The following is a 55514-nucleotide window of genomic DNA, read 5'->3' as shown; positions in this document are numbered from 1 at the left end:
GGACACGCGCACGCTCGACGAGCTGCTCGACGATCTGGAGGAGGAGGGGGTGAAGGCCCCGCTGCTGCTGGTGCTCGACGGTGTGACCGATCCGCACAACCTGGGGGCCTGCCTGCGTGTAGCCGACGGCGCTGGTGTGCATGCCGTGATCGCTCCCAAGGACCACGCGGCCGGCATCAACGCCACCGTGGCCAAGGTGGCCAGCGGCGCGGCCGAGACCGTGCCTTACTTCATGGTCACCAATCTGGCGCGCACGCTCAAGGAACTCAAGGAGCGCGGCATCTGGATCATCGGTACCAGCGGCGATGCCGACAAACATCTCTACCAGATGGATCTGACCGGACCGACGGCACTGGTGCTGGGGGCCGAGGGCGATGGCATGCGCCAGCTGACCCGCAAGACCTGCGATGCGCTGGTCAGTATTCCCATGCAGGGCGCGGTGGAGAGTCTGAATGTGTCCGTGGCCAGCGGTGTGTGTCTTTATGAGGCTTTGCGCCAGCGCCTGGCCGCAGCCGTTGCGATCAAGGCCTGAGCCGGCTGGCCCGGCCGCTGAAAGCGAAAACAAGGCGCGACTGCGAGAGCAGTGGCGCCTTTTTTGCGGGCGGCTGAATCGTTCTCAGACGGCCGGCAGATCGGCTGGCGTCGTGAAGTCCGGATGCAGCATGCGCTGCACGGTGCGTGCCAGCTCGCCAATCTCCATGGGCTTGCTCAGCACCACGTAGCGGCATTCCTGGGCATGCGGCACTTCGGCCTCTTCGCTGCTGGTCATGAGGATGAGCGGAATGAGAACATGCTCCCGGGCCAGCTTTTCCTGCATTTTTGCGATGCTCAAGGCACCGGAAAACTCATCGGCGGCAATGATGAGATCCACCTTCATGCCGCTGTTGATATAGCGCAGCGCGACTTCGGGTAAATATGCGGTCACGACCTGATAACCAAGTCCGTAGAGTACCTGGGCCATGGCATTGCGCGTGGCCAGATCGGGCTCGATGAGCAAAATCGTTTCCTGCCGGCCCACTGGGGCCGAGGCTTGCGGGCTCTGCGGCACGACCGGTTGTGCGCGCGGAAAGTACAGGCTCACGATGGTTCCCAGGCCTGGAGTGCTTTCCACTTCGATCAGGCCCTGGACATGGTCCATGAAGTTCTTGACCATGGGCAGGCCCAGGCCCGCGCCCTTGCCTTCGGGCTTGGTGGTGAAGAACATGTCGAAGATGCGGGCCTTGATCTCCTCACTCATGCCCATGCCGTTGTCGGCTACGCTGATCATCACGTAGTCGCCCGCATGGCTGGCACGCTTGAGCAGCACGTTCTCCGCTGTCAGCGTGATCTGGCCCTGCTCTTCGGTGGCATCACGAGCATTGATGCAGAGATTGATCAGCGAGTTCTCGAAATACAGCTTGTCCACGCTGATGGGCCAGATGCTGGACGCCATATGCAGCTGCAGTTCAGCGTTCTGGCCGACGGCCTTGCTCAGCAGAGGCTCCAGATCCTGCACCAGTGCGCGGGGGTCGGCGGCAGCCAGCTGCATGGATTTGCGACTGCTGAATCCCGTCAGATGCGATGCCAGGCTGCCTGCTTTCTGAATGGTGTTGAGTATCACATCCACATGTTCGAGCTGCTCGGGCTCACCCAGCTGCTTCTCCAGCATGCCGGCATGCAGGCCGGTGATGAAAAGCAGGTTCTTCATGTCATGCGCGACACCGGCAGACAACTGGTTCACCATGCCCATTTTCTGGGCTTGGGCGAGGTAGGTTTCGGCCTGATCCAGCGCCTGCTGCTTGAGTCTCAGCTGGTGGCTCAGCGTGGTGATCTGGTCGCGCAACTGATTCTCGGATTGCCGGACGCTGTCTATGCCCAGGTTGGCGCCGACCCAGTAGAGAATTCTGCCCTGCGCATTCTTGACGGGAGACAGCGACGAGAAAAACCAGTGGAACTGTCCGTCATGGCGCTTGATGCGCAGCCGGTATCCCGTCGGCTTTTCGGTGATCAGGGCGCGCGACAGCCCGGTGTTGACGGTCGCCAGATCGTCGGGATGCACGATATCAATCCATATGCCTTCGCGCAGGCTCAGGGGGCGTACTTCCCGGTAGGCGTATTCATGCAGGGCCCGGTTGAGCCAGGTCACCTCTCCATGGGGTGTTGCAATCCAGACCTGGTAGGGCAGGTGGTCCAGAAAGTCCTCAAAGCGGTTGACATGCCCTAGCCCGAGCTCGTCATCGGGTTCACGAAACGAGGTTTCGGTCGGCAATACATAGCATTGCACCGCTTCTGCCGCGCCATTGCCCTGAATCGGCGAAAAATGCCAGAGTCCGGGGTGATCGGGCAAGTTTGCAGTCGCTTCCAGGCCTGTCTCCACGCACTGCCTGATAGCCAGCCTGGCTGTTTCCAGAATCTCGCGCGCGGGAATGCCGGGTGCCTGGTGACTGGGCTGCAGAAGGCGCTGCAATGCAGGATTGGCAAAGCGCAGTTCCAATGTCTGGACATCAACAAGACCCCATGCCAATGCTGCAGGCGTCATGGCTTGCTGAAGTGCGAACAATTGGCCCGATTCGTTCATATGCTGGTGTGGTGCAATATCAGGCAAAGAAGAAGCTCCGCAGAGAAATTCAAGTATTCCACGTTGCAACTCGATTTATGAGGTTATAGCCTTGGTTCAAGCACTTATTGACAATTCTTCGACGTCCTTGGGTGCGATTGCCTGCGTGCGTCGCTGGCTGGGGGAGGCGCAGCGACTGGCCGTGCTGACCGGGGCCGGTGTCAGCGCCGAGTCGGGAGTGCCCACTTTCAGAGAGGATGCAAACGGGTATTGGTCCCAGTTCAAGCCCGAGGAAATGGCCAGCGAGTTGGGGTATCGCCGCGATCCGGCTCATGTCTGGCGCTGGTACGAGCACCGACGTGCGCTGGTTGCCAAGGTGACTCCCAATGAGGGGCACCTGGCGCTGGCGCGTTGGGCGCGACAGCATCCGGGTCGAATGACACTCATCACGCAGAATGTGGATGGTCTGCACCAGCAGGCGGGCAGTGAAGGTGTGCTGAGCCTGCATGGGGAGTTGAGCAGGAATCGCTGGCTGAATCGCCGTTGTGCGTCCTGCGACATGGAGCAGGCTGTCCCGGGCGAGCCGCCTCATTGCGCCGCCTGCGGCAATTTGCTGCGGCCTGCCGTCGTGTGGTTTGGCGAGTCTCTGCCGAGCCAGACCTGGGCCAGGGCAGAGCAGGCGGCAGAGCAATGTCAGCTGATGCTGGTGATCGGCACGTCGGGCGCAGTCTACCCGGCAGCAGGTCTGGCCAAGATCGCACGGCGCAACCGGGCGCGCGTGGTCATCATCAACCCCCATGCCAGCGAGCTGGACTCGGTGGCCGACCAGATGATCGCCATGCCATCGGCACAGGTGCTGCCCTTGCTGCTGGCAAGTCCCGAGTAGGCCGGGATGGGATTGCTAGCGGCTGTCTCGGTGAGGAGACTGCTTTGGCAGTTGACGCCGATCTTCCGACCCCGGGGGGCGGTACTGCGTTTACACCCAGCCCAGCGCACCCAGCGCCGCGCCGGCAGCCAGCAGCCACAGCAGATGAATGCGTGTGCGCCATACCAGCAATGTGCATGCAAGGCTCAGCAGCCATAGCTTCCAGTCCCTGCCAGGGTTGCCGTTGGCGCTGCCCAGCAGCCAGCCTGTCGCCAGCAGCAGACCAATCACCAGCGGAGCCATGCCTTGCTTGAAGGCGCGCACGCCGCGTTTGTCCCGGTTGCGCTGACCCCAGCGCGAGGCCTGCCAGGTCAGCAGCGAGCTGGGCAGCAAAATGCCCACCATGCATACGGCAACTCCGAGTGCTCCCAGTCCCCAGGCCGCCGGGCCGGTGCCGCCTCCTGCATTCAGACCCACGTTCCAGCCCAGCAGGGCGATGAACAACACATTGGGGCCGGGGGCGGCCTGGGCAATGGCGATGGAACTGGTGAACTGGGTTTCCGACAGCCAGCGATTGCCGTCGACCAGATAGCGGTGCATATCGGGCGCAGCGGTGATGGCTCCACCCACGGCCATCAGCGACAGCGTCAGGAAATAGGCAAACAGATGCAGCCAGTCCACGGTCTGCAGCTCGATCGTCAGCGTGCTCATGCCAGCCTCCGGTAGGTCAGCACGCAGCCTGTTGCGCCCACCAGCAGCAAGGCCCAGAACAGCGGCAGGCGCAGCACGGCCACCAGCACAAAGGCGGCGATGGCCAGCCCTGCGCAATACCACTTGCCCAGCGGGTGCTTGCGCAGCGTGCCAGCCAGCTTCAGGCCCATGCCCGCGACCAGCCCTGCCGCCACGGCGCTCATGCCGCGCAGGGCTCCGGCCACGGCCGGGTTGGCCGCGAACTGGGTATAGATCAGGGTGAGGCTGATGACCACCAGCATGGGAAACGTCAGCATTCCGCACAACCCCACGATGGCGCCGCGCCAGCCGAAGTAGCGTTCGCCCAGCATGATGGAAAGATTCACCACATTGGGGCCGGGCATGATCTGTGCCACGGCCCAATCCTCCATGAACTCCTCATTGCTCAGCCATTGGCGTTTTTCGACCAGTTCGCGCTGCACCACGGCCAGCACACCGCCAAAGCCCTGCAAGGCCAGAAAGGTCAGCGACCAGAAAAGTTCGCTCAGATGGCGCGGGCGTGGCCGCTCGGCTTGCGGCATTGACGAAGGGGCGGGTGAGCTCATTGAAAGGGCCTCTGGGCCTCTGGAGAAAGTGATGGCGATCAGCCGTGGATGCTAATGCGGACGCCCCTGCCCGGATAGCTGCCAGCCATCTTCAGTAGAGAAGGGCGTATCGATCACTTTGATGGCTCCCGTTGCTGGATCGCGACGCCGGCTGTGATCAGAGGTCGCCCAGTATCTGTTCCAGATCTGCGTCGTCGGCATCGGCCTCCAAGCGCAGGCTGCCCTGTATGTGATCCAGATGGCTGAGCATCAGCTGTTCTGCCAGCTCGCCATTGCCCGCGACAATGGCATCGACCACGGCCTCATGCTCGTCCACCAGACAGCAGGTGTTGACCGCCGATTCATACAGCGAGATCGTCAGGCAGGTCAGCGTGGACAGTTCACGCATGCTGCGCAGCAGCGCGGAGTTGCCGGCCAGTTCGGCAAGCAGTACATGAAATTCGCCGGACAGGCGAACCGTGGCTCGCTTGTCGGAGTTGGCGCGAGCATCGCGCTCCTGCTTCAGATGGGTCTGCAGGCGACGGATCTTGCTATTGTCCATGTTCAGAACGAGGCGCCGCACAATGCCTGGCTCTATCAGCCGGCGCGCTTCGAAGACGTCCAGCGCCTGCTCGATGCTGGGCTTGGCAACAAAGGCTCCGCGCTGCGGGAATAGCTCCACCATCTGGTCGCGGGCCATGCGGGCAAGGACCTCGCGCACGCGAGCCCGGCTGGTGTTGAAGATATTGGCCAGCCTGTCTTCGCCGAGCTTGGTTCCCGGCAGCAGGCGGTGCTCATGGATGGCTGTGGCAATGCGGGCTGCCATTTCATCCACGGTAATTTCAGATCGAGATGTGTTGCTTCGATTGTTCACTTTTGTAGTGTGTTTTGTCGACATGCCGGTGAATTCTAGTGTCACGCGGCATGTCGGATTCGAACATCCCGATTGAGGTTATCCCGCAGAGTGTTCAGGGCAACTGGCTCAATAGCTTGGTGAGCCCCGGGGGGAGGTTCTTGAAGTCCTTGCGCGGTGGTTTGGCGAAGCTGCCGGCGCGTGCCGGAGCGGGAGCCAGCGAGACCAGGCTCTGCGCATGATTGACGGCGCTGGAGACGCCATCGACGGCTGGCACCGGCAAACTCTGCTTGATGGAGCGTGCCAGGCCCGCCAGCGGGGCACCGGCAATGATCAGTACATCGGCGCCATCTTCGCTGACCGCTGCTTCGCACAAGGCCTGCAGGCGTGCTGCATGGTCATCCTGCACACTTCCGATATCTCGCAGAGGCTCGTCCAGGCAGCGAATGCTGGCCAGCCGGTCTATGAGTCCGTTGCGCTCGACCATATCTCGGTACCAGGCGGTAATGCGCCTGGAGATGGCAATGATCGAGAAGCGTTTGCCCAGCATGCAGGCGCTCATGAGTGCGGACTCGGTCATGCCCAGCACGGGAATGTCCAGAGCCTCGCGCAGGCCTTCGAGGCCCGGATCGCCAAAGGCTGCCAGGATGACGGCGTCATGTTGGTGCGCATGTTCGGCGGCCAGCTCGGCCACGGCGTAGGCGGCAATCATGGCCTCGAAGCGCGTCTCGATATAGGCCACCCCCATGGGAGCGGTCAGCATGGTGATTTCCGTGTCTGGCGCGGCGGCCAGCCTGGCCTCTTTCTCGATGAGCGCGGTGACGCTCTCGGAGATATTGGGGTTGATGATGAGCAGTTTCATGGTGTGTTCGTGCTGAAGTTTCAGAAGCGGGCCTGGTGGCGCTTGGGCAGCAGTGTGGGCGCGCCGCGCTGCAGGAAGCGGCCGCTGCCGGCGCGGGCGTGGAATTGCTCGCCGTCCCAGACTACCTGTCCCGCAGACAGGGTGAGGCAGGGCCAGGCCTTGAGCTGCTGGCCTTCATAGGGCGTGTAGTCCACGTTGTGGTGCAGATCGCGGTTGCTGATGGCGCGTTCGCCTTCCTGCCAGACCACGAGGTCGGCATCGGCGCCGATGGCAATGCTGCCCTTGCGCGGATGCAGGCCGTAGACCTTGGCCGGGTTGGTGGAGGTCAGCTCCACGAAGCGGTTGAGTGTCATGCGGCCCGTCAGCACACCATGCGTGTAGAGCAGCGACAGGCGGGTCTCGATGCCAGGAATACCGTTGGGGATGTGACCAAAGGACACCTCCTCGCCATTGGGCTTCTTGCCTTCGGGTGAATCGTAGTTGAACGGCGCATGGTCCGAGGAGAACACGGTGAACAGGCCGTCGTTCAGCCCGTTCCAGATCACTTCCTGGTTGGCCTGATCGCGCGGCGGTGGGCTGCACACGCACTTGGCGCCCTGGTAACTGTCATCTATGCCCAGATCCTCGGCGCTGAGGAACAGGTATTGCGGGCAGGTCTCGGCCATGATGTTCATGCCGTGGGAGCGGGCCCAGCGGATCTGCTCGACGGCCTCGCGGCCCGAGACATGGACGATGAGAATGGGCACATCGGCAAGCTCCGAGAGCGCGATGGCGCGGTGGGTGGCTTCGCGCTCCACCAGCATGGGACGAGAGACCGCGTGGTAGCGCGGAGCGGAGCGGCCGCTGGCTTCCAGGCGCTTGGTCAGCCACTGGATGCAGTCGGCGTTCTCGGCATGGATCATGGCGGTGGCGTCGTACTTGCGCGCCACGTCCAGCACGTCGAGGATCTGGCCGTCGTTGAGCTTCAGATCGTCATAGGTCATGTAGATCTTGAAGGAGGTATAGCCTTCGCGGATCAACTGGGGCAGTTCCTTCTCCAGAACTTCGGGGGTGGGGTCGCTGACGATCATGTGGAAACCGTAGTCCACGTGGGCTTTGCCGTCGGCGCGACGGTGGTAGTCCTCCACGGCCGCGCGCAGCGACTGGCCCTTGGCCTGGGCCGCGAACGGAATCACGGTGGTGGTGCCGCCGCAGGCTGCGGCGCGCGTGCCGCTGTCGAAGTTGTCGGCCATGCGCACCGGCGGTTCCATGGGTTGGTCCAGGTGGCAGTGGGCGTCGATGCCGCCGGGCGTGACCACGCGGCCGGCAGCGTCATATTCGCGGGCGCCGGCGGGCAGGTTGGCGCCCAGCTGGACTATCTTGCCGTCGCGAATGGCTATATCGGATTCAAAGATGTCGCTGGCGGTGGCAACGCGCGCATTGCGCACTACGAGATCAAATTCGCTGGATTTCATGCTGAATATCAGAGTTTCGGGGTGTCGGTAGGGTCTGCCGGTGCTCCGGACTTGCCCTGGTGTTGTGATGCGAGTTCGAGTTCGCGCGCCAACGCCTTGTGGCGGGCGGGCGTGGGTTTGGCATGGGCCTGGTTGCTCAGCGCGGGCAGCACGTAGTCATTGACCATGCGGCGGATGGCCAGCACGTTCCGGGATTCGCGCAGGCCGCCTTCGATGGGCAGCATGCTGGTCATGACCACCACGGCATTGCGCTCGGGCAATACCACAATGAACTGGCCCTTGAAGCCCATGGCGTGGGTTTCGGGCTCGGTGGCGACGATGTCGTTGATCCACCAGCAATAGCCATACCATGGCGCCGAGGCGGGCGCGGTCATGGTCCGGACCCAGGCCTGGGAGACGATCTGCTTGCCGTCCCAGCGGCCGCCGGTCAGCACCAACTGGCCTAGCTTGGCCATGTCCACGGCGCGCAGGCGCAGCCCCCAGCCGGAGGAGACCAGGCCTTTGTCGTCAGCCCGCTCCCAGGTGTAATGGCTCATGCCCATGGGCTTGAAGAGTCTCTCCTTCGCAAAGTCCTGCAGTGGCATACCGGCGTCGGCCCCCAGCGTGGCGCTGGCCAGGATGGGGTTGACGTCGGTGTAGTCGAAGCTCGTGCCGGGCGCTACCTTGGGCGTGGTTTCGGCCGCCAGCTTGAGACGGTCGGGGGCGCCGTAGTAGATGGGGTCGTCGGTGGGCTTGAAGTTATAGACCAGGCCCGTGGACATGGACAGCACATGCCGCAGTTCGATGGATTGCTTGTCGGAGAAGGCGTCCTGGAGGTCGGGGCGGGCCTTGGCCAGGATGGGCGCCACTTTCTCGTCGAGCTTGCTGCGGCCCTCGTCCACCAGAACGCCGGCGGCCAGGGCCGTCACATTCTTGGTGATGGAGTACAGCTCGTAGTTGTGGTTGCGCGTCAGCCCCTGGCTGTAGCGCTCATAGATCAGCTTGCCGTCCTTGACGACGAGAAAGCTGCGCACGTCGAGGTTTTCCTTGCGGATCATCTCGGACAACTGCACCAGAGGGCGCGAATCCACGCCTACGGACTCGGGGGCGGCAGCAGGGAAATCGGGACTCGCCTGGACGGCGACGGAGTTGCGGCTGGCTGGCGTGGCGGCATATGCGCTCAGGGTTGAGGCGATGGCCGTGGCGCAGGTCAGGGCCACGGCTCGGCGTGTGGGCAAGGGCATGGAGTTCTCCATCAAAGTGTCCAGGCGATGCGGAGCGGTACTTAGACCGGGATCTTCTTGCTGTAGTCGATCACGATCGACGAGCAGACGAAGAGGCCTGCGCCCGCAGCAGCGAAGAGCATCATTGCCATGTCGTAGGAGCCGGTGGCCTGCACGATCACGCCCACCAGAATGGGTACGCCGATGCCGGCGAAGTTGCCGCCCAGGTTCATGACGCCACCCAGGAAGCCGACGCGCTTGCGGGTGCCCAGAATGGAAGGAACGCACCAGAACAGACCGCACCAGCGCAGGAAGAACAGCGTTACCGACAGCAGGATCACAATGGTCACGGGGTCCTTGAAGCGGGCCACGTTGTAGATGGCGATGGTGGCGATGATCGAGGCGATACCGAACAGCGTGCGCAGCACCTTGGCTTGCGAAGCGCCCGCAGCCTTCCATTTGTCGGCAATCCAGCCGCCGACCATCTCACCGACGAAGCCGGAGAAGAACATGATGAACACGGCGCCGCCCATCTGCTTGATGTCCATGCCATGCACCTTGGACAGGTAGGTGGGCATCCAGGTCAGCAGGCCGTAGAACAGCGCGTTGAAGCACATCCAGCCGAAGAACATGCCCCATACCGAGCGGTACTTGAAGAAGTCCATCACCTTGCCGCTGGCATGGGCGGGCTCGGCGGCGAGGTCGGCGGCATGCGCTTCCTCGATGAAGGCAGCTTCGGCTTCATTGACGCCGGCGTGCTCACGGGGATGGTTGCGGATATACCACCAGGCAAAGACACCCGCGATCATGGTGCCAACGCCCGCGACGACGAAGGACACGCGCCAGGAGTCGAAGTGGGTCAGCAGGCCGGCGATGATCAGCGCACCCAGGGCTGCACCCAGAGGTGCGCCACCGTCCAGCAGTGTGGCGCCGCGGCCGCGTTCGTTCTGGGTCATCCAGATGCCGTTGAGCTTGCCGCCTGCGGGGTAGATGGGGGCCTCGGAAGCGCCCAGACCCAGACGGGTGATCAGCAGCGACACCCAGCCGGTGCAAGCTGCGGCGATGGCCTGGAAGAAGCCCCAACCCAGGGTGGAGCAGACGATGACCACGCGTGGGCCGAAACGGTCGGCCAGCATGCCGCCGGGAATCTGCATGAAGGCATAGGTCCAGAAGAAGGAACTCATCAGCAGGCCCTGAACGGCAGGGCTGAGATCGAACTCCTTGGCGATCATGGGCATGGCCACGGACAGCGATGCGCGGTCAATGTAATTGACCGCGATCAGGAAAAGCATCATCAGGAAGATCTTCCAGCGCACCTTGGTCGGCGCTGCCGCCGCCTGTGGCGCGGCAAGTGTGGTTGGGTTTTGCATCTCGGGTCTCGCTCCATCGGTTGGTTGATTGTTCGATGTGATGTCGAAATCTAAATGTCGACAATGTTGTCAACAATATCGTAAACACCTATTTGGGAATTTTTCTCTGAAATATGCTGTGAGGCGAAAGGCGGTGACGAAGTGAAGATTTTCTTGTCGGATAACTTGAGTGATTGGATTTTGATTTATTGTCAACAATACTGTTGACGTTTGTTTGGGTGAGGTGAACAATGCCGGCCAACCGGTTTGCCGGTTGGCCATACAACGGAGACAAGCAAGATGACTGCAACTACGACATGCCTGGGCGTGCTCACGCCTTCTTCCAACACCGCACTGGAGCCTCTGACCAGCGCGCTGGCTGCCAGTGCCGGCAACTGCTCGGCCCATTTTTCGCGCTTCACGGTGACTGAGATTTCGCTGGCCGAGGGGGCACTGAACCAGTTTGACGACAGCAAGATCCTGGCCGCCGCCGAGCTGCTGGCCGATGCCAAGGTGGACGTGATCGGCTGGAGCGGCACGGCCGCAGGATGGCGCGGCTTTGAGACCGACATGCGGCTGTGCGAGCGTATTACCGAGCGCACCGGCATCAAGGCCACGACGGCCATCCTGGCACTCAATGAGCTGATGGAAAAGCTCTCCGTGAAGAAGCTGGCCATCGTCAGCCCGTACACGGCGGACGTGCAGCAATGCATCGTCAACAACTACCGCGCCGCAGGCGTCGAGACCACGGCAGAGCGCCATCTGGACATCTCGGTCAACCACAGCTTTGCGCTGGTGGAGCCCGAGCAACTGCTGCAACTCATCGGCAACGTGATCGAAGAAGGCAAGCCCGACGCCGTCGTGACTTACTGCACCAATTTGCGCGCTGCGCACCTGGCCGAAGAGGTGGAGCGCCGTTGGGGCGTGCCGCTGCTCGATACCGTGAGTACCACGGTCTGGGGCATGCTGCGCGCGGCCGGGCGTGATCCTTCCGCCGTCAAAGGCTGGGGCCACCTGTTCGATATTGCATGATGAAGGCCTTAGAGGGCGACACTGACCGATTCATAAGGAGACAACCATCGTGAAACTGCTTCGCTATGGCAGCGCGGGTGCGGAGCGCCCGGGCGTGCTGGACGCCGACGGCGTGCTGCGTGATGCATCGGCCCTGGTGCCCGATTGGGGCCCGGGCCAGCTAGGTCCCGATGCGCTGGAGCGCATACGGCATACGGACTGGAGCCGTTTGCCCAGGGTTGACGGAACGCCACGTCTGGGTTGCCCCGTGGCACAGGTGGGCAAGCTGGTCTGTGCGGGCCTCAACTATGCCGACCACGCGGCCGAGGCCGGACTGCCAGCGCCGGCCGAACCCGTGCTGTTCATGAAGGCCGTGACGGCGATCTGCGGTCCGGGCGATGCGGTGCAGATTCCGCAGGGCGCGGACAAGGTCGACTGGGAGGTGGAGCTGGGCGTTGTCATCGGCAGCCGCGCGCGGCGCGTGACCGAGGCGCAGGCTCTGTCCCATGTGGCCGGCTATCTGTTGGCCAACGATGTGTCCGAGCGCGGCTGGCAATTGGAGCGTGGCGGCACCTGGACCAAGGGCAAGAGCCATGACACCTTTGCGCCGCTGGGCCCCTGGCTGGTGACGGCCGACGAAATTACCGATCCGCATCGCGTGGGCCTGTGGCTGGAAGTCAACGGCAAGCGCATGCAGAACGGCAGTACGGCCAACTTCATTTTCAGCCTGCCCACGCTCATTTCGTATATCAGCCAGTTCATGACGCTGGAGGCCGGCGATGTGATTCTTACCGGAACGCCTGCGGGCGTGGGCCTGGGACAAAAGCCGCAGCCCGTCTTTCTCAAGCCCGGCGATGTGGTGCGGCTGGGTGCCGATGGGCTGGGCGAGCAGCGCCAGGCCTGCGTGGCAGTGAACTGACGCAGCTTTTTCCCGGAGAGCTGGTTTTTAGAGCTTTCCGGGAGAAGCCGGGCCGGAAGGCGTGCGCTTTTCTTCGGCTGGCTGGAGCTACTGGGCCTGCTTGATATCGATTCGCCTGGCCGTGATCCTGGCCACGCATTCGAGTTTTTGCAGGTCCTTGGCCGTCAGGCTTTCATCGGCCGCCTGGCTGAAGCAGCACAGCGTGCCGTAGACCTTGCCGCTGGCCAGCACGATGGGCGTGCTCAGATGGGCGCCCACGCGAAAAGGAGTTGCAGGCAGCTTGGCAAAGGCAGGGTGGCTGGTCGCATCCTGGACCAGGCCGGGCAGAATGCCGTCGAGCACGCACTGGCAAAACGACTCCTCCAGGGGACCGCCGCCGCCAGTGGCAATCAATTCCTTGCCGGGGGCGGTATCGACATGCTGGAACATGCGCTGGCCGTTGCGGATCTCGGAGACAAAAATCACCTCCATATTGAGGTGCTGGCGCAGCTCCTGCAGGACCAGGCGCACGTTTTCATCGACCAGTTCGTCACTTCGATCTGCCGTGGCCAGCAACAATTCACTGACCTGTACCTCCAGTGCCTCCGGTGCGTAATCCCAGTTGTGAATCGCCATCTCTCAAATCTCTGAATGTCGCGCAAAAAAACCTCGGGCCATTGTGGCCGAGCAAACAGGGTTCTCAAGTTAACAATACGTAAGACCTCATAGCGAATCCTGGTCGGTCACAGGACTGGCGATGCGGTCGGCTACAGCCGTCTGGCCGGTCTGGGGCTGAATCAGTGCCAGCACCTGGGCGTGCAGCTCGGCCGGCACGGCGATCAGCTCCATATTCAGCACACGGGCCATTTCCTGCAGAGTGGAAAAGCGCGGGTCTACATCGCCGGTTTCAGTGCGTTGTACGGCCATGCGTGACAGGCCGGCACGTTCGGCCAGATCGGCCTGGGTGATGCGGGCGGCCTTGCGGGCCTGGGCCAGAGTCGTGATGAGTTCGGAAATCATGCGTATCAATATACTCTTTGTAGCGCGGTACAAAAGCATGGCGCCTGCTGGAGGGTGTTTCCCCCGGGCAGGCGGGTCGCCGCAGTCTGCCATGCCGCTGCCATACTGCGAGGGCATGGTGGCGATGGTTCATCGAACAACAGGAGTGTGCAATTGGACTGGATAGCAATGCAGCTGAGCCACGAGAGCGTCAAGCTCTGGCTGTCCGTGGGCTGGTCGCTGTATGTCGTCGTGGTAGGCATCTGGATTCTGCTGCAGCGCAGTCAGCCGATTGCCACACTGAGCTGGCTGTTGTCCATGGCTGCGTTACCTGTGGTGGGTCTGCTGGTCTATTACTACTTCGGTCCGCAACGCATGAAGCGCCAGCGTATCAAGCGGCTGCGCTCGCGCAAGCGTTCGCGTGTGCGCAACAGCATGCAAAAACTCAGGGAACGCATTCCGGCCCAGCAGGAGCGCCTGCGTCAGGTGGCACGGCTGGTTGGCATGACCAGCGATTTCCCGGTCAGCACGGCCACTTCCATGCAGTTGCTGGTGGGGGGCGCGGCGACCTTTGATGCGATTGCCGAGGCCGTGAGCGCAGCACGCCACCACGTGCATCTGGAGTACTACATCTACGAGCCCGATCAGACCGGCACGGCCTTGCGTGATCTGCTGATCGAGAAAGCACGTGCAGGCGTGCAGGTGCGTTTGCTGGTGGATGCTCTGGGCTCCAAGAAGCTGGGGCGAAAGTTTCTGGAGCCGCTGCAGCAGGCCGGGGCTGAAGTACTGCGCTTTCACGATGCCAAGATAGGGCGGCGGCTGCGACCCGTGGTCAACTTCCGTACCCACCGCAAGATTCTGGTCTGCGATGGAAAAGTGGGCTTTACGGGCGGTGTGAACGTCACCGATGAAGAGAACGAGCGCATTTGTGACGATGCTTATCATGACGTGCATATCCGGGTCGAAGGCTCCGTCGTCAACTGGCTGCAGACAGTGTTTCTCGAGGACTGGGCCTACACCCGCAGCGACGATCCGCACCGGCTGCCCAACGATCTTGACGATCTGCTGCCAGATTGCGAAGACGGCCCCATCCCCATGCAGGTCGTGACCTCGGGGCCTGACGACCAGTTGGACGCCATCTATCGCTCCTATCTGGCGGCCATCAACGCGGCACAGCAACGCATCTTGCTGACCACGCCTTACTTTGTGCCGACCGAAGGCGCGCTGACGGCTCTCACCAATGCTGCACTGCGCGGTGTGGAGGTCCGCATTCTGGTGCCGAAGAAGTCTGATTCGCTATTGGTGACGGCCGCTGCGCGCTCCTATTTTGACGAGCTGATTCGCTGTGGAGTGCATATCTATGAATATGCGGCCAGCATGCTGCACTCCAAGACCTTGGTGGTCGATGACAATATGGCGATGATCGGCACGGCGAATTTTGACTATCGCAGCTTTTTCCTCAACTACGAGGTCTGTGTGATTGGCTACGGGCCAGAGCTGAATCAGGCCATCGCTGCGCAGTTCGAGGCTGACCTGGGCCAGGCTCGAATGGTGCAATATCGAAGCGAAAAAGGTCTGCGGCGACGGCTGGTCGGTTCCGTGGCCCGATTGACATCGCCGCTGCTGTAATGAGTGAAACCTTGAACCATTGTGTGGATGCTCTGGCGCTGTGGCGCCTGCAGGACTGGCTGCATGCGCACCCGCGTGTGGTAGTCATTGGTGGCGCCGGCTGCAGCACCGAAGTCGGCATCCCTGACTACCGGGACCGCAACGGACAGTGGAAGCGCCCCCAGCCCGTGACCTATCAGGCCTTCATGGGCGATGTGCTGGTGCGTCAGCGCTACTGGGCGCGTTCCATGCTGGGCTGGCGCGTGATGGGTCAGGCGCGGCCCGGTTCCGCCCATCAGGCACTGGCGCGACTGGAGCAGCAAGGCCGGCTGGAGTTGCTGATCACCCAGAATGTCGATGGCCTGCATGATGCGGCCGGCAGCCTGAACATCGTGGACCTGCACGGGCGCATCGACACCGTGCGCTGCATGGACTGCGACAAGCGCTCTGCTCGTGCCGATCTGCAGCAGCGGCTGCTGGAGCTGAACCCGGCCTGGGTTGAACTGTATGCAGCACCGGCGCCCGATGGCGACGCCGATCTGGAAAACCAGGACTTCAGCCGCTTTGTCGTGCCGGCCTGCCCACATTGCGGAACAGGCCTGATCAAGCCCGATGTGGTGTTCTTTGGCGAGACCGTGCCGCGTGAACGCGTGCAGACCTGCATGGCGGCAGTGGCCAGGGCCGACGCCGTGCTGATCGCAGGCTCTTCATTGATGGTCTATTCGGGTTACCGTTTTGCGCTGGCTGCACATGAGCAGGGCAAGTCCATCGTGGCCATCAATCAAGGCGTGACAAGGGCCGATGCATTGCTGGCTTTCAAGGTAGAGGCCGATGTGGGTCAGGTCCTGATGGGCCTGATCGAGGCAAGCTAGCTCACTCCCCCCGCGCCTCGTTGAAGTAAAGGATGGTGGCATGCCTCTGGTGTCGCCGATCACGGTCTCGAGTTCGGCGCCACCGGTCTGGTGGAAATCGTGGCACAGCAGCGGCGCATGGCTGCGCTTCATGAAGCGGCGGGGAGTGCCAAGAGATTTTGTGTGCCGCCATAGAGCCGCAGCCCCAGCGTGAAACTCATGGCGGAGCTCGCGTTGAGCGCATAGCTGCCGGAATGTACGGTGCAGGTATTCTGGTTTCTGCGAGTTCGGGGAGCGCGTCTTGCGCGTCGGCTCAGTTGATTTTCGCACTTCCGTTTTCACCCTGGGAGCCATCGATTTCTGTGGGATGTTTTAGGCTGCCGACTCAAACGCGGCAAGGACCTAGTCACCAGAGCACGATCTGCGAACAGCGGAATAGCGATAGCCTACGCCCCTTGTCATCGAACAAGGTGGCCGACCACACCTGCGTTGTCCTCCCCAGATGTTCGGCCACGGCCTCCACGTGCAAGATTCCTTGCTTCGCAGTACCAAGGAAGTTGGATTTCAGCTCCAGTGTCGTGAATCCTTTCGCGCCCTCCGGTAGATGCGCCAGGGTCGCATAGCCGGCGCAGGTGTCGGCCAGCATCACCTGCGTGGCGGCATGTAGAAAGCCATTGGGAGCCATCATCCACGGCGCAATAGTCAGCTCCATGGTCATGCGGCCTTCGGCAAGTGCCAGCGGCCGCGCGCCAAAGGTATCGGGCAGTGTGCCGCGCTGGCGTTCAAGCAGACTGTTCAGGGTTTCGGTGCTACGGAGCATCATGGTTTCCTTGAGTGGAGTTGAAGTCCTGGTCTCTGTCGATACGAGCTCACAGTCTCTCCAGCACCGTAGCAATACCTTGCCCACCGCCGATGCATTGGGTGGCCAGGGCATATCGTCCCTGCCGTCGTGAAAGCAAGGCAGCTGCCTTGCCCGTGATGCGCGCACCAGTGGCGCCAAGTGGATGACCGATGGCCAGTCCGCCGCCGTCAATATTCACGGTCGCCATGTCCAGGCCGAGGTCTTGGATGCAGGCCAGCGCCTGTGACGAAAAAGCTTCGTTGATCTCAACCACATCCAGATCGGCCACAGTGAGACCGGCACGGGCCAGAGCCTTGCGCGTGGCAGGGATCGGGCCTATTCCCATGATCGCAGGGTCCACTCCCACGGTCGCGAAGCTGCGGATGCGCGCCAGTGCCTGCAGACCATGGCGTTCGGCAAAATCGTCGCGGGTGACCAGCACGGCCGCAGCGCCATCGGTCAACGGCGACGATGTGCCCGCCGTGACCACGCCATCAGGTCTGAAGGCGGGCTTGAGCCCGGCCAGGGCCTCCAGTGTGGTGGCGGGGCGTATGCAGCCGTCGGCATCCAGCAGCTCTCCATCCGGTAAATGAATAGGCACGATTTCATCGACCAGCAGACCCTGGTCGCGCGCAGCGGCGGCTTTCAGATGGGATTGCAGTGCCAGCAACTCCTGGTCGGCGCGGTTCACTCCCCATCTCTGCGCCACGTTTTCCGCCGTTTCGCCCATTGAAATGTAGGCGTCGGTATTTGCCTGCAACAGTGGGTTCGGGGAGAAGTTGAAGCCGCCCTGCGGAACCATCGTCATGGATTCCACGCCCACACAGAGGAAGGCGTCGCCCATGCCGGCCTCGATCTGTGCTGCAGCGATATGCACGGCCTGCATCGACGAGCCGCAAAAGCGGTTCACGGTCATGCCGCCCACGGTTTCGGGCAGGCCGGCCAGCAGGCCGACGATGCGCGCCAGATTGTTGCCTTGTGCGGCCTCGGGGTAGGCACAGCCGAGGATCACATCCTCCAATAGTGCAGGATCCAGGTCGGAGCGCTTCAGCAAAGCCTGCACAACCTGGGCGGCCAGCGTGTCCGGCCGGACCTCGGCGAGGCGGCCTTTGCGGGCGAATTGGAATGGCGAGCGTGCATAAGCTGCAATAACGGCTTTCATGACTTGGGCTCCTTGCGATGGTCAGTGCGCGGCGGCGTAGCGCTGGGCGACGATGTTGCTGGACAGCTGGCCTGCCATAGCTCGGCGTGCGGCCTCATAGGCATCCCACTTCTCGCCAGCATGCAGCGAGGGGATGGAGACCTTTTCTCCTCGCTCAAACCCCAGCAGTGCTGCATCGACGAGGTCTTCGGCGCTCATCACGATGCTTGCATCCAGGTTCTCTACCGGCAATCCACCGATGGCCCAGAAGTCCGTGGCCGTAGCACCAGGCAACACTGCCTGCACCCGAACACCTTTGTCGGTCAACTCATGCTGAAGAGACTGACTGAACGCCAGCACAAAAGCCTTGCTGGCACCGTAGACGCCATTCAGGGTCTCAGGGGAGATGGCGACGATGGACGCAATGTTGATGATCGCTCCGCGTCCACGAGCCACGAAGCCAGGAGCCGCCGCATAGGCCAGCCGCATGGGCACCGTGGCATTCAGGTCGACCATGCGGGTCATCTTTTCAACGTCGCTGTGCAGCAAGGGGGTATGTGTGCCCATGCCCGCGTTGTTGACCAGCAAGGTGATGCTGGCGTCCGTGCGCAATTGCTCTTCCACGCGTGCCAGTTCATTGCGGTCGTTCAGGTCGGTTGGCAGGACTTCTACCGCACGGCCGGTGCGAGTGCTGATGCTGCTCGCCAGCGCGTTCAGCTGTTCGCGGTTGCGGGCGACCAGGATCAGGTCATAGCCACGCTGAGCGAGCTTTTCTGCATATAGCGCACCGATGCCGCTGGATGCCCCGGTAATGAGGGCGGTACCGAGATGGGTTTGTGCCATGGTGAAACTCCTTGAGGTTGATGGATGTTGTCCATGGCCTGAATGGTGCGATGTGCGGGGTTTGTCGTAAATGACGTATATAGTCATGAAAAAGGACATTGGAAAGGACGTTTCTTATGCACCGCATCGGTTACATGCTGCCGGAAGGCTTCCAAGTCATGGCGCTGGCCACCCAGGCTGTGTTCGAACTCGCCAACCTGATGGTGGAGAAGCCCTTTTATGAGGTGGAGACCTATGCGATGAGTGGTACGGCCCGAGCTTCGGCAGGACTTGCATTGCAGGCAAAGCCCCTCACCGCACACAGCAGGGCAGACACCTGGCTGGTTGCGGGCAACCTCACTCCAAGGGACTTCGCTCCGGCACCGGAACTGATCCGGCTGCTGAGCAAGGTGGCGGTATCCGCGCGGCGCGTGGCCGGTCTGTGCACGGGCGCTTTCCTGCTGGGCGACGCGGGCCTGCTTGACGGGCGCCGCGCCACCACGCACTGGTATTGGGCCGAGGCCTTGCAGCAGCGCCACCCACAGGCGCAGATTGAGGCCGACCGCATATACATCGCCGACGGACCGATCTGGACCTCTGCCGGTATGACAGCGGAGATCGACCTGGCGTTAGCGCTGGTGGAAAAAGATCTGGGCGCGAAGGTTGCACGGTCGGTTGCACATCGCCTGGTCATGCACCAGCGCCGCTCGGGAGGACAGTCACAGCATTCGGAGATGCTCAAGCTAGCACCCAAGTCAGACCGTATCCAGCAGGCGTTGGAGCATGCACGGCGCAATCTTTCTCAAGCACTGAGTGTGGAAGAGCTGGCCGAGGCTGCCAGCTTGAGTCCGCGCCAGTTCAGCCGGGTGTTCACGGCCGAGACGGGCCAGTCCCCCGCCAAAGCCGTGGAGGGCCTTCGGCTAGAAGCCGCGCGGCTGATGATTGAGGGCAGTCGGCATCCGCTGGAGGTGATTGCTCGGGAGACAGGTTTTCGTGACCGGCGCCATATGCGCGAAGCCTTCCTGCGTGGCTTCGGCATGCCGCCACAGGCCGTACGGCGCGAAGCTCGGGTGGAACTGTAAAACGTCTGTGCAGGTTCCGTGAAACGCGTAACTTGCAGCTTGCGTGGAGCGACCAGCTGGACCCCGAGCCAACGGCCATGATGGCAATCTGTGAACTGCGAAGTACCGCCGCAGCCGGCGGGATATGCGAGTACTTGGATGTCTGCTCTAGTGCGGGGAGGCGGTTCCCCCAGAATCCCGATCTATCATCGTCTCGAATAAAAACAGAGTTGCTGTCAGAGGTGATGACTGGCGGGCATCACGCAGGGCTGGCCGTTGTAATGCTCCCAAGGAGCCGCTGGCAGCAGGTCCTGGTGTGTGGAGTTGCTCATCGTCTACGCATATCTGCTGCCAAGCACTGAGTTATGCAACGACACCGATAGGTTCAAAAAGCGGCAGGCTTGACGCCTCACCGCCTTTGCTCACGGATCCGCTCGGAAGCTCCTTCAAAAAGTTTCCCAGTCATCGCCATTCTTATTCGTGGCCTGCTGTGTTCCAGCGATAGCAACCGGGCGACGCAGCACAGGGGACTTGGTGGCCATGAGGGGCTTTGGAGGCGACTCCGATACCTTTGCCACTGTGGCCGTTTTTGTCGGGTTGACCGACGCTGCCTGCATTGCGGCAGAGGCATGTTGCTCGTGCTCTGACAACTTGAAGACTGCCACCGCGTCGACCAGCGATTGTGCTTGGTTGTGCAAGCTGCTGGCTGCAGCAGCCATTTCCTCGACCAAGGCTGCGTTCTGCTGCGTGGTTTGATCCATTTGGGTGACGGCTTCCCCAATCTGGGCCATGCCCGAGCTTTGCTCATGGCTGGCAGCGCTGATTTCACCCATGATATCGGTGACGCGCCGAATGGCTGTGACCACACCGGTCATGGTCTCGCCAGCTTTGTCCACGAGCAAGGAACCCTGTTCCACGCGCTGGACACTGGTGGTAATGAGCTGCTTGATCTCCTTGGCGGCCTCAGCCGAGCGTCCAGCCAGAGCCCGCACTTCGCTTGCCACCACTGCAAAGCCTCGTCCTTGCTCGCCGGCGCGGGCAGCTTCGACGGCGGCATTCAAAGCCAGAATATTGGTCTGGAAAGCGATGCCATCAATGACAGCGATGATGTCGGAAATCTTGTGGCTGCTTTCATTGATGCTCTTCATGGTCTCCACTACCTCTGCGACCACTTCACCGCCCTGTGTAGCTACAGAGGATGCATTCACTGCCATCTGATTGGCCTGGCGTGCGTTGTCGGCATTCTGTTTGACCGTCGCACTCAACTGCTCCATGGACGCAGCAGTTTGCTCAAGAGCACTTGCTTGCTCTTCTGTGCGGCTGGATAGGTCGTTATTGCCCATGGCGATCTGAGCGCTGCCCGAAGCAACTCCCTGAGCATTGCCGCGCACCGCCGACACCGTGCTCACGAGGCTGTGTTGCATGCGTTGCAACGCACTCAGCAGTTGACCGGTTTCATCCTGAGATTTCACCGTGATCTGGCCGCTGAGATCGCCTCCGGCCACTCGGTCGGCTGCTGCCATGGCCTGGGACAGGGGGCGGGTGATGGAGCGAGTGATCGTGATGGCAAGGGTCACCGCTAGAAGAATGGCGATTGCACTTGTCGCCAACACTTCCTGGAACAGGTTGTCGGCAGCAGCTTCTGCCTTCTGGCTGGCCACGTCGGAGCTTTGGGTCTGGTGATCCAGCATGCTGCGGATGACCCGCTGATATTCGAGCTGGTTGGGGCGCAGCTGGGCTTCCAGCAGCCTCAGCGCTTCATCTCTTTGGCCCTGATCGATCAGTCCAAGATATTCATCGCCGGATTTGAGGAAGGCCAGACGGCGCAGCTTCAGTTCCTCCAGCAGCGATTGGCCCAGGCCCGAGTGAGTGTGCTTGCCCAGGGAGTCCATTTCTGCAGCCAGCTCCGTGCGGGTCTTCTGAATCATGGCACGTGCCGAGGTCTGGAGCGTCTCCGTGGAAAAGATCGCGAGGTTGCGGAACTGAATCGCCTGTTCATTGGCGCCATCCGTGATGGTGTTCAGAGTGCGAATGATCGGGATTTGCTTCTGGGTGATGTCGGTGAGGGCTGAGCGCTGAGTCGACGACCCCCAAAGTGCAACCCCTCCCAGCACTAGTATCAGCACCATCAATGTCATGAACGAGAAAGTCAGCCGGGTGGAAATTTTCAAACGATCCATTTCGCGCGCCTCCTTTAGCAGCCAATGCCTTCGGTTTGAGAGCTCGTGTCAGTTTGTGTCCATGCATTCAAATTGTAACTTTTTGCAAGTTCCAGAGGCACCTTTTTATGAGTGATTGCGGCTTCTGAGCGACAGAGCCCGGGTCCTTGCCTTCTTCCTCCTTGCCGAACCGTATGGGCGCTGTTTCCTGTCTACAGATTTGCGTCATCCCGTCCTGCACTTTGGCGTAGCCGCCCGGACGCCAAAGCCAAGCTTTTCTTCAGGGCAGGTCGAGATCTGCTCCACCTTTCGCTGGCCGGCTCCTGACCGGTTCATTGCCATGTTTCAGCCAATGCCGGAGTGCCATGCGCCGGCAGAGCAAGACTGAGCTCCGATAGAGTCAGGGTGGATATGCGCCGAGGACTACCTTGATGACTATGTCCCATGCAAGACGTGCAGCAGCATCAGCAGCAGCGGCATGGTCACCAGGGCCAGCAGTGTGGAAAGGGCAATGCTGGCCACCACCTCATCCTCGGCAACCCGGTAGCGCTGGGTGAAGAGCAGTGCGTTGGCACCCACAGGCAAGGCCGAGCAGATCAGCATCACGCCCATGGCCGGGCCGCGCAGCTGAAGTGTCCAGGCGCAGACGAGAAACACAAGTGGGTGCACCAGCGATTTGACCAGCGTGATGCGCATCGCGGGTCGCCAGTAAGCTCCGATCCTGGTGTAGGCCAGCGTGATGCCGACGAGCAGCAACGCCATGGGGCCCATGGCCGAGCCCAGCATCTTGAGTGAGGTATCAAGCACGTCAGGCAGAGGCCAGCCGGTCAATGACCACAACAGGCCAGCCAGAATCGGCAAAGGCACAGGGTGGATGATGCTATTGCGCACTGCCTGCCAGACAGTGCGCCCCATGGACCGTTTGTTGTGGGTGTCGTCCGCATGTTGTTCACGGGAGGATGCCAGCTCGAACACCATGGTCGCGGCCGTCAGCAATACCAGGGCATGCACCGAGATCAGGGTGAACAGCGTCACCAGTCCCTGCTCGCCAAAGGCCAGGCCCACGAGCGGTACGCCGATCATGGCTGCATTGCTGAACATGCTGGCCAATCCGCGCGCTGCAGCCAGCGTGTTGAAGCCGTAGACCAGCATCGTTGTCACGAACACGATGATGGCTGATAGGAAATACACGCCAATCGGACGGTAATCCAGTTCGCCGACATGGACCTGAGCCATGGTGCGAAACAGCAGTGCAGGCAGAAGCAATAGGAACACAAGGTTGGACATGTCCTTGACTGCTGCCTGCCGCACCAGCCCGACACGCGCCAAGCCAAACCCCGTACCGATCAACGCAATCACCGGTAGTAGTGCCGCTATTGCGGAACCATTCATTCAACTCTCCAACAAAACCGAATCGCTGCTTGCACCTTGCTCCAAGCTTGAGCATATGCACTTCTCGGGCGCTGAGCTTAACTCTTGTGCCTACTCGTTTTCGGAGCCTGCTTTCTCTGCGCGCTATCGCACAACCTGCTAAATGAGCAAGTCTTGGTTGCTATTGGGCGAGGTGAAGCCCCAGCCTGGCTTGCCCGACTCTCCGGCAAGCAGCACCGTCATATCGTGCCTTTGTTGGAGTGCGGCGGCGCGCATGACTTCCAATAGCAGGTGCGCGCCTGGAATGGCTTTCTGTTCAATGGCTTGCACGATGGACCTACTTTCTGGCGATGAGGCGTGAGTCCATGTTCCCGCCTCATTCAACCCTTGACGCTGAGGGTATGGTGCACTTCCACCAGGTCCTTCTGGGCGGCCATGACGGCATCGATGTCCTTGTAGGCCATCGGGATCCCGTCGATCATGTCTTTCTTGGCCTTGATCCGATCGGCCACCGAGTGCAGCTTCTTGGCCTGGGTGCGGCGCCTCACGCGGCCCGCGCCGTGGCTGCAGCCTTCAAAGCTCTCGGGGTTGTCCAGGCCGCGCAAGATGTAGATGCCCGTCTCGCCGCGCCTGGCGCTCTCTGCACCCTTGCGGGTGATGAATACATCCTCGCCAAAGGGACGCTCCTTCTGCGCATCGTTGTGGTGGCAGTGCATGGCTTGCGCATGGCCTGGCAAGCACCTGGCGTGCGGTGGCATCAGGTTGGCCGTCATCACTTTCTGTTTGACCGCTTGCAGCTGCAGCCCGTCATCACCGTCTGCCGCGCATCGACCACGCTGTCCGATGCAGGCTGCAAGTTGTTTGACCAGGTGCGCCACCAAAAAAAGCCTGGTCAACGATGCAGACCGGCTGCGCAAATTTCTGCACAAATTGGGTTTGAATTGGGAGCAGCTCAAACAATCATATTGATAGCTGCTTGCGTTTTATCCATAAGCGCTAAAGGCCAAAAAGGGCTTTAAGTTGATGGACTGAGCCGCAAGCTGTGCCGGTTCGCAGGCATACTTCGGGCCCATGGCTCATACCTTCTTCTGGCACGACTACGAAACCTTTGGCGCCCAGCCGCGCTACGACCGTCCCGCGCAGTTTGCGGGCATACGCACGGATGACCAGCTCAACGAAATCGGCGAGCCCGTGATGTGGTACTGCCAGCCGGCCAATGACTATCTGCCAGACCCGCAATCCTGTCTGATCACGGGGATCACGCCCCAGCGGGCGCTGGAGGAAGGGGTTGCCGAGCATGAGTTTGCAGCGCTGATCGAGGCCGAGCTGGCGCAGGCCGGCACGGTGGGCGTGGGCTACAACACCATTCGTTTCGACGACGAGATCACGCGCTTCATGTTCTGGCGCAATCTCATCGACCCTTATGCGCGCGAATGGCAGAACGGCTGCGGCCGCTGGGATTTGCTCGACGTGGTGCGCATGGTCTATGCGCTGCGTCCCGAAGGCATTCAGTGGCCGACCAAGGAAGACGGTACGCCCAGCTTCAGGTTGGAAGACCTGGCCCGCGCCAATGGACTGCTGCACGAGCAGGCCCACGATGCGCTGAGTGATGTGCGCGCCACGATTGCTCTGGCCCGACTGATTCGCGAAAAGCAGCCGCGCCTGTTTGACTTTGCCTTTGGACTGCATAAAAAGGACGGCGCTCTGCGCGAGATGGGCCTGCCCGCCACGCAGGAGCACGCGCGCCCGTTTCTGCATGTGACCGGCATGATCAGCCCCGCGCGTGGCTGTCTGGGCGTGATGTGGCCGCTGGCCACACATCCCACCAACAAGAACGAAGTCATCTGCTGGGATCTGGCTGCCGACCCGGCCGAGCTTTCGGGCATCAGCATCGAAGAGCTGCGCCTGCGCCTGTTCACGCGTCAGGCCGAGCTGCCCGAGGGCGTGACCCGCCTGCCCATCAAGAGCATCCACGTCAACAAGTCGCCCATGGTGGTGGGAAGCCTCAAGACCCTGAGTCCCGCGATGGCCGAAAAATGGGGCGTGGACATGGAGCTGGCGATGCAGCATGCGGCGATTGCCCGTGACCTGCCCGATATGAGCGCGCAGTGGAAGGCCGTCTTCACGCGCGAGGCTGGCGAGCCGCTGGATGCCGACCAGGATCTGTATGGCGGCTTTGTGGGCAATGAGGACCGTCGCCGTCTGGAGCGCATCAAGCGCCTCTCGCCCCAGGAACTGGCGCTGGACAAGACCGGCTTTGACGATGCACGCCTGACAGAGCTGGCCTGGCGCTACCGTGCGCGCAATTTCCCTCAGACGCTCGATGCCGGGGAGCTGCTGCGCTGGGAGCAGCACCGCGCCGCCTGCCTGATCGAAGGACAGGGCGGGGCGCGCACGGCGGAGCAGATGTTCACCATGATCGATGCGCTGTCGGAATCCGTGGACGAGCGCGGCGAGGAGATTCTGGGCGATCTCTACGACTACGGCAGCAATCTGGTTCCCGAAAGCTGAGCGTAGCCGTTCAATTGAGCCACATCAGCGCTCCTGCGGCAGGCTGCGCCTGGCAAGCTCGGCGAGCAGGGCGATGAGCACCCGCGCCGGCTCGCTCAGGTGCCGCTCGGCGCGATGCACCAGGCCCACGTCGCGGTGGAAGGTGTGCGCCCCCAGGTCGATGGCGCGCACGGCCGCAGGCCAGCGGCGCTGCGCCGCGGTCTGGGGAACCAGGGCCACGCCCACGCCGTTGGACACCAGCCTGACGATGGCCTCCAGCTCGTCGGCTTCGCACACCTCCTTCAGCGTGAAGTGCATGCTGCGCAGGAAACGGTCCACCTGACGGCCACCGAACGAGGCCCGGTCGTAACGTATGAAGGGCTGGCTGGCCAGCAGCTCGGCCCAGTCGTCGCCCCGGGTGGCGCGCGGCACCAGCAGCCGGAAAGGCTCGTGCGCCAGCGCCGTCCAGCGCAGATCGCTTTGCAGCGCAAAGGGCGGGCGTATCAGCGCGGCCATGTCCAGCTCGCCCGCATCCACCAGATTCATGAGTTGCAGCGACACGCCGGGAATGATGCGTGTTCGGCATTGGGGGAACTGCTGGTGGAGTCTGGCCAGCGCATCGGGCAGCAGTGAGCGCTGCAGCGATGCGATGGAGCCCAGCTGCACGGAAATGCTGGCGGGCTGACCCTGTCCCGAAGAACCCAGGTTGGCGTACAGCCGCAGCAGCTCCTGCGCCTGCAGCAGCACCTGCTGCCCCATCTTGTTCAGGCGGGCCGTGCGGCCGATGCGGTCGAACAAGGCGAACCCCAATTCACTTTCCAGGCGCTGCATTTGCGCGCTGACGGCGGCCTGCGTCAAACCTATCCGGTCGCCCGCCGCGGCGAAGGTGCCTTCGCGGGCTACGGCGATGAAGGTGTTCAGCTCTTTCAACATTCATAAATTTTATTTGTGAATTTGAGAAAAATATATTGATTTTGTTTTTTATCAAGGATTTCTACGATGGCTGCAGTCTCAGGCATGTGCCGGGCCCGTAGCGACGCTGGACATCGAGGTCCGATGCAGCCAGGCCTTGCCCGCAGGCTTTTCCCTCGACCCCATAACGATTTCCGGAGTTTCCCCATGAGCCTGTCTCCCTTTCACTTGGCCATTCCCGTGTATGACCTGTCCGCGGCGCGCCGTTTCTATGGCGAAGTGTTCGGCCTGCCCGAAGGGCGCTCCAGCACGCAGTGGGTGGACTTCGACTTCTACGGCCACCAGCTGGTGATTCACGAGCATCCCAAGACTGTCTCCCAGGACAACGCCCACACCAATCCGGTCGACGGCCACGACGTCCCGGTGCCGCACTTCGGCATCGTGCTCGCATGGCCGCAATGGGAAGCCCTGGCCGAGCGCCTCAAGTCCTTTGGCACCGAATTCGTCATCGAGCCCTATATCCGCTTCAAGGGCCAGGTGGGCGAGCAGGCCACCATGTTCCTGCTCGACCCCTGCGGCAATGCGCTGGAGTTCAAGGCTTTCAAGGACATGAGCCAGCTGTTCGCCAAGTAGGCAGCGAGATGCGTCCGGGCCTGTTCCCGCAGCGCTCGCAAAACGGTGTTTTTCTCCAGGCAAGAACAAAAAGGATTGAACGATGAAAGTCATATTGAGCCATATCGTCATGGGTGCGGCAGCCTGCCTGGCCGGCGCAGCGCAGGCCGAGACGCTGGACAGGATCAGGGATACGGGTGTGGTGACCATGGGTGTGCGCGAGGCCTCGGGCACCATGTCCTACACCCTGGGCAACGGCAAGTACGCGGGCTTCCATGTGGAGCTGTGCGAGAAGGCGCTGGCACGCATGCAGCAGCAGTTGAAGCTGCCGCGACTGGAGATCCGCTACCAGATGGTGACGGCGCAAAACCGCGTGCCCTTGGTCGCCAACGGCACGGTGGATGTGGAATGCGGCACTACCACCAACAATGCGGCGCGCCAGAAGGAGGTGGCGTTCGCGCCCACGGTCTACATGGAGGAGGTGCGCACGGCAGTGCGCAAGAGCTCGGGCATCACCGAGGTGGCGCAGCTCAAGGGGCGCAAGGTGGCCGCGACCACGGGCGCCACGGCCGTGACCCTGCTCAGGCGCTTCAGCAAGGAAAAGAGCGTGGACTTCAATGTGCTGATGGCCAAGGACAATGCCGAATGCTTCGTCCTGCTGGAGACGGGACGCGCGGATGCCTGCGTGGCGGACGGCCAGATCCTGGCGTCGGGGCTGTCGCGGCTGCGTGATCCGGGGCAGTACGCCATCGTGGGTGAGCCCTTCAGCGTGGAACCCATTGCCATCATGCTGGACAGGAAGTCGCCTGAATTCAAGAAGCTGTTCGACGCCCAGATCCGCGAGATGGCATCCAGCGGCGAAGTGGCCGCGCTCTACGACAAGTGGTTCATGAAGCCCGTGCCACCGACGGGAGTGGCCATCAATTTGCCGGCATCGGAGGCGACGCGCGCTGCCTGGGCCGCTCCCAGCGACAAGCCGCTGGAGGACTATGTGGCGGTGCGCCTCGTGGTGGGCCGCACGCAATAGCGTCAGGCCATGGCGCGAATGACGACGCCCGCCCGTCCTAGGCCACGGCCCGCTGCAGATTGCTGCGGGCCTGCTGCTCCAGCAGGGCGTGGAAGTGCGAGGTGGCGTAGATGGTCTTGCGCTGAAGAAAGCCCTTGAGCACCTGCCTTCGCTTGAGCGCATAGATGGGGCGCGGCACCCAGGCGTATTCGGCCCGCACCTGGGTGTCGTACTCGGCAAACCGGCTGGGGGCGGCGCCGAGGATGGCCAGGTCGATGTCCACGAGCAACCGGGCCTCATCGTCTTCGGGCGTGGATTCATGACAGGTGGCCATGATGAGGGCGTGCACGCGCCGGCAGGTGGCCTCGCCCACGCCGTTGTCGTCCAGGACCTGGACAGCCCAGCGTGCGCTGCGCAGTTCATTGTCCTTGCCCTTGACGTCGTAGATGGCGTCATGGAACCAGAGCGCGATCTCCACTTCGCCAGGGTGCCGGGCCTGGTACGCCACGGTTTCGAAATGCGCCAGGCATTCGCTCAGATGCTGCAGCGTGTGATAGTGGCGCTGCGGCTCGGCGTAGGAGGCCAGAATGGCCTGTTGCAGGCCTTGGGGCGGCGTGGCGTGAAGCGCCTGCCAGGCTCGCCGCCAGGAGCGCTCTAAGAGGGGGTCTGAAGCTGTCATGCGGTTTCCCGGACATCAACCAAAAAAGCGATAGCAAACCACGATGGCCGCCACCACGCCGGCCAGCTCGGCCACCAGCGCGCAGGGCACGGCATGGCGCGCGCGCTGAATGCCCACGGCACCAAAGTACACGGCCAGCACGTAGAACGTGGTTTCGGTGCTGCCCTGAATCGTGGCTGCGGCCAGAGCCGCAAAACTGTCCACGCCCTGGCTTTGCATGGTCTCAATCAGCATGGCGCGGGCCGCACTACCCGAAAAGGGTTTGACCAGCGCCGTGGGCAGGGCATCGACAAAGCGGGCGTCCAAGCCCAGGACGTCCACCGTCCAGCGGATGGCCGACAGCGCATATTCCAGTGCCCCCGAGGCGCGAAACACGCCCACGGCGCAAAGCATGGCGACCAGATAGGGCAGCAGGTTCCTGGCCACATCGAAGCCCTCCTTGGCCCCCTCGATAAAGCTGTCGTACACGGCCACCTTGCGCAGCGCGCCTAGGCCCACGAACAGCACGATCAGCGCAAACAGCGTGAGGTTGCCCATGAGCGAGGAAAGCTGGGCCAGCGCCGCCGCGCTGAGCGTGGCCAGAAAAGCCATGAAGGCTGCCAGCGCCAGCCCCACGGGCACCAGATAGGCCAGTACCACGGGACTGAACAGGGGCAGCCGCTGCATGAGTGCAACGCTGAACAGGCCCACCAGCGTAGAGGCGGAAGTGGCCAGCAGAATCGGCAGGAAGACCAGCGTCGGATCGGCCGCACCCTGTTGCATGCGGTACATGAAGATGGTGACCGGCAGCAGCGTCAGCGACGAGGCATTGAGCACGAGAAACAGAATCTGCGCATTGGTCGCGGTGTCGGGCTGCGGGTTCAGCTCCTGCAGAGCACGCATGGCCTTGAGGCCCATGGGCGTGGCAGCGTTGTCCAGCCCCAGCCCGTTGGCAGCAAAGTTCAATGTGATCAGGCCCAGTGCTGGGTGACCGCGCGGCACCTCGGGCATGAGCTTGGCAAACAGCGGGCCCAGCATTTTTGCCAGCCATTCGACCACGCCCGCCTTTTCTGCAATGCGCAGAAAGCCCAGCCACAGCGTGAGCGTGCCAAACAGCAGCACCATTACTTCGACCGACAGCCTGGCCATGGCAAACAGAGCCTGCACCATGGATGAGAACACATCTGCCTGACCGCCCAGCAGCCACTGCGCGAGCGCAGCAGCCGCTGCCACGAGAAAAAAACCGAGCCACAAGGCATTGAGCATATGAGCGCCTGTTCTGTACTGCTGCCGATTGTGGCGCGAAACCGGGGCTGCAATGGCACACTGTGGCTCCTTGGTTGCCCGGGTGAGCATGGCGGGCCCTCAGATGTTTTGAATCAGACAGGGACAGTGGACGGATGACAGCAAAGCAAGTTCTCTGGGCGCAGCCCTATGGCAAGGGGTTGGCCCTGTTGATGTGTCTGTTCGGTTTTCTTGGCCTGATGAGCGGATGGATGTTGCTGGAGGCCGACTTTTCCGACGGCTGGCGTACTGGCGCAAGGATTCAGTGGGCGCTGGTGTTGCAGGCCATGCTGGCGCTGAACTCGGCCATGTGCTTCACGCTGGTGTGGCTGCTGTGGACGCGCAATCGCGCGGCTTTGCTGCTGGGCGCTCTTTACGTGGTGCTCGGCGTGGTCAGCCAGGTTGGCATGTTCTGGTATGTCAGCAGGCTTGGCAGCCAGGTCGATATGCTGTCGCTGGGCTTGTGGCTGGGAGAGGCCATCTTCTGGCTCTGCATAGTGGGCTATCTCTACTGGCTCAAAAGCCGCGGCGTGCTGCGCTGATCCGAGCTCAAGGCGTTGCCAGCACGCGCATCAATTGCCCATTGGATGAATCGGTAAGCAGGTACAGCAGGCCGTCCGGTCCCTGGCGCACATCGCGTACGCGCTGGCCCAGGCGTGGCAGCAGCACTTCAGTGGCGGTGACCCTGCCATCGGCAATCTGCAGGCGCTGCAGCTGCATGGCCTTGAGCGCACCCGTGATGAAGGAGCCTTTCCAGGCCACGCCATAGCGCTCGCTGCTCAGATAGGCGAGCCCCGAGGTGGCAATCGACGGTACCCAGTAATGCCGGGGTTGTTCCATGCCCGTCTTTTCGGTGATGCCGGCACCGATCTTGCCGCCGCCATAATTTTCGCCATAGGTGATGACGGGCCAGCCGTAATTCTTGCCCGGCTCGATGCGGTTGAGTTCATCGCCGCCCTGCGGGCCATGCTCTGTCATCCAGAGTTCGTCATCCGGCCCCAGTGCGGCGCCCTGGCTGTTGCGGTGGCCATAGCTCCAGATCTCGGCCAGCGCATCGGGCCTGCCCACAAGGGGGTTGTCGCGAGGCACGCTGCCATCCTTGTTGACGCGCACGATCTTGCCCAGATGGGTCTGCAGGCTCTGGGCCTCCTGCATGGCCTTGTAGCGCTCGCCCAGGCTCAGAAACAGCGAGCCGTCGGGCTTGCCGTTCACCTTGCGCTCCACGATGCGGCAGCCGAAGTGCAGGGCCGAATCGATCTTGGGGCGCTGGCTGAACAGAATCTGCACGTTTTCCAGGGCGCTGGCGTCGGCTGAAAGCCGCGCTTTGGCCATGGCCGTGCTGTTCTTGCCTCGGTCTGGTCCCTGACCCGGTTCCGAGAAGCAGAAATAGAGCTGGCGGTTGCTGGCAAAGTCGCTGTCCAGCACCACGTCCAGCAGGCCGCCTTGCCCGGCTGCGGCGATGGCGGGAAGGCCTTTGAGAGGGGTGTTGAGCCTGCCCCCGGCCTCCACAATGCGCATGCGGCCAGGGCGCTCCGTGACCAGGTAGCGTCCGTCCGGCAAAAAGGCCAGTGCCCAGGGGTGCTCCAGCCCCGTTGCCACGGTTTGCGTGCCCAGCTCGGCGGCCGCCAGGGCTTGCGAGCCGAGCAGGGCCAGCACGCTGCAGCTCAGGGCTTGAACGGTGATGCGGTACATGTTTTCTCCTCTTCGGTGCTGGGCGACTGCGCGCTGTTTGCCTGTGTTTATGACCTGGGCTTGATGCAGTTTGCCGACAAAAGATTGCGCGCAGGTGTATAAATCCGGCTTTTGCTCGCCGCAGTTTTGGCGGGCGGCTTGTGTGTGCACAACGCAGGCTTGGACCATATTCAACAAGGAACGCAGCCATGGGCGCGCAATGGAAAGCAAAGGGCAAGGCGCTGGTCGCCGATGCCAAGGGTAAGCTGTTTGGCAAGCTGGTCAAGGAAATCATGGTTGCTGCCCGTCTGGGCGGCGGTGATCCTGCAGCCAATTCGCGTCTGCGCATGGCGGTGGAAGCGGCCCGCAAGGCTTCCATGCCCAAGGACACGCTGGATCGCGCCATCAAGAAGGGCGCCGGCGTTGGTGCCGACGCCGTGAACTATTCCAGCGTGTTGTTTGAAGGCTATGCCCCTCATCGCGTGCCCGTGATGGTGGAATGTCTGACCGACAATCCCAATCGCACGGCTCCCAATATGCGTGTCTGCTTCCGCAAGGGCCAGATGAGCGCCGTGGCCTGGGATTTTGACCATGTGGGCATGATCGAAGGCGAGCCTGAAAACGGTGCCGACGTTGAAATGGCCGCCATCGAAGCCGGCGCGCAGGACTTCGAAGCTGGTGAAGAAGAAGGCACCACCCTGTTCATTACCGATATTGCCGATCTGGACGCCGTGAGCAAGGCTCTGCCCGCGCAAGGCATCAAGGTGCTGTCGGTCAAGCTGGGCTACAAGGCCAAGAACCCCATCAGCATGAGCAGTCTGTCTGCCGAGCAGCAGGAAGAAGTGCAGGAATTCCTGGCCGGTCTGGAAAACGACGACGACGTGCAGCATGTCTACGCAGGTCTGGTGGACTGAAGTCATCGCAGCATGGCAAAACGAGCGGCCCCGGGGCCGCTCTTTTTTTTGCCCCGAGTCGTCCCGGGCCAGCGGCCCGGCAGCCGCTTTCTATACTGCAAGCCTGCTGAACTGTCTTGTGGATCGACTTCATGGTTTTCTTACCTCGCATTCCCGCGCCTGTTTCCCTGACCGCGATGGCGGTGGCCTTGTTGCTGGCGGGCCCTGCGCCGCAGGCGGCCGAGCCTGAAAGGCAGACGGGGGTTGCGCGACAGGCGGATTCGCCTGCCGAACAGGATTCGCCTTTTTTCAGGCAGCGCCGTGCCGTGGTCGAGGCCGCACAGGGCAAGCGTTGGGACGATGCCGTTGCCCAGGCGCGCAAGCTGCTGGACATGACGCTGCCGCGCGGCAATCCTTACGAGCAGCTCGATGCCTCCGGTTTGCTCTACGCCTTGCTTTATCAGCAGGAACAGTATGCGCAGGCCGTGTTGCAGACCGACCGGATGATGGCTCTGGCCGCGGCCGAGGGCTACGACCCGGTCAGCGGTCAGATGCAGGCGCTGATACAGCGCGGTCTGACGGCCGCCATGATGGCTGGCGATCAGGGCGCACTGACTCGCTATCTGCAGGCGCTCAAGCAGGAGTCCAAGGCTTTTGCGCCGCTGTGGCAGTGGAATACGGCAGACCAGCAGCTGCACTACCAGGCCGCGCAGCTCAGCGTGCCGCTGGTGCAGGGGCGCTGGGTACTGGTCCAGCTGGAGCCGGCCCTGGATCGCAAGGATGTCGCGAGCCTGGAGTACGTCTATCTGAAGCCCGATGGCAGGCGCCTGCGGGTCCGCATGCGGCTCGGTTATGACGATGGTCTGAAAGACATGGATGCTGCAGGCAGGGAGAAATTGTTGCAGCAGAAGCGCACCATTTTTGCCGGCGAGCAGACGCCCGAGCCTGGGCTCAGGTTGCCGGCCCTGCCGTTCGGCGACGCCGTGCAAAGCCAGCAGGCCAGCCGCGAGAAAAGAGAAGAGGGGAGGCCCGACATCCTGCACCTGGACTGGGGTCTGGTGCGCGGCAACTGGAATCTGAACCTGCACGCCGAGCAAATGGACAGCGAGCGTGATAGCGCGCTGCAGCAGTTGCCCCTGCTGTGGCAGACCATGCAATGGCCCAAAGCGCCCGAGCTGCCGCCAGAGCTACCGCGCCAGGAGCGCGAGGTGAGCCACGCCTGGCGGGTCGATGACGATTGGTCCAGGGCCGGTCAACTGGCCCGCGCGGCCTTGGCCGATGCGCAGTTCCCCGCCGAGCTGGCACGCCTGAATACGGTGGCTGGCATCTCGGCCTTCAAGGCCGGTCAGCAAGCCGAGGCTGGCCGCTATCTGGATCAGGCACTGCAGGCCTGGCCCTATGTCAGCCTGTTCAGGCTGGAGTCCGAGCTGGTGGACCTGGCCCAGCAATATGGAGCCGAGCTGGCAGCGCAGCAGGGTCGCGACGCCGATGCCGCGCGACTGATGCGCCAGTACCTGCGCAATGCTGGCGGGCTGCAGAACATCTGGGTGCAGGCCAGTGACCCGCAGGTGGCCGATCTGGAAAATCGGCGCACCGGCATGGTGCTGCCCATGCGCGCGGCGGGCTTTCATCTGCAGGAGCCACGGGACTCGCAGCGCATGATGTACCGCGATCTGATGACCGGGCAGCAACTGGGCCTGACCACGGGGCTGAAGATCCCCGAGTCCGACGAAGCGCAGGAAAAGCTGTTGCGTACCGCGCTGGAAAAGCAGTTCCGCCTGAAGGCGGGGAGCTTGAAGAAGCGTAGCTTCACTGCGCAGACGCGCTCCAGGGACCGCCGGCCTGAAGGCCGCGAATGGACGTTTGAAGTGAGCCCGCAGGAGAGCAGGCCGGGCGTAGCTCCCGTCAAGCGCGTCGTCTTCTGGATGGTTGACCAGGGCGCAAGCCGCGCCATCCTGCGCGCCTCGGTGGCGAGTCCGCGCGAGCAAACCCGGGCCGAGCAGCTGGCCCAGGCGCTGAGCTGGTAGCCTTTTAGCTATTAATGCTTATTTGATAGCTGCATGCGCAAGCTAGGTAAGGGATTGCTGCTGATTTTGCTGAAATTCATCGGCAATCAGCGCCAGCCCCTGCCGGTAGCTGGTGACGGCAAACGTTGGAAATGCCTGCTTGAACTTGCTGGAGTCAAACAGATTGTCGTGGGCATAGCGGGGCAGCAGCTCTTGCAGCTCGGCCACGGGTTTGGAGATCAGGCCGGCTATGTTCAGTGCCCAGCGGGGCAGCCGGTGATGGCGGGAAGACCGGAAAGAGCGACCAAAACTCTGGCTGGCCCAGTCGATCAGCAGTTTGTAGCTGGGACGCTCATCGTCGCATGGCAGGTGCCAGGTCTGGCCGTAAGCATCGGGCGTGTTGCCCAGCAAGGCCAGCGAGCGGCTGGCATCGGGCGTCCAGATCAGGGTGCGCAGACGGTCGTCTCGCACTGGGGCCAGCGGGGTCTTGCCGGCCTTGAGCCTGTCAATCACCAAGGTGTTGGTAATGCTCTGCGTCAGGGCCGGGCCGTAGAACTCGGGGGCGCGGGCAATCAGCACGGGAATCTCACCGCGCGCCATCTCGGACAGCACCATCTCGGCCATGGCGGCGCGCACCCGGCCTTTGCGCCCCACAGGGGAAAACGCCGTCTGCTCGGTCTGCAGCTGCGCGTTCTGCGGGTACATATAGGTGTTGTCGAAGTAGACAAATGGGGCGCCTGCAGCGCGGCTGGCCGCCAGGGCGTTGTGCAGCATGGTTGGAAACTGCTGCTCCCAGAGTTGCGTATCGGGAGGCAGGCCTGCGGTGAAATACACCACGCCGCTGCCCTGAACCGCCCTGGCAGTCTGCTCGGCATCGAGCAGATCGGCGGCTTCGAGCAGGTCCGTGTCATGTATCTTGCGCGGCCTGCGGCTCACCAGCTTGAGCTCATCGCTGTAGTTGCGCTTGAGTTCGCGCGCCAGCTCGGTGGCGATCTGCCCGTTGGCGCCCAATATGGTCTGCATTCCTGCTCCTAGATGAATAGCTTCATCAGCCTTGATGACCGGGAATGACTCAAGCGTAAGCTTGAAGCTTGGTTTAAGGTCAAGCGCAGATTGCGCGAGAATGGTGGACATGAAGATCGGAGAACTCGCCCAGCGCACAGGTCTTGCTGCATCGCGCATTCGCTTTTACGAACGCATCGGTTTGCTGAGCGCTGCCCAGCGCCAGGCCAACGGCTATCGCAGCTATCCCGAGGAGACGGTGCTGGCGCTCAGGTTGATTGCCACGGCGCAGCGGGCCGGCTTCAGCCTGCAGGAGCTGCGCCAGTTGCTGCCGGGCGATCTCGAGCAGTGGCAGCATGACGAGTTGCTGGCCACACTGCATCGCAAGCTGCAGAGCATCGACCTGATGCTGGCACAGCTGACGCAAAATCGAGCCGAACTGGGCGAGCTGATCGCCCAGATCGAGGCCAGACCCGAAGACATGGACTGCGCCGGCAATGCAAGGCGCGTGCTGTCGCAAATGCGCTTGCTGGGGCGGGAGGGGGACGGGGAGGCGGCGGGCCAGCCCGCTCAGTCCAGCAACTGAGCCACCTGCAGGGCAGTGGCACGGGCCGACTGCGGGTTCTGCCCGGTCACCAGCCTGCCGTCCGTCACGACCTTGGAGACAAAGGGCAGCCAGGCTTTCTCATACCGTGCACCGCGCTGGCGCATCAACGCTTCGGCGTTGTATGGCACTTGGCCGGCCACGCCGGCCAGTCTTTCTTCCAGCCAGGAAAAACCAGTCAGCCTGCGTCCGGCGACCAGCAGCGAGCCGTCGGACAGGCGGGTTTCGAGCAGACCGCAATAGCCGTGGCAGACCGAGGCAACGACGCCACCGCGCTCATGGATGTCGCGCGTGATGCGCTGCAGTCCCAGAGAGGATGGAAAGTCCCACATCACTGCATGGCCGCCAGTGAAATAAATGGCATCAAAGTCTCGCGCATCCACGGCATCAGGCGCAGCCGTGTTGGAGAGCAGGGCCATGCGCGCTGCATCCAGCAGCCATGACTTGGCCGTGGCATCCCGGTTCGGCCATCTCAGCGAGCGCGGCTCCAGCGGCGAGTGGCCACCCAGCGGGCTGACCAGGTGCTGCGCATAGCCCCGCCGGGCAAAGACTTCCCAGGCATGGCTGAGCTCCGACAGCCACAGTCCGGTGGGCTCGGCAGGGTCATCGTAATGGGCGACGTTGCTGACGACGTGAAGAATGCGACGAGGCATGGGGCGTCTCCTGTGGCTCCCAACTTAAGCTTGAAGTGCAGTTCAATGTCAAGCATGCGATGTGCTTGAGGTATTCCTGTTTTGATAGCTTTCATCGCTTTATGAGTAAGGGATTTGGCTGTTTTTATTGATATTTTCCGAGCTGCGCTGCCAGCCATCCCGCTTTGTGATGGGGGCGGGCCCCAGCCTGGCTGCTGTGGCTGGCTTTATGCGTTAAGTTTCAAGATGCTGTCCCTGAGTGTGCACATGCTCGGCGGACCTGAATTTCCCGGATTTGTCTTGAAAGGTGCCCATGGTGCACAAGCGTTCTCTCGTAAAAGCCCTGGCGGTTGCCGCCTTGGTTCCTGCCGCATTGCTGGCCCAGGCCCAGGATCTGGCCGTGACCGTTGGTGTGACGGCCGGCCCCCACGCCCAGATTGCCGAAGTGGCCAAGCAGGTTGCAGCCAGGCAGGGCCTGAAGGTCAGGCTGGTGGAATTTGGCGACTTCATCCAGCCCAATGCGGCGCTGTCCGCCGGTGATATCGACGCCAACATCTATCAGCATCAGCCCTTCCTCGATGCCCAGAACAAGGACCGTGGCTACAAGCTGGTGCCCGTGGCCAAGGCCGTGAACCAGCAAATGGGCGTGTACTCCAGAAAGCTCAGAAAGCTGGCCGATCTCAAGAGCGGCGCGCGCGTGGGTATTCCCAACGATCCCACCAATGGCTCGCGTGCTCTGATGGTGCTGGCCAAGCAGGGCTTGATCACGCTCAAGGCCGATGCCGGTGCGCGCGCTTCGGTGCTGGACATCACGGCCAACCCCAGAAAGCTCAGGTTTGTCGAGCTCGAAGCGGCCCAACTGGCCCGCGCCCTCGATGATCTGGATGCCGCGGCTGTCAACAGCAGCTACGCCGTGGCTGCCGGCCTGTCCCCCCAGGGCGACTCGCTGGCGCTGGAAGATGTGAACACGCCTTATGTGACCGTGCTCATCGTCACGCGCGCCGGTCATGAAAACAGCAAAGGTTTGCAGGCCTTTGTGAAGGCCTACCAGTCACCCGAGGTCAAGGCCTTTGTGGAAAAGACCTTCAAGGGTGCTTACACAACTGCATGGTGAGCGCATGAATCAGCCCTGGAATCAACTGGATGCGGCGCTGTTCGAGCGCGCCAAGACTTTGCTGGACGAGGAGTGGCTGAGCCGTGACGCCGATCTGGCGCCGCTGCTGCCCGTGGTGCTGGAGCGTGGCGTGGGCCAGGATTGGCACAAGGCCGGTACTTTCCGCCACCATCTGGCAGGGGTGGCGCGCTCTCTGGCGCTATGGCAGCAACCCAGGGAGGTGCGCCAGCTGGGCCTGCTGCACAGTGTCTACGGCAATGCCTTTGTCGATCTGGTCAAGTTCGATGCCGGCAACGAGCGCGATCAGCTCAAGCGCCTGGTCGGGGAACAGGCCGAGCATCTGGTCTATCTGTTTTGCACCATGAGCCGTACCCAGTTCGTGCAAAAGCTGCTGGCTGGCGAGCTGGGAGCCGACGGCAGCCTGCAGATCGAGCGCAACGGCCCCGAGCCGCGGGAGACCATCAGGCTCACCGCCTATGAAGTGGCTGTGTTCGCGATTGTCAGCATGGCTGACAGCATGGAGCAGTGGTTCAGCTGGCAGGAAGACATCTACTCGCGCTTCCCTTCCGTGGACCACAGTCGTCAGCAGGCCGTGCACTGGGCGGCGTCGCTGTGGCCTGGCCCCATGCGCCCCAGCAGCCGAATGCTCAGCCAGATCAGCGGCCTGGGCCAGGCGCTGCAGCATCCTGCTCTCAAGACCCAGCTGCCGCTGCCGCCCGTGTTTGCGAGCTGCAGCCAACTGCTGAGCGCAGGCAACGAGGCTGCGGCCGTGGCGCTGTACTGGTCGGTGATTCAGCTCGATCAGCCGCTGGTCGATCTGGACGCTGCCACCGCCACGCTGGAGCAGGCTGTGACCCTCAACCCCTGGGTGGGCGAGCCGCAGATGGTGCTGGCCCTGCTCTATCTGAGCGCGGGCCGCAGCGCCGATGCTGCTAGAGCCGCCGAGAGCGCGCTGCAGTGCTTTTGCACCTGGGGCAATGCCTGGGACAAGCGCGTGCAGTGGGATGCCTGGATTGCCTGGACGCGTATCTTGCTGCAGTCGGCCCGGCAGGACAGCTGGCCTGCACGGCTGGACAAGCTCAACAATATGGCGCTGAATCAGGTCTGAGCTGAATCTGAAATTGATAGCTGCCAGCGCTTGATGGATAAGAGCTACAGGCTGTTTTGAGTATGAAAAAAGCCCCAGCACCTTGCGCCTGGGGCTTTTTGTTGGCAAGCAGCCGTGCTTACTTGGTGCCGAAGATACGGTCGCCCGCATCACCCAGGCCGGGCAGGATGTAGCCATGGCTGTCCAGCTCGCGGTCCACGGCGGCGGTGTAGATGTCCACATCGGGGTGGGCGGCCTGCATGGTCTTCACGCCTTCGGGGGCAGCCAGCAGGCACATGAACTTGATGGACTTGGGCGCGCTCTTGTCCTTGAGTTGCTGCACGGCCGCCACGGCCGAGTTGCCGGTGGCCAGCATGGGGTCGACCACGATCACGTCGCGCTCGCCCATGTTTTCGGGCATCTTGTAGTAGTACTCGACGGGCTTGAGGGTCTCGGGGTCGCGGAACAGGCCGATGTGACCGATGCGCGCGCCGGGCACCACGTTGAGCATGCCGTCCAGGAAGCCGTTGCCGGCACGCAGAATGGAAACCAGCGCCAGCTTCTTGCCGTCAATGACCTTGCCCATGGTCTTTTCCATGGGGGTTTCGATCTCGACATCCTGCAGCGGGAAGTCGCGCGTCAGTTCATAGGCCATCAGCGTGGACAGCTCGCCCAGCATGCGGCGAAAGCTGTTGGTCGATGCTTCCTTGCGGCGCATCAGTGTCAGTTTGTGCTGGACCAGGGGGTGGTCGATCAAATGCAGAGTGCTCATGTTCTTGGTCTTTGTGGTGAAGGCAGGCAGGCCCGCTTGTGGCGGGCTCGTGCTTGCAAAATTGAGATCAGGCGGATGCGGGCCGGGCCGCAACGGACGCTATTTTCGCTGTCACTCGGACAGCAGGCTGGCAAAACGCTCTAAATCCACATTGCCGCCGCTGATCACAATGCCCACGCGCTTGCCCTTGAGCGGCAAACCACCGTGGATGGCGGCTGCCAGAGACAGCGATCCCGTGGGCTCGACCACGATTTTCATGCGCTCGGCATAAAAGCGCATGGCCTGGACCAATTGCTCGTCGTTGACGGTAAGAACCTCGTTCACTCGCTGCTGGATGATGGCAAAGGTCAGATCGCCCGGCGCCTGGGTCTGGGCACCGTCGGCAATGGTGCGCGGCGTAGCTATCTTGACGATATGGCCGGCGCGCAGCGACTGCTGCACATCGTTGCCCGCTTCGGGCTCGATGCCGATCACCTTGCATTGCGGAGCCAGGGCGTTGGCGGCCAGCAGACTGCCGGAGAGCAGACCGCCGCCGCCCAGGCAGACAAACAGATAGTCCAGATCCGGTACTTCCTCCAGCAGCTCCTTGACGGCCGTGCCCTGGCCGGCAATCACGTCGCGATGGTTGTAAGGCGGGATCAGCGTCATGCCGCGCTCGGTTGCCAGTTTGTGGGCGATGGATTCGCGGTCTTCGGTGAAGCGGTTGTAGGTGACGACCTGGGCGCCATAGCCGCGCGTGGCCGCCATCTTGGAGGCCGGTGCATCCTCAGGCATGACGATCAGGGCAGGCATGTCCAGCAGCTGCGCTGCCTGGGCAATGGCCTGGGCATGGTTGCCGGAGGAAAAGGCCAGGGCACCGCCCTTGCGCTGCTCGGGCGTGAACTGGGCCAGAGCGTTGTAGGCGCCGCGAAACTTGAAAGCGCCTATGCGCTGCAGGTTCTCGCATTTGAAGAACAGGCGCGCGCCCAGCTGTTCGTCCATGGTGCGGCTGGTCAGTACCGGCGTGCGATGGGCTACGCCCCGCAGGCGCTGGGCAGCGGCCACGACATCGTCATAAGTGGGCAGGGGGGCGGTGTTTGTGCTCATGGCAGGACAGGCTGAGGTGGTGACTGAACCCATGATAACGGTGCGTGCTCCACTTCAACCCGAATCGCTGCGCTGTCGCTTGGCTCCATGTCGATGGCGCCCAGCGGGCCATCGAGAAGATAGAGAAATACGAGCGGGAAAGGCATGCAGGCCTTTATTGGTAAGTGCTGATAGCTATTCAATCAGGAGCGATCGCCCGCTTGAGACAGTGCCGGTGCAAACGCCTGCAGCGGCTCCAGCGGGGGGAAGTCGCCGGCGCGCTTGGCCTGCATGGCACTCACGGCCTCCATGACATGCCGGTTGCTCCAGATGCCGCTTTGCACCCAGCCCATTTGCTGCAGCGAGTCGCTCACGCTGTGGTCGCGCGCGTAATTGATCACCTGCTTGCTGCCCCAGATGGCCACGGGCGGCTTGGCCGCAATTTCGCGCGCGCAGGCGAGAGCTGCCGTGACGGTGGCTTCGTGCGTGTCGTAGACGGCGTTGACCAGACCGTGGCTGGCGGCCTCCTGCGCAGTCATGCGGCGGCCGGTGTAGGCCAGCTCCTTGACGATGCCCAGCGGCATCAGCTTGGGCAGGCGCTGCAGGCTGCCCAGGTCGGCGGTCATGCCGATATTGATCTCCTGCACGCAGAAAAAGGACTCGGCGCTGGCATAGCGTATGCATGCGGTGGCCACCAGATCCAGCCCACCACCCACGCAGGCTCCCTGAATGGCGCAGATCACGGGCATGCGCAGGGCTTCGATCTTGTTGAAGGTGGACTGCAACTGGGCCAGGGTGTCGATGATGGCGGCGCGGCCCTCGGGCGTGCGGTCATTGGGCGCAAAGTCGGGGTCGGCAAAGGTCTCGAGTGCCATGCCGGCGCAGAAATGCTTGCCTGTGCTGCTGATCACCAGCGCGCGCGACTGGCCGCTGCGCTGCAGCGTATCCAGCACCAGGTCCAGCTCCTGCCAGAACCTGGGATTCAGGGTGTTGAAGGCATCGGGGCGGTTGAGCACCAGATGGGCAATATGGTCGACCAGGTCCAGGCGAAAGCTGCTCAGACCCGCGGTCAGCAAGGTGTCGTCAGAGATATGGGGCATGCCGGCATGGTGTCTTGCTGCGTAGGCCGCGCCAGTCACACTTGCGACTGCAGACAGAAAAACCGGTCTGGGTCAAACCTGCGGTGTCAGCCGTTCCCTCCTGGGTGCAATGGAGGGAACGGCGGAGAAGCTGGTGAAGAGACGGATGCTGTGTTCCAGCAACTTCAACCAGGTTCAGGCAGTCAGGGCCGGCGCTCTGTCCGCGGCCTGGACCTTGAATACGGCCACCATGCCGGTGAGGCGCTGGGCCTGGTCGCTCAGAGAGACAGCGGCAGCCGTGGATTCCTCGACCAGGGCGGCATTCTGCTGCGTCATCTGATCCAGATTGGTCACGGCCTGGTTGACCTGGCTGATGCCGTCATGCTGCTCCATGGCCGAGGCACTGATCTCGCCAATCATGTCCGAGACCTTGCCGACGCTGCTGACGATCTCTTCCATCACGCGGCCTGCCTGGGAGACCTGGTCGGCGCCTTCCTGGGCGGCATCCACGGAGGTGGTGATGAGCGCCTTGATCTCCTTGGCGGCATCGGCGCTGCGGTGGGCCAGGGCGCGCACCTCGCCGGCGACCACGGCGAAGCCCCGGCCTTGCTCGCCGGCACGGGCAGCCTCGACAGCCGCGTTGAGGGCCAGGATATTGGTCTGGAAGGCGATGGAGTCGATCACGCCGATGATGTCGGAGATGCGGTGCGCGCTGTCGCTGATGCGTCCCATGCTGCTGACCACGGACTGCACCACATGGCCGCCACGCTGGGCCACCTGCGCGGCATTGCCTGCCAGATGGTTGGCCTGGCGCGCGGTGTCCGAGGCCTGGGCGACGGTGGCGGTCAGCTGCTCCATGCTGGCCGCGGTTTCCTCGAGATTGGCGGCAGTCTGCTCGGTGCGTGCGGACAGGTCGTGGTTGCCGGTGGCGATTTCGGCCGAGGCGGTGCTGATGGAGTGCACGCTGGTGCGTACATCGGCCACCAGGCTGCGCAGTTGGGCTGCCATGGTCGAGACGGAGCTCAGCAGGCGGCCGAACTCGTCATGGCGGTCGTTGCCGGCGGTGACCGTGAGGTCGCCCTGTGCAATGGCCTGGGTCAGCTCCACGGCTTCGTTCAGAGGCTGGGTGATGGAGCGGGTGAGGGCCAGCGCCAGGCCCAGAGCGGCCGTCAGCACAAGAGCCTGTACCGCCCAGGACAGCCAGATCGCTTTTTGCTGGTCTTGCTGCAGCTGAAGGCTGGCGGCGTCGCGCTGCTGCTCCTGCAGCTTCACAAAGTCCTGCAGCGAATCGGCGTAGCGGCCAATGGCACCCAGATATTGCTGGCGGATGAAGTCGCGCATGGCGTCGATATCACCGGTCAGTTTGATCTCGCGTGCCTGCTTGTTCAGCGCCAGAACCTCGGCACGCACGGCTGCGATCTTTTGCAGGGCGGCCTTGTCGGCGTCGCTTTGAGCCAGTTTGATGACCTGTGCCTGCAGTGCCCCATTGACGGCCACGCCTTCGCTGACACGCTCGTCCATGCGCTGGGTCAGCGCCTCGTCGGTGGTCATATTGCTGGTGAGCACGCGCTCGCCCGTGGTCTCGGTCGCACCTTTCCACTGCAGGGCGAGGTTGATGCGATTGTCATAGTCGGCCAGAGTCTGCATGCCGGCCTGCAGGGCCTGGGTGGACGAGTGCTGGTTCCAGAGCGAGACGGCCAGCATCATGGTCAGAAGCCCGCCCAAAGTGCACCACAGCTTGGTGGAGACACGCCATTGATTGAATTGCATTGGCTGAAAATATTGCAAAAGCACTGCCTGGCCGGAGCGAACTGGTGGTCTGCGGCAAGACCGGGCAGCGTGGTTAGCGTAGAGAAAGAAGCGGCTGTGCAGGCACAGCACCGTTCCAGGAGACTGGCGGCAGGCACCTGGAGCTGGATTTATTATGTATCGACATAATGAGCTCCACCTTGAGCATTTTCTGGATGACTGCCACAAAAAAGGCCTGCTGACGCAGGCCTTGGAAGTGAAGGAAGAGCGTCGGGCTCAACGCTTCTTGTTGCCCAGAATGCCACCCAGCACGCCGCGCAGGATTTCCTTGCCCAGGCTGTTGCCCACGGTGCGCACCGTGGACTTGGCCATGGTCTGCACCAGGCCGTCATGCTGGCCGCCGCGCGGGCCGGTGCGACCGAACAGCAGCTCCTTGAGTCCGTCCATCATGGAGTCTGTGGTGCTGGCTTGCTGGGTCGAGCCTGCCGCTGTGGCAGCGGCAGGGGCGTCACCAGGCTTGGCAGGCGTGGCGCTCGCAGTACGGTCGCGCAATATCTCGAAGGCCGATTCGCGGTCTACGGCCTTCTCGTAGACGCCGGCAACCAGGGAGCCATCGATCAGCGCCTTGCGCTGCTCGGCCGTGATGGGGCCGAGCTGGCTGCCGGGCGGGATCACGAACACGCGCTCGGTCACGCTGGGGCGGCCTTTTTCGTCGAGGAAGCTGACCAGGGCCTCGCCCACGGCCAGCTCGGTGATGGCGGCGGCAATATCGAGGCCGGGATTGGGGCGCATGGTGGAGGCGGCCGAGGCCACGGCCTTCTGGTCGCGCGGGGTGAAGGCGCGCAAGGCATGTTGCACGCGGTTGCCCAACTGCCCAAGCACGCTGTCGGGAACGTCCAGCGGGTTCTGGGTGACGAAGTACACGCCCACGCCCTTGGAGCGCACCAGGCGCACGACCAGTTCGATGCGCTCGATCAGCACCTTGGGCGCATCGTTGAACAGCAGGTGGGCCTCGTCAAAGAAAAACACCAGCTTGGGCTTCTCGGGGTCGCCGATTTCCGGCAATTGCTCGAACAGTTCGGACAGAAGCCAGAGCAAAAAAGTCGAGTACAGGCGCGGCGCGTTCATCAGCTTGTCCGCCGCCAGCACATTGACCACGCCCATGCCGTTGGCATCGGTCTGCATCAGATCGTTGATGTCGAGCATGGGTTCGCCAAAGAACTTGTCGCCGCCCTGGCTTTCAATGCCCAGCAGTCCGCGCTGTATGGCGCCCACACTGGCCGAGCTGATATTGCCGTACTGGGTGGTGAACTGCTTGGCGTTGTCGCCCACGAAGTTCAGCATGGCGCGCAGATCCTTGAGGTCCAGCAGCAGCATGCCGTTGTCGTCGGCGATCTTGAACACCAGATTGAGCACGCCCATCTGGGTCTCGTTCAGATTCAGCATACGGCCTATGAGCAGAGGGCCCATGTCCGAGATGGTGGCGCGCACGGGATGGCCCTGCTCGCCGAACACATCCCACAGCGTGGCGGGGCAGGCCAGGGGCTGGGGCAGGGCCAGGCCACGCTCCTTGAGCGAGGCGGCCAGCTTGTCACCTATCTTGCCGGCCTGGCTGATACCGCTCAGGTCTCCTTTGACGTCGGCCATGAAAACCGGCACGCCGATCTGCGAGAAGCTTTCGGCCAGTTTTTGCAGCGTGACGGTCTTGCCGGTGCCTGTTGCGCCGGTGATCAGGCCATGCCGATTCGCCAGTCCGGGCAGCAGTACACATTCTGTGGCAGAGTGCTGGGCAATCAAAAGGGGTGAAGCCATTTCGGGTTTCCTCTGGGGGGGCATGCAGTCAAAAGTAAAATCGCTCCCGCTAGGTTAAATCAAATATCAAAGGATTCCCTGTGGCAGGACACAGCAAATGGGCCAACATCCAGCACCGCAAGGGTCGCCAGGATGAAAAACGTGGCCGCATCTGGACGCGCATCATTCGTGAAATCATGGTCGCTGCCCGCCAAGGCGGCGGCGACCTGAGCGCCAACCCGCGTCTGCGTCTGGCGGTGGACAAGGCCAAGGCCGCCAATATGCCGGCCGACAATATCAAGCGCAATATCGACAAGGCCACGGGCAACCTCGACGGCGTGACCTACGAGGAAATCCGTTACGAAGGCTATGGCATCGGCGGCGCGGCCATCATTGTGGACACAATGACGGACAATCGCGTACGTACGGTGGCCGATGTTCGCCATGCATTCAGCAAGTACGGTGGCAATATGGGCACCGAAGGCTCGGTGGCCTTCCAGTTCAAGCATGTGGGTCAGATCATGTTCGCCCCCGGCACGGACGAAGAAAAAGTCATGGAGATCGCGCTGGAAGCCGGTGCCGACGATGTGATCACCGATGACGAAGGTGGCATCGAGGTGCTGACGGCCCCCGGCGACTTTGAAGCCGTGCGTGACGCACTGCAGGCCGCCGGCTTTACCGCCGACATGGCCGAGGTGACCATGCGCCCCGAAAATACAATCGCCCTCGAAGGCGATGATGCAGCTCGCATGCAGAAGCTGCTGGACATGATTGAAGACTTGGATGACGTTCAGGACGTCTACCACAACGCAGAACTATGAAAATTCTTGTGATTGGCGGCGGTGGCCGTGAGCACGCTCTGGCGTGGAAGTTGGCCGAATCGCCCAAGGCGACCAAGGTCTATGTGGCTCCCGGTAACGGTGGCACTGCCCTGGCTGGCGGCAAGCTGGAGAACCTCGACATCACCGATGTGAAGGCTCTGCGCGAATGGGCCCAGGCCGAAAAGATTGCCGTGACCGTCGTGGGGCCCGAGGCTCCGCTGGCGGCTGGCGTGGTCGATGAGTTCCGTGCCCACGGACTCAAGGTCTTCGGCCCGACCAAGACTGCAGCCCAGCTGGAGTCGTCCAAGGCTTTCTCCAAGGACTTCATGGCGCGCCACAGCATCCCCACGGCGCAATATGAAACCTTTACCGACCCGGTTGCGGCCCATGCCTATGTGGATCGCCTCGGTGCGCCCATTGTCATCAAGGCCGACGGCCTGGCGGCCGGCAAGGGCGTGGTGGTTGCCATGTCGCTGCAGGAAGCCCACGACGCCGTGGACTTCATGCTGGTGGACAACAAGTACGGTGTGCAGCACAACGAAGGCGGTGCACGCGTCGTGATCGAGGAATTCCTCGATGGCGAGGAAGCCAGCTTCATCGTGCTGTGCGACGGCAAGAACGTGCTGGCACTGGCGACCAGCCAGGACCACAAGCGTCTCAAGGATGGCGACCAGGGCCCCAACACTGGCGGCATGGGCGCTTATTCGCCGGCACCTGTGGTGACCGCCGATGTGCATGCCCGCGCCATGCGCGAAATCATTCTGCCCACCATCCGTGGCATGGAAAAAGACGGTGTGCCCTATACCGGCTTCCTGTACGCAGGTCTGATGATCGACAAGGCAGGCCACCCCAAGACGCTGGAGTTCAACTGCCGCATGGGCGATCCGGAAACCCAGCCCATCATGATGCGTCTCAAGAGCGATCTGGTGGATGTGATGCTGGCAGCCTGCGAAGGCAAGCTCGACCAGCTGGAGCTGCAGTGGGACCGCCGTACCGCATTGGGCGTGGTCATGGCTGCTGCCGGCTACCCCGAAGACCCGCGCAAGGGCGATGTCATCACCGGTCTGCCCGCCGCAGCCGACGATGCCATGGTCTTCCATGCCGGCACCCAGCTGGGCGATGACGGCCAGCCTGTGACCAGCGGTGGTCGTGTGCTCTGCGTGACCGTGTTGGCCGACAGTGTCAAGCAGGCGCAGCAGAAGGTGTATGACGTGGCACGTGGCATCCATTTCGATGGTGCCCAGTATCGTCGCGACATCGGCTTCCGAGCCGTCAAGAAGGCCGACTGATGAGCCAGACATCCTCATCTTCTGTGGCTGATCAGCTGCCTGTGGCCGAGGTGCGTGAGTACCTCATGGGTCTGCAGACCCGCATCACCGAGGCGCTGGAAGCCATCGAAGGCGAGGGTGGTGCGCGTTTCCTGGCCGACGCCTGGCACAAGGAGCCGGGCGAAAAGCTGCAAGGCAACGGTGTCACCAAGATCATGGAGGGCGGGCGCGTGTTCGAGCGCGCAGGCTGCGGTTTCTCGCATGTGCGCGGGCCGCAACTGCCGCCCTCGGCCACACAGCACCGGCCCGAGCTGGCTGGGGCGCCGTTTGAGGCGATGGGCGTGTCGCTGGTGTTTCACCCGCGCAACCCCCTGGTGCCCACGGTGCACATGAATGTGCGCATGATCTCGGCCGGCCATGAAGGGCAGCCCAAGACCTGCTGGTTTGGCGGCGGCATGGATTTGACGCCGGTCTACGGCTTCGAGGAAGACGCCGTGCATTTCCATCAGATCTGCCGTGATGCGCTGGCGCCATTTGGTGATCAGCTCTATCCGCGTTTCAAGCAATGGTGCGACGAGTACTTCTTCCTCAAGCATCGCAACGAGCAGCGCGGCATTGGCGGCATCTTCTTCGATGATTTCAGCGAACTGGGCCAGCAGCAGAGCTTTGCCATGCTGCGCTCGGTTGGCGATGCCTTTCTGAAGGCCTATTTGCCCATCGTGGAACGCCGCCGGAATGCGCAGTACACGCAGCAGCAGGTGGATTTCCAGCGCTACCGCCGTGGCCGCTATGTGGAATTCAACCTGGTCTGGGACCGCGGCACGCATTTCGGCCTGCAGTCCGGCGGCCGCACCGAATCCATTCTGCTGTCCATGCCGCCTCATGCGGACTGGAGCTATCAGCGTGAGGATGCGCCCGGTACACCCGAGCGTGATCTGCTCGAGAAATTCCTGATTCGCCGTGACTGGCTCTGAGGCACAGGCCTTTGTCCAATAGGCCGGATTCCCCTGCTGATCGGGCATAAAGCCCTGTCAGCAGGGAAATTTTTAGAAAACTATAATTTCCATAGCTGGATGCGCGCTATCGACTGGCGCGTCAACCTTTTTCAATGCGTGAAGAGCGCAGGTCTTAGAGGCCTGAACGCAGACGCTAACCCAACCCTGATACGGGTGTGGCGCAGCACACGCTATATTGATCCCATCATTTACTGATTCCATCGCCTGATGACCACCTCCACCAAATCGGATTCCGCAGCCAAGCGCGACGTCACCAAACTCCAGCGAGCCATTGTTGACGGCCTCGAAGACGTCAAGGCCCACGACATCCAGGTGTTCAACACCGAAGCACTGTCCCCGCTGTTCGAGCGCGTGATCGTGGCTTCGGGTACTTCCAACCGCCAGACCAAGGCACTTGCCTCCAGCGTGCGCGAAGCCGTCAAGGAAGCAGGTTTTCCCGTGCCCCGCCAGGAAGGTGAGCAAAACGGCGAATGGATCATTGTGGACTGCGGCTCGGTTGTCTGCCACATCATGCAGCCGGCCATCCGCCAGTACTACCGCCTGGAAGAAATCTGGGGCGAGACTCCGGTGCGTATGAAGATCGGTGCCGCCAAGCCCAAGCCCGCAGAAGTGGCCGCCAAGAAACTGGCTGCCAAGCTGGCCGTGGAAAAGGCAGCGGCGGAAAACACCGTGGTCGAGAAAAAGCCTGCTGCCAAGAAGGCTGCGGCCAAGAAGCCCGCCGCCAAGATGGCCGCCGGTGCCAAGCCTGCAGCCAAGAAGCCTGCTGCCAAGTCCGCCGCCGCGAAGACGGTCAAGACCGTGGTCGTCAAGCCCAGCACGCCCCGTACGGCCAAGCCGGTTGCGGCCAAACCCGCAGCCAAGCGTGCTCCCCGCGCCAAGGCCTAAATGAAGCTGACCATCGTGGCTGTAGGTCTGCATGTGCCCGACTGGGCGCAGACGGCCTACGACGATTACGCCAAGCGCTTTCCGCCCGAACTCAAGGTCGAACTCAAGGCCGTCAAGACCGAGCCGCGCGGCTCCAAGACGCTGGAGACCCTGTATGCGGCAGAGCGCAAGCGCATCGAAGCCGCCATTCCCAGAGGCACCCGCATCGTGGTGCTCGACGAGCGCGGCACGAATCTGACCACCAAGGCGCTGGCCCAGCGTCTCAAGGGCTGGCAACTCGAGAGCGATGATGTTGCCTTGGTCATCGGCGGCCCCGACGGGCTTGACCCCGAGTTCAAGGCAGCGGCACACGAGCGCATCCGCCTCTCCGATCTGACCCTGCCGCATGCCATGGTGCGCGTGCTGCTGATCGAGCAGCTCTACCGCGCCTGGTCGGTCAATGCCGGCCATCCCTACCATCGCGAATAAGCGCTTGTGATCGGACTCTGCGTGCAATTTCGCGCAGTGCGTGATACTATGATTTTGATAGCCTATTGCGCTTTATATATGGGCGCTAGAGGCCATTTTTAATCAAAATCATGGCGCTATTTCTCTATCTTGCATCCCAAAGTCCCCGCCGTCGTCAGCTGCTAGAGCAGCTGGGTGTGGCGCATGAATTGCTGCTGCCCAATGCAGCCGGCGACATCGCCGAGGATGCCGAGGCCATAGAGGCCGAGCTGGCTGGGGAAGACCCCCATGACTATGTGCAGCGCGTGACGGCCGGCAAACTCGATGCTGCCGTGGCCCGCCATGCGCGGCGCGGTTTGCCGCAGGCGCCCATTCTATGCTCCGACACCACCGTGGCCCTGGGAAAGCAGATTCTGGGCAAGCCCGCCGATGCCGAAGACGCGCGACGCATCCTGCGTCTGCTCTCCGGGGCCGAACATGAGGTGCTGACTGCCGTGGCGCTGCAAAGCGGCGCCAGGCGTCTGCAGGCCTTGTCGGTGTCCACCGTGCGCTTTGCGTCCATGACCGAGGCGCAGATCGATGCCTATGTGCTCACGGGCGAGCCCATGGGCAAGGCCGGTGCCTATGGCATACAGGGCAGGGCGGCCGCACATATTGCAGAGATTCGTGGCAGCTATTCGGCCATCATGGGCCTGCCGGTTTATGAAACTGCCGAGCTTTTGCGCCAGCTGGGCTGGTCGCTCTGAACCTTTGGCGCAATCGGCACTCTGTTCTTGAGTCTTCCCTGCGGGAAGGTCTGCATGGCAGCTGTCTTGCGCCAGCCATGCGCGCGTCGCACACTGGGCGCAGCAAAAGCCAGGACATATAAAGAAAGAACGACAGTCAATGCAGCAAGATATTTTGATCAACTGGTCGCCGCAGGAAACGCGGGTGGCGATTGTCGAAAACGGCGCCGTGCAGGAGCTGCACATGGAGCGCCCGCTGGAGCGGGGACTCGTCGGCAACATCTATCTGGGCAAGGTCTCGCGTGTGCTTCCAGGCATGCAGTCCGCCTTCATCGATATCGGTCTGGAGCGTGCGGCCTTTTTGCATGTGGCCGATGTCTGGCAGCGTCAGGAAAATGGCGAAGCCCCGATGTTCGCGCGCAAGGACCAGCCGCTGACGCCCATCGAAAAGCAGGTGTTCGAAGGGCAGTCCATCATGGTGCAGGTCATCAAGGACCCCATAGGTACCAAGGGTGCGCGCCTGTCCACGCAGATCAGCATTGCAGGGCGCCTGCTGGTGTTTCTGCCGCAGGACGACCATATCGGCATCTCCCAGAAAATTCCCCAGAACGAGCGCGACGCCTTGCGGGCCCGTCTGCAGGAGCTGGTCGGCACCAAGGAGGGGGGCGGTGGCGGCGGGTTCATTCTGCGCACCAATGGCGAGGAATCCAGCGATGCCGAGCTGGCCGATGACATCCGCTATCTGCGCAAGACCTGGGCGCGCATCAAGGATGCGGCGCAGAAGCTCCCAGTCATGTCGGTGCTGCATCAGGATCTAAACCTGCTGCAACGTGTGCTGCGGGATCTGGTCGGCGAGAACACCCAGAGCATTCGCATCGATTCGCGCGAGCAGTTTGCGCTGCTCAAGAGCTTTGGCCAGGAATACATGCCGGCGGCCGTGCCCAAGCTGGCGCTTTACAAGGGCGAGAGGCCGATTTTCGACCTCTACAACATCGACGAGGAAATCGCGCGTGCGCTGGGGCGGCGTGTGGATCTGAAGTCGGGCGGCTATCTGATCGTCGATCAGACCGAAGCCCTGACCACCATCGATGTGAATACCGGCGGCTATGTCGGTGCGCGCAATTTTGACGACACCATCTTCAAGACCAACCTGGAAGCGGCGCACGCCATTGCACGTCAGCTGCGCCTGCGCAACCTGGGCGGCATCGTCATCGTGGACTTCATCGACATGGTGCGCGAGGAGCATCAGGGCGAGGTGCTCTCCGAATTCCGCCGCCAGCTGGCACGCGACCGCGTCAAGACCATGGCTGGCGGCTTCTCTCAGCTGGGCCTGGTGGAGATGACGCGCAAGCGTACGCGCGAGTCGCTGGCCCATATGCTGTGCGAGCCCTGTGAAGCCTGCTCCGGCAAGGGCAACGTCAAGACCGCGCGCAGCATCTGCTACGAGGTGCTGCGCGAAATCCTGCGCGAAGCCCGCCAGTTCAATCCGCATGAGTTCCGCGTCGTGGCATCGCCCAAAGTGGTGGAGATGTTCCTCGACGAGGAAAGCCAGCATCTGGCCAGCCTTTCGGACTTCATTGGCAAGCCCATTTCGCTGCAGGCCGAGACTGCGATGGCGCAGGAGCAATACGACATTGTGCTGCTTTGAGTTTTTTAACGTGCAATGGCGTTCTATTTTTTTAAAAAAACATATTTAAAATCAATTACTTGTAAATTACTTCATCCAGTGTCGTGCATTTTGATGCACTACCATCAAGCCCAAAATGTGTAGCTGCATGTGTAGCTAGGTGAGTAGCTAAATAAGAGGGATAGATGGCTGCAACACGTATGAATGTCTTGGCAGATGTTGATCTGCGCAGGTGGTTGAAAGACAAACGAGCTTTGGCAAAGTCTGACGGAGGTGGGTTGACCTTCACTATGTCGGCAGCTGGTACTGCTTCGTGGGTATTGCGCTATAGGTCAGAAGGTCGCCAGGTGGAGCTCACGTTGGGGCGCTACCCCGATGTCACGCTTGCGGCCGCCAGAAAACTGGCTGCCGAAAAAAGGGTGGAGGTCCAGCAGGGGCGTGATCCGGCGGCTGAGAAGCGCAGGGCCAAGTCTCGTAGAGATTGGACGGTTCGAGAGTTGGTTGTTGACTATCGCGAAATGGTGCTTCCAACCTTGGCAAAGAGCACGCAGGTCAGTTATGGCCGTAATCTGAAGCGCATAGAAACTGGCTTGGGCGCTACGAAAGTGACGGAAATTGAAGCTGCTGATGTGGTTGGCTTGATCGAGCGGTTCAACTTGGGCTGGGTAGAAGCGAACACCTTGCTCATCGTGCAAAAGGCTATTTTTCGTAGGGCAGCAGGAAAGCGGCTCATCAATGTCAACCCAGTATTGGGTGTGGAGCTATCAGCGGTTATTGGGCCTCGTCCCAGGGTTCGTCAACGGCTGATGCTGACGCGTGATGAGTTAGCTGCGCTGATGAATGCCCAGATGAGTAGGGCGAACCTTTTGACTCTGCGTATCTTGCTTGCAACAGGGGTTCGAGCATCAGAGCTTTTTCAGGCTAGGAAAGAGAGTGTGCATCTTGATGAGGCGCGCTGGAATATTCCTGCAAGTAAAACAGGGGCTAGCATGGATATTCCATTGCCTGCTCTTGTTGCTGAATGGTTCAGCGAACTGATTACATTTAGTCATGAATCTGTTTTTATTCTGCCAACCAGAACATTGAGTCGAGCTGAGCGAAATGGTGGTGATGCGCATATCAGCAAGGATTCAATTAGAGAGTCAATAGATTATTGGCTAGAATATTACAAGCCTCCTGTAAGACGTTTTACTCCTCATGATTTGCGTTCGACCATGAAGTCTCATATGCGTGCTCTCGGTGTGAGTCGTGATATTTCAGAGATGTGTTTAAATCACAAATTGTCTGGGGTGGAGGGAATATATGACCAATACGGGTATTACGAAGAGCGACGAGCTGCCTACAATTTATGGGTTGATTTTTTGTCTAAACTAATAAATTCGTAAATAAGATATAAAGGCATAGTTTCATTATTCGTTGTTGCATTAAACAATTTTCTGTCGCGGAAGGTTGTGGTGAAGAAAAGATATTTTTTGATTAAGTTGGCAAAAAACTTGCTCAAATGTCACTCGCAGTGAAAGAAAATTTGTTTATGCAACAAAGTCATCGGTCATCTGAAAGCGGATGAGGGTAGGGTGAAAATCCTTTCAAGGACGGTTTGGGTGAGTAGACCTTGCGATCACGGGTGGCGCATAAAAACTGTACTTAATTATTGCCGCGCTGCGGCTTTGTTTCGTCAGGTTCTGATTAGAAATTGCCGCACTGATTGGAGTGTTTGGCGATCAGCGGCATGCCTGTAGTTGATGGAAGAATTATCTGGACCGCTTGGATTTTTATCGTTGAGGAAGTAAAAAAGGTTATTAAATGGCGACATCTAATATTTCAACCCAAGCAGAAAAAGACAATCTCATCTCTTCCCCAGATTGGGGAGGCGAGGCTCGCGTGCCAAATAGGGCGTTGTGGGAGATCGCCGCAATTGCTGGTGATGTTGAGCCTAAGCTTGAGAAAGTCAATAAAAGAAAGGAGGCTGACTCGGAGTGGAAGGTTGAATATGAAAAACGTGTTAGAGCAATGAAAACTGCACTACTGCCTACACGTAGTCAATTGCCTGATCATGTGTATTATGAACCGCAGCTGGGAGGAAATGCAACTCTCATAGATGACCCCAAAAAATTCAGGCAGGTAAGAGTGGACGTCGTAAGTGCTATTGAATTTCTTTGGCATAGATTCGGAAAAAATGTCTTCCCCGAGGGGCTTAATTTAATCCACCAGCAATTAAGCACGTTGACCGCTGGTACGGTCAACCAGTCTTCCCAAGACCTAATAAGTGATCCCATAGCCTCTGCTGAAAATACGGGTGCAATTAAGGGGCCTTCACATCGTGATCAAAAGCTGGCGAACGCCACCAAAGAGCTTAAACGGCTGCAGGCGCTGACCTATGTTTTTTCACGCGAGCTTTTCAGCTCTAAGCAAGATAGTGAGCTTCCGCCTGCGACACTGATAGACGATTGGCTTGCTTCAATTGACGAAGCTGGGCTTAAAGGGCGGGAAGGTTTCGGCTCAACTGGTGTGCAATCTCTTATAGATAAATGCTTCAAGAGCTATTCAGAGCTAAAGCGAAATCCATGATGGAATCCATCATCAGTCCATGATGGGCTCATCATGGGTTAGAAACTCAGGGATGTCGCGCCTCCAAAATTGAACTCATCCGGATGCTGATGGGTTCGACGGGACTCATTGAACCAACTTCAATAGTTCTTTCAAGGAGGCTTATATGGCACAACAATTTCAAGAAGCGCTGATTCGCAAGCGCAAAGTTCTGGAGATGACCGGATGGTCCAACTCCACCCTCTACGCCCGTATCGCGAGCAAGGAGTTCAAACCAGGTGTCAAAGTCGGCAGCCGCATGGTCGCGTGGCCCCTGAGCGAGGTTGACGCGTACATCAAAGCGCGTATCTCTGAGCGTGACGAGCAGATCGGTGGGGCAGCATGAAGCGCAAGAAGGCTCATAGCAGCCCCGCGCTGCACACCGCCCCCACAACGCAAAGCCCACAGCAGGACACTTCTTCTTTGGTGAAGAAGGATAAACGAACCAAAGAACAACCCGGCCTCGACGAGGAAAATATTCTCTCCCCTTTGCCTAAGGCCATCAAAGCTGTCTTTCGTGTTGTCGATGCACACGGTAAGCGAACTGGTCACATT

Annotated in this window: 54 protein-coding genes and 2 pseudogenes (1 of these 56 running past the window's edge); 28 read left to right on the top strand and 28 right to left on the bottom strand. The window is 61.5% G+C overall.

What is annotated here, in order from left to right:
- A protein-coding gene (gene rlmB, locus ACWGXF_RS15725) for a 23S rRNA (guanosine(2251)-2'-O)-methyltransferase RlmB (protein ID WP_003069467.1) crosses the window boundary here: on the top strand, positions 1-532 show its 3' portion. 239 nt of this gene lie to the left of the window's left edge; only the last 532 of its 771 coding nucleotides appear in the window; the start codon falls outside the window, past its left edge; its stop codon occupies positions 530-532.
- Between the two features lie 84 nt (positions 533-616).
- Here rlmB and ACWGXF_RS15720 read toward each other — a convergent pair whose 3' ends face one another.
- Positions 617-2557 carry a hybrid sensor histidine kinase/response regulator gene (locus ACWGXF_RS15720; RefSeq protein ID WP_202788189.1) on the bottom strand — a complete coding sequence of 647 codons (1941 nt, stop codon included), beginning with the start codon at positions 2555-2557 and terminating at the stop codon, positions 617-619.
- Positions 2558-2648: 91 nt separating this feature from the next.
- Between ACWGXF_RS15720 and ACWGXF_RS15715 the strand changes: the two genes are divergently transcribed.
- Entirely contained in the window at positions 2649-3422 is a 774-nt protein-coding gene (locus tag ACWGXF_RS15715) for an SIR2 family NAD-dependent protein deacylase (protein WP_012838903.1), read from the top strand.
- A 90-nt stretch (positions 3423-3512) separates the two neighbouring features.
- On the opposite strand, the gene ACWGXF_RS15710 is transcribed toward ACWGXF_RS15715, so the two are convergent.
- From ACWGXF_RS15710 to ACWGXF_RS15680, 7 genes are all read right to left on the bottom strand, one after another.
- Entirely contained in the window at positions 3513-4112 is a 600-nt protein-coding gene (locus tag ACWGXF_RS15710) for a chromate transporter (RefSeq protein ID WP_012838902.1), read from the bottom strand.
- Positions 4109-4696 (bottom strand): chromate transporter, encoded by a 588-nt coding sequence (locus ACWGXF_RS15705; protein ID WP_256630853.1) that lies wholly within the window; start codon positions 4694-4696, stop codon positions 4109-4111. The genes ACWGXF_RS15710 and ACWGXF_RS15705 overlap by 4 nt, the downstream gene beginning before the upstream one ends.
- Before the next feature lie 157 nt (positions 4697-4853).
- Positions 4854-5501, bottom strand: a complete 648-nt coding sequence (locus ACWGXF_RS15700) for a GntR family transcriptional regulator (protein WP_034390730.1) — start codon at positions 5499-5501, stop codon at positions 4854-4856.
- A gap of 142 nt (positions 5502-5643) precedes the next feature.
- Positions 5644-6390: an aspartate/glutamate racemase family protein gene (locus tag ACWGXF_RS15695; RefSeq protein ID WP_256630852.1), complete on the bottom strand. Its 747-nt coding sequence runs from the start codon at positions 6388-6390 to the stop codon at positions 5644-5646.
- Positions 6391-6410: 20 nt separating this feature from the next.
- Positions 6411-7844, bottom strand: coding sequence for a dihydropyrimidinase (gene hydA, locus ACWGXF_RS15690; protein ID WP_003062715.1), 1434 nt, complete (start codon positions 7842-7844; stop codon positions 6411-6413).
- Positions 7845-7852: 8 nt separating this feature from the next.
- Positions 7853-9079: a serine hydrolase domain-containing protein gene (locus ACWGXF_RS15685; RefSeq protein WP_370466634.1), complete on the bottom strand. Its 1227-nt coding sequence runs from the start codon at positions 9077-9079 to the stop codon at positions 7853-7855.
- 29 nt (positions 9080-9108) lie between these two features.
- Positions 9109-10416 carry an MFS transporter gene (locus tag ACWGXF_RS15680; RefSeq protein WP_034409885.1) on the bottom strand — a complete coding sequence of 436 codons (1308 nt, stop codon included), beginning with the start codon at positions 10414-10416 and terminating at the stop codon, positions 9109-9111.
- 279 nt (positions 10417-10695) lie between these two features.
- On the opposite strand from ACWGXF_RS15680, the gene ACWGXF_RS15675 reads away from it, so the two are divergent.
- Both ACWGXF_RS15675 and ACWGXF_RS15670 read left to right on the top strand, forming a co-directional pair.
- Entirely contained in the window at positions 10696-11427 is a 732-nt protein-coding gene (locus ACWGXF_RS15675) for a maleate cis-trans isomerase family protein (RefSeq protein ID WP_012838897.1), read from the top strand.
- Between the two features lie 49 nt (positions 11428-11476).
- Positions 11477-12325 (top strand): fumarylacetoacetate hydrolase family protein, encoded by an 849-nt coding sequence (locus ACWGXF_RS15670; RefSeq protein WP_452102092.1) that lies wholly within the window; start codon positions 11477-11479, stop codon positions 12323-12325.
- A gap of 87 nt (positions 12326-12412) precedes the next feature.
- On the opposite strand, the gene ACWGXF_RS15665 is transcribed toward ACWGXF_RS15670, so the two are convergent.
- Together ACWGXF_RS15665 and ACWGXF_RS15660 are read right to left on the bottom strand one after the other, a co-directional pair.
- On the bottom strand, positions 12413-12940 hold the full coding sequence (locus ACWGXF_RS15665) for a GAF domain-containing protein (protein ID WP_034390724.1): 528 nt from the start codon (positions 12938-12940) through the stop codon (positions 12413-12415).
- Positions 12941-13027: 87 nt separating this feature from the next.
- Entirely contained in the window at positions 13028-13324 is a 297-nt protein-coding gene (locus tag ACWGXF_RS15660) for a helix-turn-helix transcriptional regulator (RefSeq protein ID WP_012838895.1), read from the bottom strand.
- A gap of 168 nt (positions 13325-13492) precedes the next feature.
- Here ACWGXF_RS15660 and cls point away from each other — a divergent pair, with 168 nt between their 5' ends.
- Together cls and ACWGXF_RS15650 are read left to right on the top strand one after the other, a co-directional pair.
- Positions 13493-14932 carry a cardiolipin synthase gene (gene cls / locus ACWGXF_RS15655; RefSeq protein WP_003062731.1) on the top strand — a complete coding sequence of 480 codons (1440 nt, stop codon included), beginning with the start codon at positions 13493-13495 and terminating at the stop codon, positions 14930-14932.
- Complete coding sequence (locus tag ACWGXF_RS15650) at positions 14932-15783, top strand: NAD-dependent protein deacetylase (protein WP_051517679.1); 852 nt, start codon at positions 14932-14934, stop codon at positions 15781-15783. The genes cls and ACWGXF_RS15650 overlap by 1 nt, the downstream gene beginning before the upstream one ends.
- 385 nt (positions 15784-16168) lie before the next feature.
- Here the strand turns inward: ACWGXF_RS15650 and ACWGXF_RS15645 are convergent, their stop codons facing one another.
- The 3 genes from ACWGXF_RS15645 to ACWGXF_RS15635 are packed head-to-tail and all read right to left on the bottom strand — an operon-like array spanning position 16169 to position 18587.
- On the bottom strand, positions 16169-16585 hold the full coding sequence (locus ACWGXF_RS15645; RefSeq protein WP_427770659.1) for a PaaI family thioesterase: 417 nt from the start codon (positions 16583-16585) through the stop codon (positions 16169-16171).
- Between the two features lie 46 nt (positions 16586-16631).
- Positions 16632-17765, bottom strand: coding sequence for a thiolase family protein (locus tag ACWGXF_RS15640; RefSeq protein ID WP_452102091.1), 1134 nt, complete (start codon positions 17763-17765; stop codon positions 16632-16634).
- Between the two features lie 21 nt (positions 17766-17786).
- Positions 17787-18587, bottom strand: coding sequence for an SDR family NAD(P)-dependent oxidoreductase (locus ACWGXF_RS15635; protein WP_179626413.1), 801 nt, complete (start codon positions 18585-18587; stop codon positions 17787-17789).
- A 116-nt stretch (positions 18588-18703) separates the two neighbouring features.
- On the opposite strand from ACWGXF_RS15635, the gene ACWGXF_RS15630 reads away from it, so the two are divergent.
- Entirely contained in the window at positions 18704-19648 is a 945-nt protein-coding gene (locus ACWGXF_RS15630) for a GlxA family transcriptional regulator (protein WP_229227316.1), read from the top strand.
- A 425-nt stretch (positions 19649-20073) separates the two neighbouring features.
- Here ACWGXF_RS15630 and ACWGXF_RS15625 read toward each other — a convergent pair whose 3' ends face one another.
- The 4 genes and pseudogenes from ACWGXF_RS15625 to ACWGXF_RS15610 form a co-directional block, all read right to left on the bottom strand.
- Positions 20074-21807, bottom strand: coding sequence for a methyl-accepting chemotaxis protein (locus ACWGXF_RS15625; RefSeq protein WP_452102090.1), 1734 nt, complete (start codon positions 21805-21807; stop codon positions 20074-20076).
- Positions 21808-22221: 414 nt separating this feature from the next.
- Positions 22222-23178 carry an AEC family transporter gene (locus tag ACWGXF_RS15620; RefSeq protein ID WP_012838887.1) on the bottom strand — a complete coding sequence of 319 codons (957 nt, stop codon included), beginning with the start codon at positions 23176-23178 and terminating at the stop codon, positions 22222-22224.
- A gap of 138 nt (positions 23179-23316) precedes the next feature.
- Complete coding sequence (locus ACWGXF_RS15615) at positions 23317-23487, bottom strand: DNA polymerase beta superfamily protein (RefSeq protein ID WP_164091450.1); 171 nt, start codon at positions 23485-23487, stop codon at positions 23317-23319.
- Positions 23488-23537: 50 nt separating this feature from the next.
- Positions 23538-23939: pseudogene (locus ACWGXF_RS15610) on the bottom strand (RtcB family protein); the annotation flags it as partial.
- On the opposite strand from ACWGXF_RS15610, the pseudogene ACWGXF_RS15605 reads away from it, so the two are divergent.
- Positions 23937-24126: pseudogene (locus tag ACWGXF_RS15605) on the top strand (sigma 54-dependent transcriptional regulator); the annotation flags it as partial. The pseudogenes ACWGXF_RS15610 and ACWGXF_RS15605 sit on opposite strands and share 3 nt — an antisense overlap.
- Positions 24127-24228: 102 nt before the next feature.
- Positions 24229-25668, top strand: coding sequence for an exodeoxyribonuclease I (gene sbcB, locus ACWGXF_RS15600; protein WP_012838885.1), 1440 nt, complete (start codon positions 24229-24231; stop codon positions 25666-25668).
- 24 nt (positions 25669-25692) lie between these two features.
- Here sbcB and ACWGXF_RS15595 read toward each other — a convergent pair whose 3' ends face one another.
- Entirely contained in the window at positions 25693-26580 is an 888-nt protein-coding gene (locus ACWGXF_RS15595; RefSeq protein ID WP_039050584.1) for a LysR substrate-binding domain-containing protein, read from the bottom strand.
- 186 nt (positions 26581-26766) lie between these two features.
- Here ACWGXF_RS15595 and ACWGXF_RS15590 point away from each other — a divergent pair, with 186 nt between their 5' ends.
- Together ACWGXF_RS15590 and ACWGXF_RS15585 are read left to right on the top strand one after the other, a co-directional pair.
- Positions 26767-27192, top strand: a complete 426-nt coding sequence (locus ACWGXF_RS15590) for a VOC family protein (RefSeq protein ID WP_039050585.1) — start codon at positions 26767-26769, stop codon at positions 27190-27192.
- Between the two features lie 82 nt (positions 27193-27274).
- On the top strand, positions 27275-28198 hold the full coding sequence (locus ACWGXF_RS15585; protein WP_039050586.1) for an amino acid ABC transporter substrate-binding protein: 924 nt from the start codon (positions 27275-27277) through the stop codon (positions 28196-28198).
- A 37-nt stretch (positions 28199-28235) separates the two neighbouring features.
- Here the strand turns inward: ACWGXF_RS15585 and ACWGXF_RS15580 are convergent, their stop codons facing one another.
- Together ACWGXF_RS15580 and ACWGXF_RS15575 are read right to left on the bottom strand one after the other, a co-directional pair.
- The gene (locus ACWGXF_RS15580) at positions 28236-28856 is read right to left on the bottom strand and encodes an HD domain-containing protein (protein ID WP_452102089.1); all 621 of its coding nucleotides are present in this window, start codon (positions 28854-28856) and stop codon (positions 28236-28238) included.
- A 15-nt stretch (positions 28857-28871) separates the two neighbouring features.
- Positions 28872-30101: a nucleoside recognition domain-containing protein gene (locus tag ACWGXF_RS15575; protein ID WP_452102088.1), complete on the bottom strand. Its 1230-nt coding sequence runs from the start codon at positions 30099-30101 to the stop codon at positions 28872-28874.
- A gap of 134 nt (positions 30102-30235) precedes the next feature.
- Here ACWGXF_RS15575 and ACWGXF_RS15570 point away from each other — a divergent pair, with 134 nt between their 5' ends.
- On the top strand, positions 30236-30661 hold the full coding sequence (locus tag ACWGXF_RS15570) for a virulence factor MviN (protein ID WP_452102087.1): 426 nt from the start codon (positions 30236-30238) through the stop codon (positions 30659-30661).
- 7 nt (positions 30662-30668) lie between these two features.
- Here ACWGXF_RS15570 and ACWGXF_RS15565 read toward each other — a convergent pair whose 3' ends face one another.
- On the bottom strand, positions 30669-31811 hold the full coding sequence (locus tag ACWGXF_RS15565; RefSeq protein WP_054075089.1) for a PQQ-dependent sugar dehydrogenase: 1143 nt from the start codon (positions 31809-31811) through the stop codon (positions 30669-30671).
- 188 nt (positions 31812-31999) lie between these two features.
- On the opposite strand from ACWGXF_RS15565, the gene ACWGXF_RS15560 reads away from it, so the two are divergent.
- A complete protein-coding gene (locus tag ACWGXF_RS15560; protein WP_003053809.1) occupies positions 32000-32704 on the top strand; it encodes a YebC/PmpR family DNA-binding transcriptional regulator in 705 nt (234 codons plus the stop codon).
- A gap of 131 nt (positions 32705-32835) precedes the next feature.
- Positions 32836-34710: a hypothetical protein gene (locus ACWGXF_RS15555; protein WP_452102086.1), complete on the top strand. Its 1875-nt coding sequence runs from the start codon at positions 32836-32838 to the stop codon at positions 34708-34710.
- Between the two features lie 42 nt (positions 34711-34752).
- Here ACWGXF_RS15555 and ACWGXF_RS15550 read toward each other — a convergent pair whose 3' ends face one another.
- The gene (locus ACWGXF_RS15550; RefSeq protein WP_452102085.1) at positions 34753-35712 is read right to left on the bottom strand and encodes an NAD-dependent epimerase/dehydratase family protein; all 960 of its coding nucleotides are present in this window, start codon (positions 35710-35712) and stop codon (positions 34753-34755) included.
- A 109-nt stretch (positions 35713-35821) separates the two neighbouring features.
- On the opposite strand from ACWGXF_RS15550, the gene ACWGXF_RS15545 reads away from it, so the two are divergent.
- Positions 35822-36277, top strand: a complete 456-nt coding sequence (locus ACWGXF_RS15545) for a MerR family transcriptional regulator (RefSeq protein ID WP_452102084.1) — start codon at positions 35822-35824, stop codon at positions 36275-36277.
- On the opposite strand, the gene ACWGXF_RS15540 is transcribed toward ACWGXF_RS15545, so the two are convergent.
- A complete protein-coding gene (locus tag ACWGXF_RS15540) occupies positions 36262-36948 on the bottom strand; it encodes a type 1 glutamine amidotransferase domain-containing protein (protein WP_452102083.1) in 687 nt (228 codons plus the stop codon). The two genes, ACWGXF_RS15545 and ACWGXF_RS15540, sit on opposite strands and share 16 nt — an antisense overlap.
- Positions 36949-37240: 292 nt before the next feature.
- Between ACWGXF_RS15540 and ACWGXF_RS15535 the strand changes: the two genes are divergently transcribed.
- Positions 37241-38041, top strand: coding sequence for a MetQ/NlpA family ABC transporter substrate-binding protein (locus ACWGXF_RS15535; protein ID WP_452102082.1), 801 nt, complete (start codon positions 37241-37243; stop codon positions 38039-38041).
- A 4-nt stretch (positions 38042-38045) separates the two neighbouring features.
- The gene (locus ACWGXF_RS15530) at positions 38046-39149 is read left to right on the top strand and encodes a DUF6817 domain-containing protein (RefSeq protein WP_452102081.1); all 1104 of its coding nucleotides are present in this window, start codon (positions 38046-38048) and stop codon (positions 39147-39149) included.
- Between the two features lie 118 nt (positions 39150-39267).
- Here the strand turns inward: ACWGXF_RS15530 and upp are convergent, their stop codons facing one another.
- The 5 genes from upp to ACWGXF_RS15505 all read right to left on the bottom strand — a co-directional run bounded on the left by upp (position 39268) and on the right by ACWGXF_RS15505 (position 45605).
- The gene (upp, locus tag ACWGXF_RS15525) at positions 39268-39900 is read right to left on the bottom strand and encodes a uracil phosphoribosyltransferase (RefSeq protein ID WP_003062768.1); all 633 of its coding nucleotides are present in this window, start codon (positions 39898-39900) and stop codon (positions 39268-39270) included.
- A gap of 111 nt (positions 39901-40011) precedes the next feature.
- Positions 40012-40986: a threo-3-hydroxy-L-aspartate ammonia-lyase gene (locus tag ACWGXF_RS15520; protein ID WP_452102080.1), complete on the bottom strand. Its 975-nt coding sequence runs from the start codon at positions 40984-40986 to the stop codon at positions 40012-40014.
- A gap of 182 nt (positions 40987-41168) precedes the next feature.
- The gene (locus ACWGXF_RS15515; RefSeq protein ID WP_452102079.1) at positions 41169-42065 is read right to left on the bottom strand and encodes an enoyl-CoA hydratase-related protein; all 897 of its coding nucleotides are present in this window, start codon (positions 42063-42065) and stop codon (positions 41169-41171) included.
- A gap of 174 nt (positions 42066-42239) precedes the next feature.
- Entirely contained in the window at positions 42240-43814 is a 1575-nt protein-coding gene (locus tag ACWGXF_RS15510) for a methyl-accepting chemotaxis protein (RefSeq protein WP_452102078.1), read from the bottom strand.
- A 255-nt stretch (positions 43815-44069) separates the two neighbouring features.
- Entirely contained in the window at positions 44070-45605 is a 1536-nt protein-coding gene (locus ACWGXF_RS15505; protein ID WP_034390687.1) for a helicase HerA-like C-terminal domain-containing protein, read from the bottom strand.
- An 80-nt stretch (positions 45606-45685) separates the two neighbouring features.
- Here ACWGXF_RS15505 and ACWGXF_RS15500 point away from each other — a divergent pair, with 80 nt between their 5' ends.
- From ACWGXF_RS15500 to ACWGXF_RS15450, 11 genes are all read left to right on the top strand, one after another.
- Positions 45686-46405: a YebC/PmpR family DNA-binding transcriptional regulator gene (locus tag ACWGXF_RS15500; RefSeq protein ID WP_003053891.1), complete on the top strand. Its 720-nt coding sequence runs from the start codon at positions 45686-45688 to the stop codon at positions 46403-46405.
- Positions 46402-47694, top strand: a complete 1293-nt coding sequence (purD, locus tag ACWGXF_RS15495; RefSeq protein WP_003062772.1) for a phosphoribosylamine--glycine ligase — start codon at positions 46402-46404, stop codon at positions 47692-47694. The genes ACWGXF_RS15500 and purD overlap by 4 nt, the downstream gene beginning before the upstream one ends.
- Positions 47694-48647, top strand: coding sequence for an oxygen-dependent coproporphyrinogen oxidase (gene hemF / locus ACWGXF_RS15490; RefSeq protein ID WP_202788203.1), 954 nt, complete (start codon positions 47694-47696; stop codon positions 48645-48647). The genes purD and hemF overlap by 1 nt, the downstream gene beginning before the upstream one ends.
- A 249-nt stretch (positions 48648-48896) precedes the next feature.
- On the top strand, positions 48897-49574 hold the full coding sequence (gene rsfS, locus ACWGXF_RS15485) for a ribosome silencing factor (RefSeq protein ID WP_452102077.1): 678 nt from the start codon (positions 48897-48899) through the stop codon (positions 49572-49574).
- On the top strand, positions 49575-50042 hold the full coding sequence (gene rlmH / locus ACWGXF_RS15480; RefSeq protein WP_003053899.1) for a 23S rRNA (pseudouridine(1915)-N(3))-methyltransferase RlmH: 468 nt from the start codon (positions 49575-49577) through the stop codon (positions 50040-50042).
- A 110-nt stretch (positions 50043-50152) separates the two neighbouring features.
- Positions 50153-50767, top strand: a complete 615-nt coding sequence (locus tag ACWGXF_RS15475; RefSeq protein WP_054075075.1) for a Maf family protein — start codon at positions 50153-50155, stop codon at positions 50765-50767.
- 139 nt (positions 50768-50906) lie between these two features.
- Positions 50907-52394 carry a ribonuclease G gene (gene rng / locus ACWGXF_RS15470; protein WP_003062776.1) on the top strand — a complete coding sequence of 496 codons (1488 nt, stop codon included), beginning with the start codon at positions 50907-50909 and terminating at the stop codon, positions 52392-52394.
- A 164-nt stretch (positions 52395-52558) separates the two neighbouring features.
- Complete coding sequence (locus ACWGXF_RS15465; protein ID WP_452102076.1) at positions 52559-53758, top strand: tyrosine-type recombinase/integrase; 1200 nt, start codon at positions 52559-52561, stop codon at positions 53756-53758.
- A gap of 418 nt (positions 53759-54176) precedes the next feature.
- On the top strand, positions 54177-54941 hold the full coding sequence (locus ACWGXF_RS15460) for a hypothetical protein (RefSeq protein ID WP_409821231.1): 765 nt from the start codon (positions 54177-54179) through the stop codon (positions 54939-54941).
- A 145-nt stretch (positions 54942-55086) separates the two neighbouring features.
- Positions 55087-55305, top strand: coding sequence for a helix-turn-helix transcriptional regulator (locus ACWGXF_RS15455; RefSeq protein ID WP_409821228.1), 219 nt, complete (start codon positions 55087-55089; stop codon positions 55303-55305).
- A partial coding sequence (locus ACWGXF_RS15450) for a hypothetical protein (RefSeq protein ID WP_452102075.1) occupies positions 55302-55514 on the top strand: 213 nt, incomplete at its 3' end. The genes ACWGXF_RS15455 and ACWGXF_RS15450, both read left to right, overlap by 4 nt.

The sequence above is a fragment of the Comamonas sp. HJ-2 genome, from assembly GCF_053615495.1.
The sequence above is the reverse complement of the archived record's forward strand: the minus strand, read 5'-3'. Positions and strand labels throughout refer to the sequence as shown.

Bases quoted from the DNA above. Each gene is read 5' to 3' on its own strand.
- ACWGXF_RS15520 (WP_452102080.1), bottom strand. From the start codon at position 40,986: ATGAGCACAAACACCGCCCCCCTGCCCACTTATGACGATGTCGTGGCC.
- ACWGXF_RS15635 (WP_179626413.1), bottom strand. From the start codon at position 18,587: ATGGCACAAACCCATCTCGGTACCGCCCTCATTACCGGGGCATCCAGC.
- ACWGXF_RS15645 (WP_427770659.1), bottom strand. From the start codon at position 16,585: ATGATGCTCCGTAGCACCGAAACCCTGAACAGTCTGCTTGAACGCCAG.
- ACWGXF_RS15675 (WP_012838897.1), top strand. From the start codon at position 10,696: ATGACTGCAACTACGACATGCCTGGGCGTGCTCACGCCTTCTTCCAAC.
- ACWGXF_RS15595 (WP_039050584.1), bottom strand. From the start codon at position 26,580: ATGTTGAAAGAGCTGAACACCTTCATCGCCGTAGCCCGCGAAGGCACC.
- ACWGXF_RS15460 (WP_409821231.1), top strand. From the start codon at position 54,177: ATGGCGACATCTAATATTTCAACCCAAGCAGAAAAAGACAATCTCATC.
- ACWGXF_RS15705 (WP_256630853.1), bottom strand. From the start codon at position 4,696: ATGAGCTCACCCGCCCCTTCGTCAATGCCGCAAGCCGAGCGGCCACGC.
- ACWGXF_RS15640 (WP_452102091.1), bottom strand. From the start codon at position 17,765: ATGAAAGCCGTTATTGCAGCTTATGCACGCTCGCCATTCCAATTCGCC.
- ACWGXF_RS15625 (WP_452102090.1), bottom strand. From the start codon at position 21,807: ATGGATCGTTTGAAAATTTCCACCCGGCTGACTTTCTCGTTCATGACA.
- ACWGXF_RS15650 (WP_051517679.1), top strand. From the start codon at position 14,932: ATGAGTGAAACCTTGAACCATTGTGTGGATGCTCTGGCGCTGTGGCGC.
- ACWGXF_RS15475 (WP_054075075.1), top strand. From the start codon at position 50,153: ATGGCGCTATTTCTCTATCTTGCATCCCAAAGTCCCCGCCGTCGTCAG.
- ACWGXF_RS15565 (WP_054075089.1), bottom strand. From the start codon at position 31,811: ATGTACCGCATCACCGTTCAAGCCCTGAGCTGCAGCGTGCTGGCCCTG.
- ACWGXF_RS15685 (WP_370466634.1), bottom strand. From the start codon at position 9,079: ATGGAGAACTCCATGCCCTTGCCCACACGCCGAGCCGTGGCCCTGACC.
- ACWGXF_RS15555 (WP_452102086.1), top strand. From the start codon at position 32,836: ATGGTTTTCTTACCTCGCATTCCCGCGCCTGTTTCCCTGACCGCGATG.
- rlmH (WP_003053899.1), top strand. From the start codon at position 49,575: ATGAAGCTGACCATCGTGGCTGTAGGTCTGCATGTGCCCGACTGGGCG.
- ACWGXF_RS15535 (WP_452102082.1), top strand. From the start codon at position 37,241: ATGGTGCACAAGCGTTCTCTCGTAAAAGCCCTGGCGGTTGCCGCCTTG.
- ACWGXF_RS15720 (WP_202788189.1), bottom strand. From the start codon at position 2,557: ATGAACGAATCGGGCCAATTGTTCGCACTTCAGCAAGCCATGACGCCT.
- purD (WP_003062772.1), top strand. From the start codon at position 46,402: ATGAAAATTCTTGTGATTGGCGGCGGTGGCCGTGAGCACGCTCTGGCG.
- hydA (WP_003062715.1), bottom strand. From the start codon at position 7,844: ATGAAATCCAGCGAATTTGATCTCGTAGTGCGCAATGCGCGCGTTGCC.
- ACWGXF_RS15660 (WP_012838895.1), bottom strand. From the start codon at position 13,324: ATGATTTCCGAACTCATCACGACTCTGGCCCAGGCCCGCAAGGCCGCC.
- sbcB (WP_012838885.1), top strand. From the start codon at position 24,229: ATGGCTCATACCTTCTTCTGGCACGACTACGAAACCTTTGGCGCCCAG.
- cls (WP_003062731.1), top strand. From the start codon at position 13,493: ATGCAGCTGAGCCACGAGAGCGTCAAGCTCTGGCTGTCCGTGGGCTGG.
- rng (WP_003062776.1), top strand. From the start codon at position 50,907: ATGCAGCAAGATATTTTGATCAACTGGTCGCCGCAGGAAACGCGGGTG.
- ACWGXF_RS15455 (WP_409821228.1), top strand. From the start codon at position 55,087: ATGGCACAACAATTTCAAGAAGCGCTGATTCGCAAGCGCAAAGTTCTG.
- rsfS (WP_452102077.1), top strand. From the start codon at position 48,897: ATGACCACCTCCACCAAATCGGATTCCGCAGCCAAGCGCGACGTCACC.
- ACWGXF_RS15530 (WP_452102081.1), top strand. From the start codon at position 38,046: ATGAATCAGCCCTGGAATCAACTGGATGCGGCGCTGTTCGAGCGCGCC.
- ACWGXF_RS15680 (WP_034409885.1), bottom strand. From the start codon at position 10,416: ATGCAAAACCCAACCACACTTGCCGCGCCACAGGCGGCGGCAGCGCCG.
- ACWGXF_RS15560 (WP_003053809.1), top strand. From the start codon at position 32,000: ATGGGCGCGCAATGGAAAGCAAAGGGCAAGGCGCTGGTCGCCGATGCC.
- upp (WP_003062768.1), bottom strand. From the start codon at position 39,900: ATGAGCACTCTGCATTTGATCGACCACCCCCTGGTCCAGCACAAACTG.
- ACWGXF_RS15575 (WP_452102088.1), bottom strand. From the start codon at position 30,101: ATGCTCAATGCCTTGTGGCTCGGTTTTTTTCTCGTGGCAGCGGCTGCT.
- ACWGXF_RS15545 (WP_452102084.1), top strand. From the start codon at position 35,822: ATGAAGATCGGAGAACTCGCCCAGCGCACAGGTCTTGCTGCATCGCGC.
- ACWGXF_RS15505 (WP_034390687.1), bottom strand. From the start codon at position 45,605: ATGGCTTCACCCCTTTTGATTGCCCAGCACTCTGCCACAGAATGTGTA.
- ACWGXF_RS15630 (WP_229227316.1), top strand. From the start codon at position 18,704: ATGCACCGCATCGGTTACATGCTGCCGGAAGGCTTCCAAGTCATGGCG.
- ACWGXF_RS15580 (WP_452102089.1), bottom strand. From the start codon at position 28,856: ATGACAGCTTCAGACCCCCTCTTAGAGCGCTCCTGGCGGCGAGCCTGG.
- ACWGXF_RS15540 (WP_452102083.1), bottom strand. From the start codon at position 36,948: ATGCCTCGTCGCATTCTTCACGTCGTCAGCAACGTCGCCCATTACGAT.
- ACWGXF_RS15700 (WP_034390730.1), bottom strand. From the start codon at position 5,501: ATGGCAGCCCGCATTGCCACAGCCATCCATGAGCACCGCCTGCTGCCG.
- ACWGXF_RS15585 (WP_039050586.1), top strand. From the start codon at position 27,275: ATGAAAGTCATATTGAGCCATATCGTCATGGGTGCGGCAGCCTGCCTG.
- ACWGXF_RS15695 (WP_256630852.1), bottom strand. From the start codon at position 6,390: ATGAAACTGCTCATCATCAACCCCAATATCTCCGAGAGCGTCACCGCG.
- ACWGXF_RS15620 (WP_012838887.1), bottom strand. From the start codon at position 23,178: ATGAATGGTTCCGCAATAGCGGCACTACTACCGGTGATTGCGTTGATC.
- ACWGXF_RS15510 (WP_452102078.1), bottom strand. From the start codon at position 43,814: ATGCAATTCAATCAATGGCGTGTCTCCACCAAGCTGTGGTGCACTTTG.
- ACWGXF_RS15590 (WP_039050585.1), top strand. From the start codon at position 26,767: ATGAGCCTGTCTCCCTTTCACTTGGCCATTCCCGTGTATGACCTGTCC.
- ACWGXF_RS15570 (WP_452102087.1), top strand. From the start codon at position 30,236: ATGACAGCAAAGCAAGTTCTCTGGGCGCAGCCCTATGGCAAGGGGTTG.
- hemF (WP_202788203.1), top strand. From the start codon at position 47,694: ATGAGCCAGACATCCTCATCTTCTGTGGCTGATCAGCTGCCTGTGGCC.
- ACWGXF_RS15710 (WP_012838902.1), bottom strand. From the start codon at position 4,112: ATGAGCACGCTGACGATCGAGCTGCAGACCGTGGACTGGCTGCATCTG.
- ACWGXF_RS15465 (WP_452102076.1), top strand. From the start codon at position 52,559: ATGGCTGCAACACGTATGAATGTCTTGGCAGATGTTGATCTGCGCAGG.
- ACWGXF_RS15515 (WP_452102079.1), bottom strand. From the start codon at position 42,065: ATGCCCCATATCTCTGACGACACCTTGCTGACCGCGGGTCTGAGCAGC.
- ACWGXF_RS15665 (WP_034390724.1), bottom strand. From the start codon at position 12,940: ATGGCGATTCACAACTGGGATTACGCACCGGAGGCACTGGAGGTACAG.
- ACWGXF_RS15550 (WP_452102085.1), bottom strand. From the start codon at position 35,712: ATGCAGACCATATTGGGCGCCAACGGGCAGATCGCCACCGAGCTGGCG.